This window comes from Iamia sp. (assembly GCF_035575815.1).
GTDB lineage: Bacteria > Actinomycetota > Acidimicrobiia > Acidimicrobiales > Iamiaceae > Iamia.
Window position 1 is genome coordinate 1 of the sequence record NZ_DATLXO010000105.1, and the last position, 55,166, is coordinate 55,166.

At 73.3% G+C, this 55,166-nt stretch carries 60 protein-coding genes, 1 pseudogene and 1 riboswitch (1 of these 62 running past the window's edge); of the genes and pseudogenes, 14 read left to right on the forward strand and 47 right to left on the reverse strand.

The window, feature by feature from the left end:
* The 3 genes from VNL12_RS11020 to VNL12_RS11030 form a co-directional block, all read left to right on the forward strand.
* On the forward strand, window positions 1-227 hold a 227-nt coding region (locus tag VNL12_RS11020; RefSeq protein ID WP_325594472.1), incomplete at its 5' end, for a hypothetical protein.
* 70 nt (window positions 228-297) lie between these two features.
* On the forward strand, window positions 298-540 hold the full coding sequence (locus VNL12_RS11025) for an AbrB/MazE/SpoVT family DNA-binding domain-containing protein (RefSeq protein ID WP_325594474.1): 243 nt from the start codon (window positions 298-300) through the stop codon (window positions 538-540).
* Window positions 537-983, forward strand: coding sequence for a hypothetical protein (locus VNL12_RS11030; protein ID WP_325594476.1), 447 nt, complete (start codon window positions 537-539; stop codon window positions 981-983). The genes VNL12_RS11025 and VNL12_RS11030 overlap by 4 nt, the downstream gene beginning before the upstream one ends.
* A gap of 36 nt (window positions 984-1,019) precedes the next feature.
* On the opposite strand, the gene argJ is transcribed toward VNL12_RS11030, so the two are convergent.
* The 10 genes from argJ to infC form a co-directional block, all read right to left on the reverse strand.
* On the reverse strand, window positions 1,020-2,189 hold the full coding sequence (gene argJ / locus VNL12_RS11035; protein WP_325594478.1) for a bifunctional glutamate N-acetyltransferase/amino-acid acetyltransferase ArgJ: 1,170 nt from the start codon (window positions 2,187-2,189) through the stop codon (window positions 1,020-1,022).
* A 55-nt stretch (window positions 2,190-2,244) separates the two neighbouring features.
* Window positions 2,245-3,279, reverse strand: a complete 1,035-nt coding sequence (gene argC, locus VNL12_RS11040; RefSeq protein ID WP_325594479.1) for an N-acetyl-gamma-glutamyl-phosphate reductase — start codon at window positions 3,277-3,279, stop codon at window positions 2,245-2,247.
* 67 nt (window positions 3,280-3,346) lie between these two features.
* Window positions 3,347-3,748, reverse strand: a complete 402-nt coding sequence (locus VNL12_RS11045; RefSeq protein ID WP_325594481.1) for a hypothetical protein — start codon at window positions 3,746-3,748, stop codon at window positions 3,347-3,349.
* Between the two features lie 76 nt (window positions 3,749-3,824).
* On the reverse strand, window positions 3,825-6,218 hold the full coding sequence (gene pheT, locus VNL12_RS11050; protein WP_325594483.1) for a phenylalanine--tRNA ligase subunit beta: 2,394 nt from the start codon (window positions 6,216-6,218) through the stop codon (window positions 3,825-3,827).
* A gap of 43 nt (window positions 6,219-6,261) precedes the next feature.
* A complete protein-coding gene (pheS, locus tag VNL12_RS11055; protein ID WP_349257839.1) occupies window positions 6,262-7,257 on the reverse strand; it encodes a phenylalanine--tRNA ligase subunit alpha in 996 nt (331 codons plus the stop codon).
* Between the two features lie 94 nt (window positions 7,258-7,351).
* Complete coding sequence (locus VNL12_RS11060; RefSeq protein WP_325594487.1) at window positions 7,352-8,068, reverse strand: HAMP domain-containing sensor histidine kinase; 717 nt, start codon at window positions 8,066-8,068, stop codon at window positions 7,352-7,354.
* Window positions 8,069-8,151: 83 nt separating this feature from the next.
* Complete coding sequence (locus tag VNL12_RS11065) at window positions 8,152-8,925, reverse strand: RNA methyltransferase (RefSeq protein ID WP_325594489.1); 774 nt, start codon at window positions 8,923-8,925, stop codon at window positions 8,152-8,154.
* A 133-nt stretch (window positions 8,926-9,058) separates the two neighbouring features.
* Window positions 9,059-9,421 carry a 50S ribosomal protein L20 gene (gene rplT, locus VNL12_RS11070; protein ID WP_325594491.1) on the reverse strand — a complete coding sequence of 121 codons (363 nt, stop codon included), beginning with the start codon at window positions 9,419-9,421 and terminating at the stop codon, window positions 9,059-9,061.
* 88 nt (window positions 9,422-9,509) lie between these two features.
* The gene (gene rpmI / locus VNL12_RS11075; protein WP_325594493.1) at window positions 9,510-9,707 is read right to left on the reverse strand and encodes a 50S ribosomal protein L35; all 198 of its coding nucleotides are present in this window, start codon (window positions 9,705-9,707) and stop codon (window positions 9,510-9,512) included.
* Between the two features lie 45 nt (window positions 9,708-9,752).
* The gene (gene infC, locus VNL12_RS20935; protein ID WP_349257840.1) at window positions 9,753-10,523 is read right to left on the reverse strand and encodes a translation initiation factor IF-3; all 771 of its coding nucleotides are present in this window, start codon (window positions 10,521-10,523) and stop codon (window positions 9,753-9,755) included.
* Window positions 10,524-10,845: 322 nt separating this feature from the next.
* On the opposite strand from infC, the gene VNL12_RS11085 reads away from it, so the two are divergent.
* The 4 genes from VNL12_RS11085 (at window position 10,846) to VNL12_RS11100 (ending at window position 14,323) form a co-directional block, all read left to right on the forward strand.
* Window positions 10,846-11,328, forward strand: coding sequence for a hypothetical protein (locus VNL12_RS11085; RefSeq protein ID WP_325594629.1), 483 nt, complete (start codon window positions 10,846-10,848; stop codon window positions 11,326-11,328).
* Window positions 11,325-12,314, forward strand: coding sequence for a UDP-glucose 4-epimerase GalE (galE, locus tag VNL12_RS11090; RefSeq protein ID WP_325594495.1), 990 nt, complete (start codon window positions 11,325-11,327; stop codon window positions 12,312-12,314). The genes VNL12_RS11085 and galE overlap by 4 nt, the downstream gene beginning before the upstream one ends.
* A 111-nt stretch (window positions 12,315-12,425) precedes the next feature.
* A complete protein-coding gene (locus VNL12_RS11095) occupies window positions 12,426-14,012 on the forward strand; it encodes a molybdopterin-dependent oxidoreductase (RefSeq protein WP_325594497.1) in 1,587 nt (528 codons plus the stop codon).
* 146 nt (window positions 14,013-14,158) lie between these two features.
* Window positions 14,159-14,323, forward strand: coding sequence for a hypothetical protein (locus VNL12_RS11100; protein WP_325594499.1), 165 nt, complete (start codon window positions 14,159-14,161; stop codon window positions 14,321-14,323).
* An 83-nt stretch (window positions 14,324-14,406) separates the two neighbouring features.
* Here VNL12_RS11100 and VNL12_RS11105 read toward each other — a convergent pair whose 3' ends face one another.
* From VNL12_RS11105 to ribD, 11 genes are all read right to left on the reverse strand, one after another.
* Window positions 14,407-14,625, reverse strand: a complete 219-nt coding sequence (locus VNL12_RS11105) for a hypothetical protein (RefSeq protein WP_325594501.1) — start codon at window positions 14,623-14,625, stop codon at window positions 14,407-14,409.
* Window positions 14,626-14,651: 26 nt separating this feature from the next.
* Window positions 14,652-15,527, reverse strand: coding sequence for an ATP phosphoribosyltransferase (gene hisG / locus VNL12_RS11110; protein WP_325594503.1), 876 nt, complete (start codon window positions 15,525-15,527; stop codon window positions 14,652-14,654).
* 113 nt (window positions 15,528-15,640) lie between these two features.
* Complete coding sequence (locus VNL12_RS11115; RefSeq protein ID WP_325594505.1) at window positions 15,641-16,057, reverse strand: amidohydrolase family protein; 417 nt, start codon at window positions 16,055-16,057, stop codon at window positions 15,641-15,643.
* Complete coding sequence (locus VNL12_RS11120) at window positions 16,020-17,231, reverse strand: hypothetical protein (protein ID WP_325594507.1); 1,212 nt, start codon at window positions 17,229-17,231, stop codon at window positions 16,020-16,022. Before VNL12_RS11120 ends, VNL12_RS11115 begins: the two co-directional genes overlap by 38 nt.
* Before the next feature lie 123 nt (window positions 17,232-17,354).
* Entirely contained in the window at window positions 17,355-17,723 is a 369-nt protein-coding gene (locus VNL12_RS11125; protein ID WP_325594509.1) for an FKBP-type peptidyl-prolyl cis-trans isomerase, read from the reverse strand.
* 9 nt (window positions 17,724-17,732) lie between these two features.
* Complete coding sequence (locus tag VNL12_RS11130; RefSeq protein WP_325594511.1) at window positions 17,733-18,524, reverse strand: class I SAM-dependent methyltransferase; 792 nt, start codon at window positions 18,522-18,524, stop codon at window positions 17,733-17,735.
* Between the two features lie 2 nt (window positions 18,525-18,526).
* Entirely contained in the window at window positions 18,527-19,306 is a 780-nt protein-coding gene (locus tag VNL12_RS11135) for an HAD family hydrolase (protein WP_325594513.1), read from the reverse strand.
* Between the two features lie 135 nt (window positions 19,307-19,441).
* The gene (gene ribH, locus VNL12_RS11140) at window positions 19,442-19,927 is read right to left on the reverse strand and encodes a 6,7-dimethyl-8-ribityllumazine synthase (protein ID WP_325594515.1); all 486 of its coding nucleotides are present in this window, start codon (window positions 19,925-19,927) and stop codon (window positions 19,442-19,444) included.
* Window positions 19,927-21,279, reverse strand: coding sequence for a bifunctional 3,4-dihydroxy-2-butanone-4-phosphate synthase/GTP cyclohydrolase II (locus VNL12_RS11145; protein WP_325594517.1), 1,353 nt, complete (start codon window positions 21,277-21,279; stop codon window positions 19,927-19,929). The genes ribH and VNL12_RS11145 overlap by 1 nt, the downstream gene beginning before the upstream one ends.
* Window positions 21,276-21,983 carry a riboflavin synthase gene (locus tag VNL12_RS11150; protein WP_325594519.1) on the reverse strand — a complete coding sequence of 236 codons (708 nt, stop codon included), beginning with the start codon at window positions 21,981-21,983 and terminating at the stop codon, window positions 21,276-21,278. The genes VNL12_RS11145 and VNL12_RS11150 overlap by 4 nt, the downstream gene beginning before the upstream one ends.
* Before the next feature lies 1 nt (window position 21,984).
* Window positions 21,985-23,013, reverse strand: a complete 1,029-nt coding sequence (gene ribD, locus VNL12_RS11155) for a bifunctional diaminohydroxyphosphoribosylaminopyrimidine deaminase/5-amino-6-(5-phosphoribosylamino)uracil reductase RibD (RefSeq protein ID WP_325594521.1) — start codon at window positions 23,011-23,013, stop codon at window positions 21,985-21,987.
* 64 nt (window positions 23,014-23,077) lie between these two features.
* Window positions 23,078-23,207: riboswitch (FMN riboswitch) on the reverse strand.
* A gap of 128 nt (window positions 23,208-23,335) precedes the next feature.
* On the opposite strand from ribD, the gene VNL12_RS11160 reads away from it, so the two are divergent.
* The gene (locus VNL12_RS11160; protein WP_325594523.1) at window positions 23,336-23,845 is read left to right on the forward strand and encodes a GNAT family protein; all 510 of its coding nucleotides are present in this window, start codon (window positions 23,336-23,338) and stop codon (window positions 23,843-23,845) included.
* 71 nt (window positions 23,846-23,916) lie between these two features.
* Here VNL12_RS11160 and VNL12_RS11165 read toward each other — a convergent pair whose 3' ends face one another.
* From VNL12_RS11165 to def, 4 genes are all read right to left on the reverse strand, one after another.
* A complete protein-coding gene (locus tag VNL12_RS11165; protein ID WP_325594525.1) occupies window positions 23,917-24,381 on the reverse strand; it encodes a MogA/MoaB family molybdenum cofactor biosynthesis protein in 465 nt (154 codons plus the stop codon).
* 156 nt (window positions 24,382-24,537) lie between these two features.
* A complete protein-coding gene (locus VNL12_RS11170) occupies window positions 24,538-25,851 on the reverse strand; it encodes a transcription antitermination factor NusB (protein ID WP_325594527.1) in 1,314 nt (437 codons plus the stop codon).
* Window positions 25,851-26,756: a methionyl-tRNA formyltransferase gene (gene fmt, locus VNL12_RS11175; RefSeq protein ID WP_325594530.1), complete on the reverse strand. Its 906-nt coding sequence runs from the start codon at window positions 26,754-26,756 to the stop codon at window positions 25,851-25,853. The genes VNL12_RS11170 and fmt overlap by 1 nt, the downstream gene beginning before the upstream one ends.
* A gap of 14 nt (window positions 26,757-26,770) precedes the next feature.
* Entirely contained in the window at window positions 26,771-27,340 is a 570-nt protein-coding gene (gene def / locus VNL12_RS11180) for a peptide deformylase (protein ID WP_325594532.1), read from the reverse strand.
* A 118-nt stretch (window positions 27,341-27,458) separates the two neighbouring features.
* Here def and VNL12_RS11185 point away from each other — a divergent pair.
* Window positions 27,459-28,064, forward strand: a pseudogene (locus tag VNL12_RS11185) (class I SAM-dependent methyltransferase); the annotation flags it as partial.
* A gap of 148 nt (window positions 28,065-28,212) precedes the next feature.
* Window positions 28,213-29,505, forward strand: a complete 1,293-nt coding sequence (locus tag VNL12_RS11190; protein WP_325594536.1) for an MFS transporter — start codon at window positions 28,213-28,215, stop codon at window positions 29,503-29,505.
* Window positions 29,506-29,647: 142 nt separating this feature from the next.
* Here the strand turns inward: VNL12_RS11190 and VNL12_RS11195 are convergent, their stop codons facing one another.
* The 11 genes from VNL12_RS11195 to VNL12_RS11245 form a co-directional block, all read right to left on the reverse strand.
* Complete coding sequence (locus VNL12_RS11195) at window positions 29,648-31,450, reverse strand: hypothetical protein (RefSeq protein WP_325594538.1); 1,803 nt, start codon at window positions 31,448-31,450, stop codon at window positions 29,648-29,650.
* 51 nt (window positions 31,451-31,501) lie between these two features.
* A complete protein-coding gene (gene metK / locus VNL12_RS11200; RefSeq protein WP_325594540.1) occupies window positions 31,502-32,692 on the reverse strand; it encodes a methionine adenosyltransferase in 1,191 nt (396 codons plus the stop codon).
* A complete protein-coding gene (gene coaBC / locus VNL12_RS11205) occupies window positions 32,689-33,975 on the reverse strand; it encodes a bifunctional phosphopantothenoylcysteine decarboxylase/phosphopantothenate--cysteine ligase CoaBC (RefSeq protein WP_325594542.1) in 1,287 nt (428 codons plus the stop codon). The genes metK and coaBC overlap by 4 nt, the downstream gene beginning before the upstream one ends.
* Window positions 33,976-34,026: 51 nt before the next feature.
* Complete coding sequence (gene rpoZ / locus VNL12_RS11210; protein ID WP_325594544.1) at window positions 34,027-34,371, reverse strand: DNA-directed RNA polymerase subunit omega; 345 nt, start codon at window positions 34,369-34,371, stop codon at window positions 34,027-34,029.
* An 80-nt stretch (window positions 34,372-34,451) separates the two neighbouring features.
* Window positions 34,452-34,976: a (d)CMP kinase gene (cmk, locus tag VNL12_RS11215; RefSeq protein ID WP_325594546.1), complete on the reverse strand. Its 525-nt coding sequence runs from the start codon at window positions 34,974-34,976 to the stop codon at window positions 34,452-34,454.
* Window positions 34,977-35,047: 71 nt separating this feature from the next.
* The gene (gene mihF, locus VNL12_RS11220; protein ID WP_325594548.1) at window positions 35,048-35,362 is read right to left on the reverse strand and encodes an integration host factor, actinobacterial type; all 315 of its coding nucleotides are present in this window, start codon (window positions 35,360-35,362) and stop codon (window positions 35,048-35,050) included.
* Between the two features lie 65 nt (window positions 35,363-35,427).
* The gene (gene pyrF, locus VNL12_RS11225; RefSeq protein WP_325594550.1) at window positions 35,428-36,147 is read right to left on the reverse strand and encodes an orotidine-5'-phosphate decarboxylase; all 720 of its coding nucleotides are present in this window, start codon (window positions 36,145-36,147) and stop codon (window positions 35,428-35,430) included.
* On the reverse strand, window positions 36,144-37,052 hold the full coding sequence (locus VNL12_RS11230) for a dihydroorotate dehydrogenase (RefSeq protein WP_325594552.1): 909 nt from the start codon (window positions 37,050-37,052) through the stop codon (window positions 36,144-36,146). Before VNL12_RS11230 ends, pyrF begins: the two co-directional genes overlap by 4 nt.
* 112 nt (window positions 37,053-37,164) lie before the next feature.
* A complete protein-coding gene (carB, locus tag VNL12_RS11235; RefSeq protein ID WP_325594554.1) occupies window positions 37,165-40,530 on the reverse strand; it encodes a carbamoyl-phosphate synthase large subunit in 3,366 nt (1,121 codons plus the stop codon).
* The gene (carA, locus tag VNL12_RS11240; protein WP_325594556.1) at window positions 40,530-41,657 is read right to left on the reverse strand and encodes a glutamine-hydrolyzing carbamoyl-phosphate synthase small subunit; all 1,128 of its coding nucleotides are present in this window, start codon (window positions 41,655-41,657) and stop codon (window positions 40,530-40,532) included. The genes carB and carA overlap by 1 nt, the downstream gene beginning before the upstream one ends.
* A gap of 309 nt (window positions 41,658-41,966) precedes the next feature.
* Window positions 41,967-42,677, reverse strand: coding sequence for an alanyl-tRNA editing protein (locus VNL12_RS11245; protein WP_325594558.1), 711 nt, complete (start codon window positions 42,675-42,677; stop codon window positions 41,967-41,969).
* A 99-nt stretch (window positions 42,678-42,776) separates the two neighbouring features.
* On the opposite strand from VNL12_RS11245, the gene VNL12_RS11250 reads away from it, so the two are divergent.
* The gene (locus VNL12_RS11250) at window positions 42,777-43,469 is read left to right on the forward strand and encodes a Clp protease N-terminal domain-containing protein (protein WP_325594560.1); all 693 of its coding nucleotides are present in this window, start codon (window positions 42,777-42,779) and stop codon (window positions 43,467-43,469) included.
* A gap of 207 nt (window positions 43,470-43,676) precedes the next feature.
* Here the strand turns inward: VNL12_RS11250 and VNL12_RS11255 are convergent, their stop codons facing one another.
* The 6 genes from VNL12_RS11255 to VNL12_RS11280 all read right to left on the reverse strand — a co-directional run bounded on the left by VNL12_RS11255 (window position 43,677) and on the right by VNL12_RS11280 (window position 47,934).
* Window positions 43,677-44,081 carry a type II toxin-antitoxin system VapC family toxin gene (locus VNL12_RS11255; RefSeq protein ID WP_325594562.1) on the reverse strand — a complete coding sequence of 135 codons (405 nt, stop codon included), beginning with the start codon at window positions 44,079-44,081 and terminating at the stop codon, window positions 43,677-43,679.
* 7 nt (window positions 44,082-44,088) lie between these two features.
* Window positions 44,089-44,340 carry a type II toxin-antitoxin system VapB family antitoxin gene (locus VNL12_RS11260; protein ID WP_325594564.1) on the reverse strand — a complete coding sequence of 84 codons (252 nt, stop codon included), beginning with the start codon at window positions 44,338-44,340 and terminating at the stop codon, window positions 44,089-44,091.
* A gap of 64 nt (window positions 44,341-44,404) precedes the next feature.
* On the reverse strand, window positions 44,405-45,691 hold the full coding sequence (locus VNL12_RS11265; RefSeq protein WP_325594566.1) for a dihydroorotase: 1,287 nt from the start codon (window positions 45,689-45,691) through the stop codon (window positions 44,405-44,407).
* The gene (locus VNL12_RS11270) at window positions 45,684-46,700 is read right to left on the reverse strand and encodes an aspartate carbamoyltransferase catalytic subunit (RefSeq protein ID WP_325594568.1); all 1,017 of its coding nucleotides are present in this window, start codon (window positions 46,698-46,700) and stop codon (window positions 45,684-45,686) included. Before VNL12_RS11270 ends, VNL12_RS11265 begins: the two co-directional genes overlap by 8 nt.
* Window positions 46,701-46,749: 49 nt before the next feature.
* Window positions 46,750-47,316: a bifunctional pyr operon transcriptional regulator/uracil phosphoribosyltransferase PyrR gene (gene pyrR / locus VNL12_RS11275; protein WP_325594570.1), complete on the reverse strand. Its 567-nt coding sequence runs from the start codon at window positions 47,314-47,316 to the stop codon at window positions 46,750-46,752.
* Window positions 47,317-47,370: 54 nt separating this feature from the next.
* Window positions 47,371-47,934, reverse strand: coding sequence for a GNAT family N-acetyltransferase (locus VNL12_RS11280; protein WP_325594572.1), 564 nt, complete (start codon window positions 47,932-47,934; stop codon window positions 47,371-47,373).
* 148 nt (window positions 47,935-48,082) lie between these two features.
* Here VNL12_RS11280 and VNL12_RS11285 point away from each other — a divergent pair, with 148 nt between their 5' ends.
* The 3 genes from VNL12_RS11285 (at window position 48,083) to VNL12_RS11295 (ending at window position 52,428) form a co-directional block, all read left to right on the forward strand.
* Entirely contained in the window at window positions 48,083-48,601 is a 519-nt protein-coding gene (locus VNL12_RS11285; protein ID WP_325594574.1) for a hypothetical protein, read from the forward strand.
* A 117-nt stretch (window positions 48,602-48,718) separates the two neighbouring features.
* Window positions 48,719-50,284 carry a hypothetical protein gene (locus VNL12_RS11290; RefSeq protein ID WP_325594576.1) on the forward strand — a complete coding sequence of 522 codons (1,566 nt, stop codon included), beginning with the start codon at window positions 48,719-48,721 and terminating at the stop codon, window positions 50,282-50,284.
* 38 nt (window positions 50,285-50,322) lie between these two features.
* The gene (locus tag VNL12_RS11295; protein WP_325594577.1) at window positions 50,323-52,428 is read left to right on the forward strand and encodes a hypothetical protein; all 2,106 of its coding nucleotides are present in this window, start codon (window positions 50,323-50,325) and stop codon (window positions 52,426-52,428) included.
* Between the two features lie 7 nt (window positions 52,429-52,435).
* Here the strand turns inward: VNL12_RS11295 and nusB are convergent, their stop codons facing one another.
* The 5 genes in view from nusB to VNL12_RS11320 are tightly spaced (at most 28 nt apart) and all read right to left on the reverse strand, a layout consistent with a single transcriptional unit that may run on beyond the window.
* Window positions 52,436-52,855: a transcription antitermination factor NusB gene (gene nusB / locus VNL12_RS11300; RefSeq protein ID WP_325594578.1), complete on the reverse strand. Its 420-nt coding sequence runs from the start codon at window positions 52,853-52,855 to the stop codon at window positions 52,436-52,438.
* On the reverse strand, window positions 52,848-53,408 hold the full coding sequence (efp, locus tag VNL12_RS11305; RefSeq protein ID WP_325594579.1) for an elongation factor P: 561 nt from the start codon (window positions 53,406-53,408) through the stop codon (window positions 52,848-52,850). Before efp ends, nusB begins: the two co-directional genes overlap by 8 nt.
* 28 nt (window positions 53,409-53,436) lie before the next feature.
* On the reverse strand, window positions 53,437-54,564 hold the full coding sequence (locus VNL12_RS11310) for an aminopeptidase P family protein (RefSeq protein ID WP_325594581.1): 1,128 nt from the start codon (window positions 54,562-54,564) through the stop codon (window positions 53,437-53,439).
* Window positions 54,561-55,100: a hypothetical protein gene (locus tag VNL12_RS11315; protein WP_325594583.1), complete on the reverse strand. Its 540-nt coding sequence runs from the start codon at window positions 55,098-55,100 to the stop codon at window positions 54,561-54,563. The genes VNL12_RS11310 and VNL12_RS11315 overlap by 4 nt, the downstream gene beginning before the upstream one ends.
* On the reverse strand, window positions 55,100-55,166 hold the 3' end of the coding sequence (locus VNL12_RS11320; RefSeq protein ID WP_325594585.1) for a hypothetical protein. The gene runs 269 nt beyond the window's last position; 67 of the gene's 336 nt are visible here — the last part of the coding sequence; the start codon falls outside the window, past its right edge; it ends in the stop codon at window positions 55,100-55,102. The genes VNL12_RS11315 and VNL12_RS11320 overlap by 1 nt, the downstream gene beginning before the upstream one ends.

Sequence of the window (55,166 nt, forward strand, 5' to 3'; positions counted from 1 at the left end):
TCGACGTCTACGCGCCCTGGCACCCGCCGATGGACCAACTCGGCCTGCGACCGCTCCTCGTCGCCCACATGGCCGAGGTCGGCGTCGACGTGACCGATGCCGAGGCCCGCATCCGGGCCGGTCAGATCCACATCCTGCTCGCTTCGCTCACCTACTGCGCCTACGAGGGCCGCACCGACGACCTCATCGAGGTTCACACCCGCCTGCTCCCCCTGCTCGACGGCTAGCTCTGCACGAACCCCCCAGGCGACAAGGCGACCTTGTCAGATCGCTTTGTCAGGGCGTATCATCCGGTCGATGAGCATCGCTGAGTTCCGCGTCTCGGCGCGGGGCCAGATGTCACTACCCGCCGACGCTCGCCGTCGGTGGGACCTCGTCAGGGGCGGATCGGTCGAGATCACCGACCTGGGCGATGCGCTGGTCATCGTGCCCGCCGGTGGGGGCGGCCTGCGGGCGCTGCTCCGCCGTGCCGTCGACGACGCCGGTGGCTACGCCGAGCTGGCCCGCCGCGCCGCCGATGACGAGCCCGATCTCGCGTGAGTGACGGTGATGTGGTCATCGACGACCACCTCCTTCTGCGGGTGCTGCTCGATGACGAACCGCCAGACCTCCGAGATCGCGGTGGCCGGATCTCCACGACGGGGCTCTGGTACCACCGCCTCGGTCGAGCGCTCAGCACCTCGACGGTGACCGGGTCCCTCTCCCGGGCACTGGGCGACGTCGAGGCCGGTCTCGGGTCCCAGGCCGTCCGTGCGGTCACCGCGTTGCCGGAGGCTGTCGGCCTCACCTCTCTTCGTGAGCTCGCGTGGCCGATGGCCCAGCTGCTCGAGCAGGGTGTCCGGCTCGACCTGCTCTCGCTCGAAGCGCTGGCGACCGCCGAGCACCTCGGCGCCGAGATCTGCCTCGCTCCTGCCGACGAGAACCCGCCGCTGCTCGCCGCCGCCGCCCGGCGGGGTGTCCGGACCCGACTCGTCACGCCGTAGGTCCCGGCCCACTCGACATCGCCCTCCTCTCCTCGGTCAGCTGGTGCCCATGTTCTCATCGACGTAGGCGTGGGTCAGGTCGTTGGTGAGCACCGTCGCCGTCCCCGGGCCGAGCCCGAGGTCGCAGGTGATGGCCAGGTGCCGCTCCTCCATGTGGGCGGCCACGGCCGCGTCGTCGTGGGCGACGGTGACCCCGCCGGCGGCCACGGTGACGCCCCCGTAGGCCACGGCGATGCGTTCCTGGTCGAAGGCGATGCCGGCGGTGCCGAGCTCGCTCGCCAGCCGCCCCCAATAGGGATCGCGCCCGTACCACGAGCACTTGCAGAGCGCGCTCCGGGCGATGCGGTCAGCACCGGTGCGGGCCTCGGCGTCCGATGCCGCGCCGGCCACGGTGAGGCGCACGACCTTGGTCGCGCCCTCAGCGTCGTCGGCCATCTGCTCGGCCAGCGAGGTGCACACCGACGCGACGGCGGCGGCCAGGTCAGCCTCGTCGACCGGCCCGGCCCGGCCTGACGCCAGGATCACCACGGTGTCGTTGGTCGAGGTGCACCCATCGGTGAGCAGGGCGTTGAAGCTGCCATCCACCCCGGCGGCCAGGACCTGGTGCAGGGTGGCCGGATCGACCTCGGCGTCGGTCGTGAGCACGGCGAGCATGGTGGCCATCGAGGGCGCCAACATGGCCGCACCCTTGGCCATGCCCCCGACCGTCGCCCCGCCGGCGGCGGCAACGGCCTCCTTGCGGCGGGTGTCGGTGGTGCGAAGGGCCTCGGCTGCGGCGGCCCCACCCTGGTCGTCGCCCGACAGCCCGGCCACCAGGTCACCGACGCCGGCCACCAGCGGCTCGATCGGCAGCGGGATGCCGATGAGCCCGGTCGAGCCCACCAGCACCTCGTCCTCGGCGCAGCCCAGCTCGGCGGCCACCGCCGCGCAGCTGCGCTCGGCGTCGGCTCGGCCCAGGGCGCCGGTGGCGGCGTTGGCGTTGCCGCTGTTGAGCACGACCGCTGCGGCCCGTCCGCCGGTGGAGCCCAGGTGAGCCTGCGAGACCAGCACCGGCGCCGCGGTCATGAGGTTCGCGGTGAACACCCCCGCAGCGGAGACGGCCGTGCCGTCGGCCGTGGCCACGAGGGCCAGGTCAGCCTCCCCGCTGTCCTTGATGCCCGCGGCGACCGCGCCGGCGATGAAGCCCTGCGGCGCGGTGACGCTCATCGCTTCCCCTCCGGCCCCGGTCCGTTCTGGGGGCCGCAGCGGGTCCGACATTCGGTCACGGGTAGACGCCGACGATGCTGAGGCCGGCGGTCTCGGGGAGGCCGAGGACGAGGTTGGCGCACTGGACCGCCGTGCCCGAGGCACCCTTGCCCAGGTTGTCCAGGGCACAGAGCGACACGATCCAGCCGGTGCGCTCGTCGAGCACGGCCGAGACGTGCGCCGCGTTGGAGCCCTGGGTCGCCTTGGTGGAGGGAGACCCGGCCACCACCGAGACGAAGGGTTCGTCGTCGTAGGCCTGGGCGAAGGCATCGGCCACCTCGGCGGCGGTGGTGCCGGCCACCGGCCGGGAGTAGCAGGTGGCGAGCATCCCCCGGCTCATCGGCACCAGGTGGGGCGTGAAGAGGACCTGGGCCGGAGCGCCGGCCACCCGGGTGAGGGTCTGCTCGATCTCTGGGGTGTGGCGGTGGCAGAGCAGGCCGTAGGCGGTGACATCACCGTCGGCCGCGCAGAACGTGGTGGTCGCCTTGGGCGGCCGGCCCGCGCCGGAGAGGCCGCTGACGGCGTCGACCACGATGCCCGTGGGCTCGACCAGCCCGGCCCGCAGCAGCGGGGCGAGGGCGAGGGCGGCGGCGGTCGGGTAGCAGCCGGGGCCGGCGATCAGCGAGGCGCCCGCCACCTCGGTGCGGAACAGCTCGGGCAGGCCGTAGACGGCCTCGGTCAGCAGCTCGGGCACGGTGTGGGCCTCGCCGTACCACTCGGGGTAGAGCGCGGCGTCGGCCAGGCGGAAGTCGGCGGCCAGGTCGACCACCGCGCCCACCCGCCCCCGCAGCTCGGGGACGACGGCCTGGCTGGCGCCGTGGGGCAGGGCGCAGAACACCATGTCGAGACCGTCGACGGTGGCCGGGTTCCAGGCGTCGAAGGTGCGTCCGGCGTAGGCGCCGGTCAGGCTCGGGTAGAGCCCGGCGACGGGCTGACCGGCCTGAGAGTCCCCGGTGGCCACCACCACCTCGAGCTCCGGGTGACCGGCGAGCAGGCGCAGCAGCTCGGCGCCCGTGTACCCCGATGCCCCGATGATGCCGACCTTGGCCATGGTCACATCCTATGCGTTGCAGCGCATCACTATGCAATGAGGGGAACGACCCGCCACCGCCCGACCGTCAGCCCGGGGCCGACACCACGCCGATGAGGGCCACCACGACGCCCGCCAGGGTGACCATCAACACCATGAGGCCTAGGAACCACCGGCGCATCTCACCCGCCGAGGCCGCCACGGCGTCGAGCAGTCGCGTCTCCAACGCCGCCCGCTCCGCGGCGGCGTGGGCGAAGCCGTCAGTCATCCGCTGCTCCAACGCCGCCCGCTCCCTCGCGGCATCCGCGAAGCCGTCGGCCATCTGCCGGCCAAAGAGGGCGAACTCGGCCCGCATGTGGTCCTTCGTGGCGGCCTCGTCGAGGTCACGGGCTGGGAAGTGGGCGAGCATCTCGCTGATGGCCTCCTCGTCGCGGATCACGGCGCCCAACCCCAGATAGAGAGATGAGCGGCTCTTCTCGCTGAGAGACATCAGAGTCCTCCTTGACGGTGGGTGTCAATGAGGGGAAGTGCGGGTGACAGTACCGAGGGGGTGCGACAGCGAGGGTTCAGCCTCGGAGGGTGGCGCGGTGGGCGCCGGTCACGGCGTCGATGAGGGCCTGGCGGGCGTCGGCCACCTCGGCGTCGGTGAGGGTGCGCTCGGGTGAGTCGAACCGCACCCGGTAGGCCAGGGAGCGCCGACCGTCGGCCACACCGGGGCCCCGGTACGTGTCGAAGAGGCGCACCGACCATACGAGCGGCGAGGCAGCCGTGAGGGCGCGCTCGAGGTCGGTGGCCGCCACGTCGCCGGGCACCTCGAAGGCCAGGTCGACATCGCTGGAGGGGAACCGCGACACGGGACGGTAGGTCCGCTCCCCCACCGCCGTCGCCAGCAGCGCGCCCAGGTCGACCTCGAGCCAGGCGACGCGCTCGCCGACACCGAGCGCGTCGAGCACCGCCGGGTCGACCTCGCCGACCGAGCCGACCTTCTCGCCCCCGACCCGGGCGATGGCGCTGCGGGTGGGGTGGAGGCCGGGCCGCTCGGCGTTGGCCACGTCCACGTTGTCGAGCCCGAGCCGGGCGGCGAGCGCCAGCCATACCTGCACCGCTTCGGGTGCCTCCGCCCCGGCGAGGGCGACGCCGAGGTGCTCGCGCTCGTCGGGCAGCAGGTCGGGGCGGCCGGGACCCGTCGGTGCGGCTCGCGTCTCGGTCGGGAGGAACACGTGGCCGATCTCGAAGAGGCACACGCCGGTGCGGCGGCGGGTGGCGTTGGTGGCCACCGCCCCGACGAGGCCGGGCAGCAGCGTCGGGCGCAGCACCGACTCCTCGGCGACGAGGGAGTTGAGCAGCCCGATGCCGGTGGTCGGAAGGCCGCAGGCTGCGAGCTGGTCGGGGGCGAGGAACGGCAGGGGCATGACCTCGGTGAGCCCGAGCCCGGTGAGCAGGCGGCGGACCTCACGGCGGCGACGCTGCGCGTGGCTCAGACGGCCGGGGCGCGAGGTGGCCAGCTCGCGGCGGGGGATGTGGGCGTAGCCGAAGTGACGGGCGACCTCCTCGACGACGTCGATCTCGGCGGTCGAGTCGTGGCGCCACGTCGGGATGGTCACGTCGAGGTCACCGTGAGAGTCCTCCACCGGCGTCGAGGTGAACCCGATGGGGTCGAGCAGTGCGGTGATCGCCGGGGTGTCGAGGTCGGTGCCGAGCACCTGGTTCACCCGGGCGGTGCGGACCCGCACCGGGGCACGGTCGGGGAGGTCGCCCCGCTCGTCGACGGCACCGGGGGCCAGGGTGGTGCCGCAGATCTGAGCGGCCAGGGCGGCGAAGCGGGCCGCGGCGAGGTCGATGACCTCGGGGTCGGTGCCGCGCTCGAAGCGGGCCGCGGCCTCGGTGCGCAGACCCAGGCGTCGCCCGGTGCGACCGACGGCCTCGGGCCGGAACCAGGCCATCTCCAGGGCCACGTCGGTGGTGGTCGGGGAGATCTCGGCCGCCGCGCCGCCCATCACGCCGGCGATGCCGAGGGCCACGTCGTCGCCGCCGCAGATCAGCAGGTCGTCGGGCGCGAACGTGCGCTCGACGCCGTCGAGGGTCCGGAGGCTGTCGGTCTCCCGGGCCCGCCGGATGCGGAATCCGGCCCCGGGCACGCCGGCGAGGTCGTAGGGATGGTTGGGCTGACCCAGCTCGAGCATGACGTAGTTCGAGATGTCGACCAGGGCGCTGATGGGCCGCATGCCCAGGTGCACCAGCCGCTGCTGCATCCACTCCGGTGACGTCGCCGTGGGGTCGAGACCGCGGAGCAGCCACGTCCCGAAGCGCCCGCAGAGGTCGGGGTCGAGGATCTCCACGGTCAGGGCGTCGGCCGCCGGGGCGCCGGCGGTGGTGACCTCGGGTCGAGCCAGCGTGAAGGGCACGCCCAGGCGGGCGGCCAGATCGCGGGCCAGGCCGGCCACGCTGAGGGCGTCGGGCCGGTTGGCGTTGACCTCGAGGTCCCACAGCACGTCGGGCGCGACGCCCAGCGCGTCGGCGACCGGCGTGCCCGGCACCAGACCGGCGGGCAGCACCCGGATGCCGGCGTGGTCGGAGCCGAGGCCCAGCTCGGCCGACGAGCAGAGCATCCCGTTCGACCACTCGCCGCGCATCTGACGCCGGGCGATCTCCATGCCGCCGGGCATCGTCGTGCCGAGCGTGGCGAGGGGGACCAGGTCGCCCTCGGCCATGTTGAACGCGCCGCACGCGATCTGCAACGCCTCGCCGTCGCCCGCATCGACGTCGACCAGCCCGATGCGGTCGGCCTTCGGGTGGGAGCGCAGGGCCAGCACCCGGGCCACGACGATGCCGGTCAGGCCCTCGCCCAGGCGCGTGACGGCGTCGACCGGGGTGCCCAGGTCGTTGAAGGCGTCGCTCACCACGTCGGGGGCGTGGTCGAAGGGCGCCATCTCGCGCAGCCAGGAGTAGAGGACCTTCATCGGGGCCGCGCCCCGACATCGATGGACAGAACCGTCGCCCGCATCAGAACTGCTCCAGGAACCGGACGTCGACCGAGAGGATCTCGCGCAGGTCGGCCACCCCGTGGCGGGTCAGGGCCAGGCGGTCGATGCCGAAGCCGAAGGCGAAGCCCGTGAACTGCTCGGGGTCGATGCCCCCGTTGCGCAGCACGTTGGGGTGCACCATCCCGCAGCCGCCCAGCTCCAGCCAGCTGCCGTCGGGCCGCTGGATGTCGAACTCGGCCGAGGGCTCGGTGAACGGGAAGTACGACGGCCGCAGGCGCGACGAGAACCCGGCCCCGAAGTAGGCCCGGGTGAAGGCCTCGATGGTGCCGGCCAGGTGCCCGAAGGTGATGCCCCGGTCGACGACGAGCGCCTCGATCTGGTGGAACGTGGCCAGGTGGGTGGCGTCGCGCGCCTCGTTGCGGTGCACCCGGCCGGGTATCACGACGTAGATGGGCGGCCCCTGCTCGGCCATCACCCGCAGCTGCACCGGCGAGGTGTGGGTCCGCAGCACCACGTCACCGGGCTCGCCCCGGTCGACGAAGAAGGTGTCCTGCATGTCGCGGGCGGGGTGGAAGGCGGGGAGGTTGAGGCCGGTGAAGTTGTGCCAGTCGTCTTCGACCTCGGGGCCCTCGGCCACCTCGAAGCCCATGCCGACGAAGACGTCCTCGAGCTCCTCCATGGTCTGGGTCACCAGGTGCAGGTGACCGGCGCTCCGCTCGGCGCGGACCTCGGTCAGGTCGAGGCGCTCGGCCGCCACCCGGGTGGCGCGGGCCGCGGCCTCGAGCTCGGCCCGGCGGCCGTCGGCGGCCTCGGACACCGCAGCACGGACCCGGTTCAGGGCCAGGCCGGCCTCGCGCCGCTCGTCGGGCCCGAGACCGCCGAGGGCGCGCTTCGCCCCCGAGAGCTCTGACTGCTTGCCGGTGAGCTCGGTCTCGAGCTCCCGCAGTCGGTCGAGGTCCGGCGCGGCACGAAGGCGATCGACCGCCGCCGATTCGATGCGCTCGATGTCGGCGATGACCGAGGTGCTCATGGACGCCTCACCCTGCCAAGCCTCCCACGCCCCCGACAAGTCGGTTCCCCCGGGACGGTGGCGCCCTAGCAGGAGCGAGCTACGACGCCGCCGGTGGCGCCGACGGCGGGACGAGCGGGAGGGTGAAGCGGAAGGTGCTGCCCTCGCCCTCGACCGAGGTTGCCGTCAGGTGCCCGCCGTGCGCTTCGACCAGGCCTCTGCTGATCCAGAGGCCGAGGCCGGTGCCGGTGGGGCGGCCCTCATCGCGGCGGAAGAACCGCTCGAACACCCGGGGCAGGTCGACCTCGGGGATGCCCTGGCCCCTGTCCGACACCGCCACCGCCACCCCGTCGCCGACAACCGTCCCTTCGATGCGCAGGCCCAGGGGGTTCGCGTACTTGGCGGCGTTCTCGACCAGGTTGGTGAGCACCTGCTCGACCTTGTCGGGATCGGCGGTGACCTCGGGGAAGTCGGCCGGGAAGGCGATCGCGGCGTCGAGATCGGGCTCGTGCAGGGCGACCTTCTCGACCACCGAGTGGGTGAGCGCAGCGACGTCGAGCGGCCGCACCCGCAGGTGGAGCCGGCCCGTCTCGAGGCGGGAGACATCGAGCAGCTCGGTGAGCATGCGCGTCACCCGGTCGGCGTCGAGGCGGATCTGCTCGAGCAGCTCGAGCTTGCGGTCATCGGCGATGCCGTCCCAACGCGAGATGAGCAGGCTGGTGAAGCCCTTGATCGAGGTGAGGGGGCTGCGCAGCTCGTGGCTCACCGTGGCGATGAGCTCCACGGCGTTGAGCGGCTCGTCATCACCGTCGACCACGTCACCATCGTCGATCGGATCCGACGGGTCCTCGCCGTCGATCGGATCGGACGGACCCGCACCCGAGGACGGGTCCGGTGCTCTCATCGCTCCCCCTGGGCGGCGGCGCGCTGGCGGACCACCTCGAAGGCCAGCACCGAGCCGGCGACGGCGACGTTGAGCGACTCCACCTGCCCTCTCATCGGCAGCGACACCCACGTGTCGACCCACGCCTCGATCTCGTCCGGCAGGCCGTGGGCCTCACCGCCGAGCACCAGCGCCACCGGGCCGGTCAGGTCGACCGCGTCGGGCGGCGTGCCCCGCTCCCCCGCCGCCCCCACCCGGGTGACCCCGGCGGCGCCGAGGCCCCGCAGCACGCCGCCCGCGACGCCGGTGCGGACCGGCACGCGGAGCACTGAACCGGCCGAGGCCCGCACGACCTTGGGCGCCCACGGGTCGACGGATCCGTCGGTGAGCAGCACCGACGAGGCGCCCACGGCCTCCGCGGTGCGCAGCAGGGTGCCGGCGTTGCCCGGATCGGTCACCCCCACCAGTACGACGTGGAGCGCGGCACTCCCGCCCGCGACCTCGGCCGCCGGGGACGGGATGCGGGCCACCGCGGCCACGCCGTTGGGGGTGGCGACCTCGACGTGGCCCTTCAGCCCGCCGCTGACCGCCCAGGCCGAGGCCCCCCCGGCCACGGCCTGCGCCACGGCCCGGTCGATCTCGGGCCGGTCGAGCGCGTCGGGGTCGACGTAGACGTCCTCGACCACGAGCCCGGATCTCACCGCCTCGACCAGCAGCGTCGGACCGTCGATGACGAAGGCACCCTCCTCGGCCCGCGCCCGGCGCTGGCGGGCCAGGCGGCCCAGCCGCACGACCCGGGCGTTGCGGGGCGACAGAGGCGCCGGGGGCGCGCCGCACCCGACGGTCGCGTGGCGGTCCGTCGGGTCAGGGCGAGCAGGTCGCGGAGACGCCATGACCGTGCCGGTCGGCGTCGACGGGTCCGGCTCAGGCCGCGGGCTCGGCCTCGGCCGCCACCCTCACCAGGGCGGCGAAGGCCTGCGGGTCCGAGACGGCCAGATCCGCGAGCACCTTGCGATCGACCTCGACCTGGGCCATCCGAAGACCGCTGATGAACCGGCTGTAGGACATGCCGTTCTCGCGGCAGGCAGCGTTGATGCGCTGGATCCAGAGCTTGCGGAACTCGCCCTTCTTGGCCCGGCGGTCGCGGTATGCGTACTGCAGGGAGTGCATGACCTGCTCGTTGGCGGCCCGGTACGAACGGCTCTTGTTGCCGTAGTAGCCCTTGGCGCGCTCGAGGGTGGCCTTGCGGTGCTTCTTGCTGGCAACGGATCGCTTGACGCGGGCCATGGCTGTCGCTCCTGTTGTGCTTCGGTGCCCGTCAGGGAAGCCGCGAGGTGAACGGCCGACGGGCGAGATCTGGACGTGGGTGTTGGTGCTACCGGTTGCCGAGCATGCGGTTGATGCGGTCCCGGTCACCCTTGGCGACCTCGACCTCACCGGTGAGGCGGCGGGTGCGCTTCGACGGCTTCTTCTCCAGGATGTGGCTCTTGTTGGCCTGGAGCCGCATGAGCTTGCCCCGGCCGGTGGTCTTGAAGCGCTTGGCCGCGCCCCGGTGGGTCTTCATCTTGGGCATGGAGGTGTCCTCGGTCGAGCCGGTCGGGCCGGCGGGTGGGAGTGCTCAGGAGGCGGCGGGATCGGCCTCGGGGGCCTCGGCGGTGGCGTCAGCTGGTGGGGTCTCGGTGTTGGCGTCGGCCGGTGGAACATCGGTGGTCCATGCGGGAGCGGGAGCGGGAGTGGCGGTGGGAGGGGCGGTGGGAGCGGCGGTGGGAGGGGCGGGCTGAGGACCGGCGGCGGATCCGTTGCTGACCGCCGCGTGGGCGGCCTCGGCCTCCTGCTCCTTCACCATGGCGGCGTGGGCGGCCTGGGCTCGCTTGTCGGGGGCGAGCACCATGATCATGTTCCGCCCGTCGAGCTTGGGCACGACCTCGACCCGAGCAAGGTGCACGACATCGTCAGCGACGTGGTCGAGGATCTTCTTCCCCAGCTCAGGGTGGGCCATCTCCCGGCCCCGGAACATGATCGTCACCTTCACCTTGTGACCCTCGCCGAGGAACTTCTCGACCTTCTTGGTCTTGGTGTCGAAGTCTCCGGACCCGATCTTGGGCCGGTACTTCATCTCCTTGATGACGACGTTGGTGCTCTTCTTGCGAGACTCCTTGGCCTTCTGGGCGGCCTCGTACTTGTACTTCCCGTAGTCCATGATGCGACAGACGGGGGGGTTGGCCTTGTCTGCCACCTCGACCAGATCGAGGTCGAGATCACGGGCGATGGCGAGGGCCTCGGGCAACGGTCGGATGCCGATCTGGGCACCGTCGGCGCCGACGAGGCGGACCTCACGGGCACGGATGCGATCGTTGATGCGGGGCTCGTCGGTGTGCGGCGCTGCTATGGCCGGGCTTCCTTCATGCGGTGCGCAAGTCCTCCGTTGCGTCGGATGGGATGGTGTGCGACCGCATCGAGACCGATGATCGACGGTGCGGCCGCCGGAGAGCCGACGTCCGCAGGCGGCCCCTGAGAGACCAGCGTCGATCGACCCGGCGCACCTGTGGTGGCCGGGTGGGAACCTCGCGGCCCCGCTTCCCGTGTTCGTTTGTGGCCCTAGGGTACGGGCGCGCCGCCTCGGGCTGCAACCATGGTCGCGGCGGGGCACCGATCCCACCGACCGCCACGCCCGCTGATCCTCCGACGACGACACCTTGAGGTTGACCGACATGAGCCTGTGGACCCCCGGCGGCGAGCACGAAGTTCCCCGCGACCGCCCCGGCCCGGCGACCGACGCCCCGGCCACCACGCCCGGGGCCCCGACGGGCGCAGCGCCCCAGGTCGACATCGACCCCGAGATGGCCGAGGCGCTCGCCGCCATGTCGCCCGAGGAGCGGGCCCAGGCCGAGAAGATGATCGGCGAGATGGCCCAGGCCCGGGCCGAGCTGGCCGCCACGCCGGCCGCCGTCGTGGTGGGCAACCACGCCATGGGGCTCTACGAGCTGGCCGCCATCCACCTCTCCCAGGACCCGCCCAACCTCAGCGAAGCGCGGGTCGCCGTCGACGGCCTCGCCGCCCTCGTCGGTGCCCTCGAGGGCCGCCTGGGCGAGAACGAGGCCACCCTGCGCCAAGCGCTCAACCAGCTCCAGCTGGCCTTCGTCGAGCTGTCGAAGCGCGCCGCGACCGGGGGCGACGACCCCGGCGAGCCATGACGGTCCTGGTCACCGGCGGGGCGGGCTACATCGGCTCCCACACCGTCGCGCTCCTGCGCCAGCGGGGTCGCGACGTGGTGATCTACGACTCCCTCGAGCTCGGGCGGCCCGAGGCGACCCTCGGCGCCCCGCTGGTGGTCGGTGACATCGCCGATGCGGAACTGGTGAAGGCCACCGTCGCCGAGCACGGCGTCGACGCTGTCATCCACTTCGCCGCCTACAAGGCGGCGGGTGAGTCGATGGAGCAACCGGGGCGCTACTTCGCCAACAACGTGGCCAAGACCAACACGTTCCTCGACGCGGCGCGCGAGGTGGGCGTTCCGCGCATCGTGTTCTCGTCGTCGTGCTCGGTCTACGGCACCCCGACCTGCCTGCCGGTCGACGAGACCCACCCGCTCGCCCCCGAGAGCCCGTACGCCGAGAGCAAGCGCATGGTCGAGGACATGTTGCGGTGGTACTCGGTGGCCCACGACCTCCGCTCGGTCAGCCTGCGCTACTTCAACGCCGCCGGGGCCGCCGCGAGCGGGCTGATCGGCGAGGACTGGACCGTCACCCTCAACCTGGTGCCGCTCGTGATGAAGGCCGCCCTCGGTCGCGTCCCCCAGCTGACCGTGTTCGGCACCGACTACCCGACCCGCGACGGGACCGGGGTGCGCGACTACGTCCACGTCGACGACCTGGCCGACGCCCACGTCCGGGCCCTCGAGTACCTCGAGGCGGGCGGTGAGACCACGGCGGTCAACCTCGGCACCGGCGTCGGCTCCACTGTGCGCGAGGTGCTCGACTGCGCCCGTGAGGTGAGCGGCGTCGACATCCCGTCGCTCGACGCGCCGCGCCGGCCCGGCGACCCGGCCGAGGTCTACGGCGACAACCGGCGGGCCCACGAGCTGCTCGGTTGGCGCGCCGATCGCAACCTGTCGACGATCATGGCCTCGGCCTGGCAGTGGCACTCGACCCACCCTGACGGGTACGACGCCGCGACCTGACCTGAGGTGACGGGACCCGGTCGAACCCGACCCGTCGACGCTCCGCCCGCCGTCGCGCCGCAGTGGCGCGGCCGTAGGGTCAAGGGCGTGGATCGCAGGTCGCGTGCATCGTTGGCGGGAGCCCTGGCCGCGGCCGCCGCCCTGGCCGCGGCCGAGCTGGTCAACCTGGCTGCCCCCACCCGGCCGTCACTGCTGATCGCGGTGGAGACGTGGTTCGTCGACACCTTCGCCGGGGCCCTGAAGGACATCGCCGTTGCCCTCTTCGGCACCGCCGACAAGATCGCCCTCGCCGTCGGGGCGGTCCTCTTGCTGTTGGTCTTCGGCGTGCTGGCCGGGAAGCTCGAGGCCAAGGACCGTTGGCGGGGGGTGGCGCTGATCGTGGGCTTCGGGCTGGCAGGGGTGGCGGCGACGGCCCGCCACCCCCAGGGCTCGGTACCGGTGGCCTCCGCCGCTGCGCTCGTCGGGGTCGCGGTCGGCACCGTCGTGCTGTTGACCCTGCTCGACCGCTTCGACGTGCGCGTCGCCCCGGGGGCGGCCCGGGCCTTCGCCGACCGCCGCGCTCCCGATCCGGGGGCGGCCTCAGGTGGTGGTGACGGCCCCCCTGTCGGCGCCCTCGCCGAGGTCGCGGGAACCCGACGCGATGTGATGGTGTGGGGGCTGGGCGCCGGAGCGCTCATCGTCACCGGCGGCGTGCTGGCCAAGGGCGTCGGCGACCGCCTGCGACGGGCCCGCAGCATCATCCCCGACTCGCTGCCCGCGGCGGCCCCCCCGGCCTCGGTGCCGACCTCCCAGCCGTTCGAGGCGACGGGCCTCTCGCCCTACATCACCCCGACGCGGGACTTCTACCGCATTGACACCGCCATCCAGACCCCGTTCGTGGTCACCGACGAGTGGACCCTGAAGGTGACCGGGATGGTCGACAACGAGCTCGAGCTCACCTACGCGGAGCTGGTGGCGCGCGACCTGGTCGAGGAGGTCGTCACCCTCTCCTGCGTGTCCAACGAGGTCGGCGGCGACCTCGTCGGCAACGCCCGCTGGACCGGCATCGGACTGCGCGACGTGCTGGCCGAGGCCGGGGTGGCGCCCGGGGCGACCCAGATCGTCGGCGAGTCGGTCGACGGCTTCACCGCCGGGTTCCCCACCAGCATCCTCGACGACCCGGACCGACCCGCGCTCGTCGCCGTCGGCATGAACGGCCAGCCCCTCCCCCGCGCCCACGGCTTCCCCGCCCGCCTGGTGATCGCGGGGATCTACGGCTACGTCTCGGCCACCAAGTGGCTCTCGGAGATCCGCCTGACCACCCTGGAGGGCGAGGACGGCTACTGGATCGACCGGGGCTGGGCCAAGGAGGCCCCCATCAAGACCTCGTCGCGCATCGACGTCCCCCGTCGAGGCGACCGGCTGGTGGCCGGCACCGTGCCCGTCGCCGGGGTGGCCTGGGCCCCGAACCGGGGCATTCAGGCCGTCGAGGTCCGGGTCGACGGTGGGAGCTGGCAGCAGGCCGAGCTGGGCCGGGTGGCCTCCGACGACACCTGGGTGCAGTGGCACCTGGCCTGGGAGGCGCCCGGCGGCGACCACGTCATCGAGGTCCGGGCCACCGACGGCGACGGCCGCACCCAATCGCGTCAGGAGGTTGCGCCCATCCCCGACGGCGCCGAGGGCTGGCACCGCCAGGAGGTCAGCGTCGCCGAGAGGTGAACCTCGTAGGCGGGAGGCGGAGAGAGAGAGAGAGAGAGAGAGAGAGAGTCGGCGACAGCTCCGGATCGGGTTCCGCCTCCGGCGACGGGGTAGGTGCCCCCCGTCGCGGCGCGGGCCTTCGCGCCGCCCGACCCCAGGAGATGTTGATGCGCCGTTCCCGTTGGGCCCTGCTCGCCCCGTTCTTCGCCGTGACCCTCATGCTCGCCGGGTGCGGCGACGACGACGACGATGTCGACGTCGACGCCCCCGACGTCGAGAACCCGGTCGAGGACGAGGACGTCCCTGACGTTGACATCGAAGACGACGAGTGATGAGGGCCGACAAAGCCTGAACCGCCGGGCGGCGCCGCAGGTCGCGGGCGCTGCGACCTGGAACCGGAGAGCCTTGCTGGCTCTCAGGGCGACAGCGGTTCGGCCCGGGTGACCTGCCACTGGCCGTGGTGCCCGGGTCCCACCGTGACCCGCAGCCGCCGGCCCGTCTCGGTCGTGCGGCTGCCGTCGGTCAGGTTGGTGCACTGCAACGCCACCTCATGGCCATCGACGGTGCGCACCGTGCCCCAGCCCCGGGCGTCATCCCACTCTGTCACCACTCCGTCGACGCCCGCCCGGTTCACGGCACCCATGATCGACCGGTCGCCCCTCAGTGGACGATCTTGGCCAGCGCCAGCTCGAGGATGTCGGTGGCGCCGGCGTCGCGCAGGGCCGGGATCAGCACGTTGATCTGGGCCTTGGGCACCACGGTCTCCACCGCGAAGCCTCCCCCGCGGTGCAACGCCGAGACCGTGGGCGCCTTCATCGACGGCAGGATGTCGATCACCGCGTCGAGGTCGTCGACGCCGACGTTGAGCTTCACCAGGACCTTGCCCCGGGCCTCCAGGGCACCGTCGAGCAAGGTCTTGAGCTGGGCCATGGCGTGGGCCTTGGCCGGCTCCGCCAAGGCCGACGGGTTGGCGATGAGCTCGGTGTGGGAGGTGAGGATCTCCCCGATGACCTTCAGCCCCGCGGCCCGCAGCGCCCGGCCCGTCTCGGTGAGGTCGACGATGGCATCGACGATGTCGGGCACCTTGGCCTCGGTGGCCCCGTAGCTCAGGCTGATCTCGGCCTCGATGCCGCGCGCCGCGAAGTACCGCCGGGTGAGCTCCGGGTACTCACTCGCCACCCGGACCCCGTTCGTCAGGTCGTCGACCGAGCTCACCGGGGAGTCGGCCGGTACGGCAAGCACGATGGTCACCGGGCGGGCGGTGGCCTTCGAGTAGTGCAGCGGTCCCAGCGTCTCGACCTTGGAGTCGGTCTCCTCGATCCAGTCCCGGCCGGTGATGCCGATGTCGAAGAGACCGTCGGCCACGTAGCGGGGGATCTCCTGGGGGCGCAGGATCCGCACCTCGGCGATCCGGGGGTCGTCGATGGTGGCCCGGTAGTCGACCGTTGATGAGCGCGAGACCGCGAGGTCGGCCGCCTCGAAGAGCTCGAGGGTGGCCCTCTCCAGCGAGCCCTTGGGCAGGACGAGGTGCAGCACGCCCGCCATGGTGCCCCGCCGACCCGTCCCCGGCCAACCGCCCCGCCTGAAGCGGTGAGCACGCGACCACCGTTCGGTGCCCATCTGCTCACCGCTTCGCCGTCGGTGAGCGGCTACCAGGGGGTGTAGGGGGCGTCGGCCCGGCTGAGCCAGCCCAGCACCTCCCGGCGGGTCATCGGCCCCCGCGGCTGCCAGGGCGGGGGCAGGGCGCCCGAGGCCACCATCAGGCGGGCCTCGTCGCGCGCCGCGGCCAGGCCGTCGGCGTCGAGGGCGCAGCGGGTGGCGTCGGGGTCGAGGCCGAAGAGCCGGGCCGCGTTGAGGCCGAACACCTTGGCCTTCACCTCCGGCGTGAGCATCGGGTAACCGTGCTCGGCGGCGGTGGCCTCCGCGATCTGGAAGGCCCGGAAGGCCATGATCTGGGGCTGGGGCGAGCCGTACCAGATGCCGTCGGTGCCCCACATGACCCGCTCGGTGCCGACGTGCTTGAGCAGCTTACCGACGGCGTGAGCGGCCTGGTCGGGGTCGTTCATCGTCTCTCGCCACGTGGTGCCCAGCTCGGCCCAGACGTTCTGGTTGGGGGCCGATGCCGTGGTCATCGAGGGCCTTCACCAGCGAATCGATGCCGGTCTCGGCCGCAGCCGGGTCATAGGCCCCCTCGCGGGTCTGGATCTCGAAGGCGCCGTGGTAGACGACGAAGTCCATGTCGGGATAGGCGCGGGCGAGGGCCACGAGGTCGCGGGGGCCGTTGAAGCGCCGGTCGAACTCGAGCAGCGGCAGGCCCTTGTGCCCGCACATCACCTTCACCCCGAGCGACCGGGCCTGCTCGATCACGGGGATGCCGAGGGCGGGGTCGTCGAGGGCATAGCCCTGGCCGTTCGGTCCCCACGCGGTGTACACCTTGAACGCGGCGACGTTGCCAGTGCCGGCCCGGACCGCCATGTCGTCGAGGCGGGCGCCGAGCGGACCGAAGTTGGGGGCGATGACGTTGTGCACCAGCACCCGGCTGGCACCCCCGGTGGTCAGGGCGGCGGCCAGGGACTGGGTGCCGAGGGCGTCGTCGAACGGCATGGGTGCGTCGTCGGGGCCCGAGTTGGGCACGTCGGAGAGCAGGGCGACGGTGGTGTCGCTGGCCAGGAACATGTCGTGGAGGTAGGCGGCGCGATCCAGGCAGTCGTAGCGGTCGTCGGTGGCGCACCCCGCCGGCACCAAGCCCAGGATCATCTCCGCGATGCGGGGTGCGTTCTGCCGCCACGGCCGGTCGGGCATGACGTGGTGGGTGTGGACGTCGAAGATGAGCTCGGTGCCGCCGAGGGCGGTCTCGCACGCGGCGGCGTCCTCGGGGTCGGGAACCTCGTAGGTGCCGGCCGGCGGTGACGTCGTGGGCTGACGGCCCCCGGTGGTCGACGGCGACCCGGACGAGGGGGTCGCCGTCGTCGGCCCGGCGGTGTCGTCCCCCGAGCAGCCGGCCAGGTTGAGCACCCCGAGGGTCACGGCCATGCCCGACGCGCTCTGCAGGAACCGGCGACGGTCGATGCCCGTGCGGCGCGCCGCGGCGTCGGCCCGCGCCACGATCAGGCGGGCCGCCTCCCGGTCTCGGGCCGAGGGTGGACCGGGCAGGAACTCGCCGTTCGACACCGACCCCGGCCGGAACGGCAACGGTGCCGGTCGGTCCGGCTCACGCTCGTCGCGGTAGCGCCCGGTCATGGCCTCAGCCTCCCAGAGCGGCCGACCTCACGCGGGTCGTCGCCTTCCCCTGTTCAACGTCGCCGCCGCTCGGGGCGTTGCGTCGGCTTTCGGAGCGCCGGTGTCCCCGACGACGGCCCCGGGTCAGCTCACGCCGACGAGGTCGACGACGAAGACCAGCGTCTCGTTGGGGGCGATGGCGCCGGGTGCCCCGCGGGAGCCGTACGCCATGTCCGGCGGCAGGGTCAGGCGGCGCTGGCCGCCGACCCGCATCCCGACCACACCCTGATCCCACCCGGCGATGACCTGGCCGGCGCCGAGGCGGAAGGTGAACGTGTCGCCCCGGTCCCATGAGGCGTCGAACTGCTGGCCCGTCGACCACGACACACCCACGTAGTGGACCTCGACGTTGCTGCCCGAGGTCGCCTCGGCCCCGTCGCCGACGGTGAGGTCGTCGCTCTCCATCTGGGCGGGCGGATCGATGTCGGGGACGGTGACGTCGGGCTTGGCCATGGCCGCACCCTACGGCGTGGTCTCCTCGCGACCGCCCGAGTCGTCGCTCCCGCCGGCGACGACGAGGCGGAAGCCACCGTCGATCTCCTCCTGGTCGAGCAGGTCGGCGTGGCGGCGGTGCCACGCGCCGGACGCCAGGTCGGCCCGCAACCGCTCGATCCCCTGGTCCCGCTCGGCCGCGGGAAGCGCCGCGGTCGATGACGCCGCCGCCAGCACCGCGGGGTCGAGGTAGCGCTCGGGCCGGCGCCACCCCGCCCACAGGATCCCGTCGGCGCAGTCGTGGGGCACCGGCAGCGTCGTCACCACCCCGCCGCCCAGCGCCTCGGCCACTGCGGTCGGCGACGGTGGCAGGTTGAGGTCCAGGTCCATGATGCCGGGCAGGTACTCATCGATCAGCCAGAGCCCGGCGTGCTCGTCGTCGTCGAAGGTGACGATCACCTGGTGCCGACTGGTGCGTCGCAGCTCGGCCAGCCCGGCGCGCCAGTCGCTCCAGTGGTGGAGGCTGAGCACCACCAGGGCGGCGTCGAGCGCGCCATCGACCAGCGGGAGGGCTTCGGCCACCGCCCGTGCGGCGGGCGCCGCCCCGGCCGGGCGCTGGGCCACCATCACCGCCGAGGGCTCCAGGGCGGCGACAGTGCGGCCGGCGGGCTCGTAGGACCCGGCGCCGGCCCCCACGTTGGCGACCGTGGCGCAGCCGGCCAGCGCCGCGTCGATGGCCCGCTGCCAGCTCGGCTCCGGTCGGCGAACCCTGCTGTAGCCGACGCCGATGCGGTCGTAGGCGGGACCGGGGGCCGGGCCCACTACTAGTCGGCCTCGGGTTCGAGCTGGGCGGCGGGGTCGGCCTCGGGGCGCTCGGGGCCCGGGAGCAGGTCGTGCACCGACCCGATGCGATGCGCCCCGGGGCCGAGGTCGACCCCGCCGTAGAGGTCGTAGGGGTCGAGCAGCAGCGGCACCAACCCGGCGGCGCGGGCGCCGGCGACGTCGTAGCGGAGGCTGTCGCCCACGTAGCCGATGCGGGCCGGGTCCACCCCCCGGGCCGCCATCACCTCCAGAGCGGGGGCGAACACGGCCGGGTCGGGCTTCTCCACGCCGACCACGCCCGAGTCGACGACGACCTCGACCGGCACGCCGCCGCCGGGGCCGACCTGGCACAGGCCCAGGTTCCGGATCAGGCCCTCGACCTGGCCGATGGCGTTGCTGACCACCCCCAGGAGCACCTGGGCCTCGCCCAGGCGCTCCATGGCCGTCACCGTCTCGACCATGGGGAAGCGCCAGCAGTAGTGGCCGAAGACCCGGGTGAACGCGCGCCAGGCCTCGTCCATCCGCTCGGCGGGCACGCCGGCCTCGGCGAGGTAGGCAGCGATGTAGTCGAGCCATGGGCCTCGGCCCTCGAGGGTGGAGGTGGCGTGAGCCCGCATGCCGACGTAGTGGGCTCGCACCAGGTCCACGAGCGTGGCGGTGGCCTCCAGCGGGGCCAGGGCGGCGCCGAGCGAGACCGGGTCGGGGATCGTGATGACGCCGCCCACGTCGAACAGCACCGCGTCGAGGTCCCGCCCCACCACCGGTGATGTCTGCTCGCTCACGCCACCATCCTCCAACGTTGCACGGTTCTGGACCCACGGGTCGGTCATCCGCTCAAAGTTGTGGCCCGTCGGATCCGGAAAGCCGGACCTTGCACGGTTCTGGACACATGGGTCGGTCATCCGCTCAAAGTTCGGTCATGCTCGGATGCGCTCGAGCAGGCGGACCATCTCGACCGCGCTGTGGGCGCTCTGTTCACCGACGTTGTGGCCGCCGGCGTCCTCGGAGCGCTCGAGGGCCTGGTCGAGGTCCTCGGTGGTGAGCACGCCGAAGATGATCGGGACGCCGGTGGCCAGCCCGGCGCGCAGGATGCCCGCCGCGCTCTCCCCCGCCACCGCCTCGTAGTGGGTGGTGGCGCCCCGGATCACACACCCGAGGCCGACAACCGCGTCGACGCGGCCAGACTCGGCGAAGGCCTTGGCCGCGAGGGGGACCTCGAAGGCCCCCGGAACCCACTCGACGGTCGGCGGCTCGGCCCCGACCGCGGTCAGGCCCCGCTGCACCCCATCGAGGAGCCGGAACGTGATCAGGTCGTTGAAGCGCCCGGCCACAACCGCGACGCGCACACCGGCGCCGTCGAGGTTCGGTTCCATCCGTCGGGGCGAGGCGGCATCACCCGCCATCAGGCCTCCTCGCCGGCCGCCGGCAGGTCCAGGGGCGGGTCGCCGGGGAGATCGGCGGGCGGGGTCGGCGCCGCGCCCTCGCCGATGTCGTCGAGGCCCTCGAGCAGGTGGCCCATCCGGTCGCGCTTGGTGCGGAGGTAGGCGATGTTCTCCGGGTTGGCGGCGGTCACCGACGGCACCCGTTGGGTGATGTCGAGGCCGAAGCCGTCCAGGCCGCCGTACTTGGCCGGGTTGTTGGTGATGATCCGCATGGTGGTGATCCCGAGGTCGGTCAGGATCTGGGCTCCGATGCCGTACTCGCGGCTGTCGACGGGCAGACCCAGGTCGGTGTTGGCGTCGACGGTGTCGCGCCCCTCGTCCTGCAGCGTGTAGGCCCGCATCTTGTGGCCGATGCCGATGCCGCGACCCTCGTGGCCCCGCAGGTAGACGATCACGCCCTTGTCCTCGGCCGCGATCATCGCCATGGCCGAGTCGAGCTGCACGCCGCAGTCGCAGCGCATGGAGCCGAACACGTCGCCGGTGAGGCACTCGCTGTGCACCCGGACCAGCACGTCATCGGCGCCGTTGACCGACCCCCGCACCATGGCCACGTGCTGCTCGCCGTCGAGCACTGACTCGAACACGTAGCTGGTGAAGTCGCCCCACTGGGTGGGGATGCGGGCCTCGGCCACCCGGCGCACCAGCTTCTCGGTGCGACGGCGGTAGCGGATCAGGTCCGCGATGGAGATGAAGAGCAGGTCGTGCTCGGCCGCGAAGCGCACGAGCTCGGGCACCCGGGCCATGTCCATCTTCTTCTCGTCGACGATCTCACAGAGGACCCCGGCCGGGGCCAGGCCGGCCAGGCGGGCCAGGTCGATGGCCGCCTCGGTGTGACCGGCTCGCTTGAGCACGCCCCCCTGGCGCCCCACGAGGGGGAAGATGTGGCCGGGGCGGGCCAGGTCGCCAGGGCGGGTGGCCGGGTCGACCAGCGAGGCAATGGTGGCCGACCGGTCGTGGGCCGAGATCCCGGTCGAGGTGCCGTGGCGGTGGTCGACGGTCACCGTGAACGCGGTGCGCATGCTCTCGGTGTTCTGCTCCACCATGGGTCGCAGGTCGAGCTCGGCGGCCCGCTCGGCGGTGATCGGCGCGCAGATCACCCCCGAGGAGTGCTGGAGGAAGAACGCGATCTTCTCCGCCGTGACCGCCTCGGCCGCCATGATGAGGTCGCCCTCGTTCTCGCGGTCCTCGTCGTCGACGACGACCACGATCTCGCCCCCCCCGACCGCCGCGATGGCGTCCTCGATGGGAGCGAAGGGGGGCCTCGGGTCGGGGCCGCCCTCGAGGTGGTGGGCGGGGTCGGAGGACGGCGTCATGGCTGGCTCCAGGTGGTGGCGTCGGACCCGAGGGGTGCCCGCAGGGGTGGAGGTGGGGACGGGAGGCCGGCGGCAGCGCCAGGCCGCGCCTCGTCGCCGGCGGGCTCGGGCCCGTCGAGGCCGGCGAGGGCGTCACGGTTGGCGTACCAGGCGAGGAGGCGCTCGACGTGCTTGGCGGTCACGTCGACCTCGAGGTTGACGGCGTCGCCCGGGCGACGGAGGCCGAGGGTCGTGACCTCGGCGGTGTGGGGGATGATCGCCACCGAGAGGCCGTCGTCGTGGACGGCGGCGACGGTGAGGCTGACGCCGTCGATGGTGATCGAGCCCTTCGGAACCACGTAGCGCAGGAGGTCGACGGGCACGGTGATGCGCAGGTCCGGGGTGGGGGCAACGACGTGGCCGACGCCGTCGACGTGGCCCTGCACGATGTGGCCGCCGAGGCGGTCGGTCACCCGCACCGGGCGCTCGAGGTTGACCCGGTCGCCGGGGGCGAGGTCGCAAAGCGAGGTGCGCGAGAAGGTCTCGTCGACCACGTCGGCCTCCCACCAGCCGTCGCCGAGGGTGACCACGGTGAGGCAGGTGCCGTCGACGGCGATCGAGTCACCTATGCCGGCGTCGGATGTCACCACTTCGGCCTCGATGCGCAGCCGCATCGCCTCTCGACCGGAGACGGTGCCCAGCTCCTCGATGATGCCGGTGAACATGTCACGTCGCTCCGGGGTCAGGGGTGGGGCGCAGGTCGACGCGGATGTCGGAGCCGACGGGGGTCACCGCGGTGATCTCTCCCCGCCAGATGTCAGCGATGGTCGCCGGACCGGGACCGCCGAAGAGGCCCGGGGCGTCGTCGCCGCCGGCCAGGGCGGGGGCCAGGTACACGACGTAGTGGTCGACCAGGCCGGCCCGGTGGAACGAGCCGGCCACCGTGGCGCCCCCCTCTACGAGGGCTTGGACCACGCCGCGCTCGCCCAGGCTGTCGAGCAGGGCCCCGAGGTCACCGTCGTCGCGGGTCCACTCGGCACACGGGTGGACGCGGGCCCCGTCGGGCGCGCCGCCGAGGACGATGCGCCAGGGGTCGGGCCCCTCGACCAGGCGGGTGGTGAGCGACGGGTCATCGGCGGCGACGGTGCCGGCCCCGACGACGATGGCCTGGCTCTCGGCCCGGAGGCGGTGGGCGTCGGTGCGCGCCTCGGACCCGGTGATCCACTGCGAGGTGCCGTCGGGTGCCGCGGTGCGCCCGTCGAGGGTGGCCGCCAGCTTCAGCACGACATAGGGGCGCCCGGTGCGGCGGTGGTGCAGGTAGGGGTGGAGCTGGTCGGTGATGTCGTCGGCCCGGCAACCGAGCTCGACGGCCACCCCGGCGTCGCGCAGCTCGGCCATGCCGGCCCCCGCGACCCGGCGATCGGGGTCGGCCACGGCGACGACGACGCGGCGCACGCCGGCGTCGATCAGCGCCTTCGAGCAGGGTCCGGTGAGGCCCTGGTGGGCGCACGGCTCGAGCGTCACGTAGACGGTGGCGCCGTGCGTGGCCAGGTCGCCGCCGGCGCCCCGCGCCGCATCGAGGGCGACGACCTCGGCGTGACGCCCTCCGGGAGGCTCGGTGGCCCCGCCGTGGACCGTCCCCTCGGTCGTGACCACAACCGCGCCCACCCACGGGTTGGGCGCGGTGGTGGTGCGCACGGACGCGCCGAGATCGATGGCCATCGCCATGCGCACCTCGTCGGTCGTCTCGGGCACCGGGGCTCCTGGGTCGGGGACTCGCAGGGGCACGGCACGCGCGGACACCCGGGCGGGTGCCGTTCGTTCCTCGCTTCCATCCGGACTGTGACCGTCGGCCCCGGGGTTCCACCGGGTCAGCCCCCCGACCGAGGTCGGGGGGGTCGTGGGCTCTCACCACCGGTCGGGACTTCCACCCAACCCCGCGAGGGAGTGTTCAGTTGTGGGGCCAGCATAGAAGGAGAACGTGTTCTCATCCCCACCCCGAGACGGACGTCACCTGCCGGGCAGAGCGGATCGGCGCGGGGCGATCGCGCCGGCCAACGGCCGTAGGGTCGGGTCCGTGACCGAGCTGCACGGAGCGCGCGTGACCCTCCGGCCGGCGATCGGGACCGACGTCGAGGCGCTGGTGGCGATCCGCTCGACCCCCGGGGTGCGGGCCCGCTGGCGGGGCGATGACCTCCAGACCGACGTGCGCGCCGATGTCTCTTCCACCGACCACCACCTGCTCGTCATCGTCGATGGCGGCCGCATCGTCGGTGGCATCCAGTGGTACCGCGAGGAGGACCCCGACTACCGCCACGCCGGCATCGATGTCTTCGTCGACCCCGCGGTCCACGGGCAGGGCATCGGCACCGATGCGGTCCGGACCCTCGCTCGCCACCTGATCGCCGATCACGGTCACCACCGCCTGGTGATCGACCCTGCGGCCGACAACCCCGCGGCGATCCGCTGCTACGAGAAGGTCGGATTCCGGCCCGTGGGGGTCATGCGGTGCTACGAGCGCGGCCTCGACGGCACCTTCCACGACGGCCTCCTCATGGACCTCATGGCCGAGGACCTGGTCGACTGAAGGTGCCCTGACGATCACCGGACGGCTGATCGGCCGGGACGGGACGACGGTCAGTGCGGGGCGGCCGACGGTCAGTGCGGGTGGCCGCCGGTCATGAGGTCGAGGGCGTGGGGCACCACGTCGAGGACGGCCTCGAGGCACTCGACCGACGCCGAGGTCGATCCCGGGACGTTGAGCACCAGTGACTGCCCGACGGTGCCGGCCACGCCGCGCGAGAGGCGGCCGAGCGGGTTCACCAGGCGCATGGCCTCGGCCAGGCCGGGGGCCGGGCGCTCGATCAGCAGGGACGTGCCCTCGGGGGTGAGGTCGCGGGGTCCGAACCCGGTGCCGCCGCTGGTGACCACCAGCCCCGCGAACCCGGCGGTGGCCCGGCGCAGGGTCTCGGCCACCTCGCCCACACCGTCGGGGGTGACGATCCGGTCGACCACGTCGAAGCCGGCCGCGGTCAGCCGGTCGACCAGAGCGGCGCCGGAGCGGTCCTCGCGCACACCGTCCACGACCCCGTCGGACACGGTCACCACCTTGGCGTCAGGCACGACCCCACCCTCGCAGACCCGCCGCTCCCCCACCACGTCGACCGCGACCGGCCGTCAACGGCGAACCGAGGTCGAACTGGTAACGGATTCGGGGGCTCCCACCCCCAGATCCCCGACCGGTTCGCCCCGACGGCCCCGATGCGTCCGGCCGGGGGGTCACGGCACCTGGTAGCGGTGGATCGCCATGCCGTCGGTGCCGGCCGTCTGGGGCAACAGCAGCGCCCCCCGGCCCCAGGGCACCCACGGGTGGCCCGGCGGGTCGAGGGGCTCGAGGTCGGGCCGGCGCTCGGCGAGGGCGGCGTCGACCCCGGTGGTCTCGGCCGCCGTGAGCGTGCAGACCGACACCACCAGCAGCCCACCGGGGCGGACGAGGCCGGCGGCGGCCACCGCGAGGTCGGCTTGCAGTGCGGCCAGTCGGTCGACCGAGTCCGCCGTGATCCGCCACCGGGCGTCGGCCCGGCGGTGGAGCACCCCGAGCCCGGAGCACGGGGCGTCGACGAGCACCCGGTCGAAGGACCGCGCTGCGAACGGGGGCCGGGTGCCGTCGGCCACCACGGCGGCGACGCGGTCCGCGGTGCCGGTGCGCTCGGCGTTGCCCGTGACCAACCCGACCCGGGCCGGGCGGAGGTCGGCCGCGACGACCCGGGCGCCGGAGGCGGCGAGGGCAGTGGCCTTGCCGCCGGGAGCGGCGCACAGGTCGAGCACCCGATCCCCGCCCGCGGCGTCGACCATGTCCGCCACCCACTGCGAGGCCCGGTCCTGGGTGTAGCCGTCGTCCCGGACGCTGGTCTCCGACGGGGCGCTCATCGACTCCAGGGCGCCCATGGCCCGCTCGGACCCGAGGTCGGCGACGAGGCGCTCGACGATCCAGTCCGGATAGCTGAGGGCAGTGGCGGGGTCCGGGAAGCGTCGGCCGTGCTCGGCGTGGTCGGCGGCGACCTTGCGCAGCACGGCGTTGACGAGGCCGCGGGAGCGGTTCGGGGCCACGTCCACCGCGGTGGCGACCGCGGCGTGGGGCGGCAGGCCGAGGACCACGACCTGGTAGGCGCCGAGGCGGAGGGCAGCCCGGGTCGGCGGGTCGAGCGGGCGCGAGCCGCTGACGAAGCGGTCGACGAGCCAGTCGCAGGCCCGCCGCATGCGGGTGGTGCCGTAGACCAGCTCGGTCACGAGCCGCTTGTCGCGGGCGTCGAGGCCGGAGCGGTCGAGCAGCGGCCCGATGACCAGGTTGGCATAGGCGCCGCCCTCCTCGATGCGCACGAGGGCGTCGAGCGCGACCCTCCGGGCGTCGGGGCGGCGTTCCTCGTGCGGTCCCGCGACCGGGCCGCGGGCCGGTCGCGGCGTCCGGCGCGCGGCGGCGACGGCGCGCTCCTTCTTCCGCTTGCGGCGGGCCGCGCCGCTCTGGCGTTCGGCGTGCCCGCCATCCGCAGCCCGCTCACCCCCCTCCGGGTCGCCGGGCGCGTCGGTCGCCATCAGGCGCCCAGGCGATCGGTGCCGGTGAGGCGGGCGCCGCGCGCCCAGTCGCTCGCGCTCAGCCGGGCTCGGCCCTCGGGCTGGACCTCGTCGAGCACGAGCGCACCGGCCCCGGTCGCGGCGATGACGATCCCGTCGGCCACGGCCACCAGGCCGGGTTCGACCGCCGCGGGGTCGCCCTCGGCCGGCGTGGCCCCCCACACCCGCAGGCGCTGGTCTCGGAACGTGGTCCAGGCACCACCGACGCGCACCACCCGGTCGAGCTCAGGGGCCGACCGGGTCCAGTCGAGGCGCAGGTCGTCGGGCCCGAGCTTGTGGGCGTAGGTCACCTCCCCCTGCTGGGCCACGGCGGCTCCGAGGCCGTCGCGCAGGGTGCGGACGAGCAGGTCGGCGCCGACCGACGCCAGCCGGGCGCGCAGCTCGCCCGCCGTCGTTCGGGGACCGATGGGCACCTCGGCCGAGGCGTGGACGCCACCGGCGTCGAGGCCCGCAACCACCTCCATGACGCAGACCCCGGTGCGGTCGTCGCCGGCGAGCAGCGCGCGTTCGACGGGCGCCGCACCCCGCCAGCGCGGCAGGAGCGAGAAGTGCACGTTGACCATGGGCAGGGCGTCGAGCACCGGGGCCCGCAGGATCTCTCCGTAGGCGACGACGACCCCGAGATCCGCGTCGAGCTCGATCACGTCGTCGACCCGGTCGGTCACCGCCAACCCCAGAGCGAGGGCCGCTGCCTTCACCGGTGTGGGGCTCACCTCCGAACCCCGCCCCCGACGACGATCCGGTTGCGACACGACCAGCGGCACGTCGAAGCCGGCCTCCACCAGCGCCCGAAGCGACGCCACAGCCACTTCGGGCGTGCCCAGGAAGACCAGACGGCGGGGGCGACTCGGGGGCGACGCGGGCACGGGCGCGACGACGCTCAGGGGAGGAGCGAGGCGCCGGCAGGTGTGGCGCCCGCGGGCATGACGCCGGCGACGGACCCCGCGCCGGAACGGGCCAGCAGCAGCTCACGCACGACCTTGCGGGCGTCGCGCTGCTGGTCGTCGTCGAGGCGATCGGTCATGAGCACGCCGTCCAGGTGGTCGAGCTCGTGTTGGTACATGCGGGCTGCTAGCTCGTCGGCCTCCAGGGAGATCTCGTTGCCGCCGAGGTCGAGGCCCACCACGTGCACCACCTTGGGCCGCACGATGTCCCAGTACACGCCGGGCATCGACAGGCAGCCCTCGGAGTAGCTCCACTGCTCGTCACCCCAGGCGACGATGCGGGGGTTGATGATCACCGACGGCTCGGGGTCATCGGGCAGCTGGTACACCACGACCCGCTTGCCCACGCCCACCTGCGGAGCGGCCACCGCCAACCCGTCGGCCCGGTACATCGCCTCGACCATGCCCTCGGTCACCCGGACCAGGGCGCCGTCGATGTCGGTCACGTCCTCGGCCACCTCCCGCAGCACGGGGTCACCGATGATGCGGATCTCGTAGGCGACCATGGGTCGCCAGGGTACCGGCTGGGGTTCGGGAGCCCCGCCGCGAGCGGGTGGGCGCCGAACCCCATGACCGAGGCCACCAGGTCGGCGGCGGGGGTCGGGAGGGGTACCGTGCGCCGTCATGGCGGGCCCGGGTGACCACTACTTCTCGGCCACCCCCGGAGCCGCGTCGAAGCCCCGCCGCGTGGCCCTGCGCCTGGGCGGCGTCGAGGGCGACATCACCCTCGGCACCGACGCCGGGGTGTTCTCCGCCACCGGCATCGACCTCGGCACCCAGTTCCTGCTCGATGGCGGGGCCCGGCCCGGTCCCGACCCCGCGACCCTCGTCGACGTCGGCTGTGGCTACGGGCCCATCGCCATCGCCCTGGCCCGACGCGCACCAGCGGCCACGGTGTGGGCCGTCGACGTGAACGAGCGGGCCCTGGAGCTCACCCGGACCAACGCGGCCGCGGCCGGGGTGGGCGACCGGGTGCGCGTCGCCACCCCCGCCGAGGCCCCCGGCGACCTCGTCGTGGACGGCATCTGGTCGAACCCACCGGTGCGGGTGGGCAAGGCCGCGCTGCACGGCCTGCTGCTGGAGTGGCTGCCCCGGCTCGCCCCCGAGGGCGCCGCCCACCTGGTCGTGGCGCGGAACCTGGGCGCCGACTCGCTGCACCGGTGGCTGGCCGAGCGCGGACACCCCGTGTCGCGACGGGGCTCGCGTCGCGGCTACCGCCTGCTCGACGTGGGCCCGTCGACCGATGCGGGCCCGTCGACCGATGCGGGCCCGTCGACCGATGTGACCTCCTCGACTGATGCCGACCCAACGACCGGCGGGGACGACCCGACCGGGTGACAGCCTCGCCCGCCGACGGCCGGCAGCGGGAGCTCGGTCCATGACCGTGGAGCGGACCGGCGGCCGGTCAGACGACCTCGACGAGGCGCCGGCGCGCGGGCCGGGGGCACTCCTCGTCGACCGCACGTTCGGGCCCTTCTTCGTCGGCACGCTGGTGTCCAACGCCGGCAACTGGTTCCAGAACCTGGCCGCCAGCGTCGTCGTCTACGACCTGACGGGCTCCAACACCCTGGTGGGGTTGGTGAGCATCCTGCAGTTCTCGGCCACCTTGGTGCTGTCCCCCTGGGCCGGGGTGGCCGGCGATCGCCTCGACCGCCGCCGCCTGCTGATCGGGGCTCAAGCGGTGTCCTTCGCCGGGGCCGCCTGCTTGGCGGCGGCCGTCGCCGTGCTCGGCGTGGACGGCCTGGGTGGGCCCCTCCCCGTCTACGCCGCGACCCTCGTGATCGGCGTGGGCTACGCCGCCGCGGTGCCGATGGTGCAGGCCATCGTCCCGCAGCTGGTGCGGCGCGCCGATCTCGACTCCGCCATCGCCCTCAGCTCGGTCACCTTCAACCTGGCCCGGGCCATCGGCCCCGCCCTCGCCGGCGCCCTGATCGCCACCGCCGGCGCGGCGGCCGCCTTCGGCGTCAATGCAGCCACCTTCCTGGTGATGATCGTCGCCCTCCTGGCGATCCGTCCCCGACCGGTCGAGGCGGCCGCCGCGGGCGCCGACCGGTCGATCCGCGCCGGGTTCCGCTGGGTGCGCGACGATCCGGTGGCGGTGCCGATCCTGCTCGCCACCTTGGCCCTGGGCTGGGCGTCGGACCCCGTCAACACCCTCTCCCCCGCCGTGGCCGAGGGGCTCGGACGTTCAGACGCCTTCGTCGGGGCGCTCGTCTCGGCGTTCGGCGGCGGAGCCGCCCTCACCGCGGTGGTCGTCGACCGGGTGCGGCGCCGGATCGGGTCTCGCCGCTCGACCCAGCTGGGCCTGGTGCTCGTGTCGGTGGGCCTGGTCGCCCTGGGCACCACGCCGGTCGCGGCGGGCGCCCTGGTCGCCCTCGCCCTGGCCGGCGCCGGGTTCCTGATCGGCATCACCTCGCTCAACGGCGCCCTCCAACGCCGGGTGCCCGAGGGCCTCCGGGCCCGGGTCATGGCGCTGTGGTCGGTCGCCCTGCTCGGCAGTCGCCCGCTCGCCGCCCTCGTCGACGGCGCCGTCGCCGACCTCGCCTCCACCACCACGGCGCTGATCGTGGCCGGCATCGTGCCGGTGGTGGCCGTGGTGCTCCTGGCCCGCACCGACCTCGATCCCCTCCCCGAGGACACCGCCGAGAGCACTGCGCCGCCGATCGACTGACCGCCACCCCCCCCTGGCTGCCTCGACCGTTCCTCCCGATATTGCGTACCTGAGTCGCGCTGGGCGCGACTCAGGTACGCAAGAGCTAGGGCAGGGGGCCATGGAGCTGATCGTGGACCAGCTGCGGAGCCGACGAGCCCACTCAGCTGCGGCGGGGGTCCACCTCGAGACGGAGGCGGCCGGGAGGGCGGGGGACGGCGGCGAGGGCGTCGCAGAGCACGTCGTGGGCATCGGCGCGGAGGCGCCAGGTGCCGGCGCCGCCCTGGACCTCGACCCCCGGCGGGTGGCCCAGCGCCGCCACGAACGCAGGCGCGACGGCGCCCGACACCAGGGCCACGGCCCGGTACGGGGCCAGGCCGAGGGTCCGCCGCACCTCCTCCTCGACCCGCCGGACCCGGTCCGGATCCGCGTGCAGGGCGGCCTGGAGCACCACGTCATCGGGTCGCCGGGTCTGCACCAGCACCCGACCGTGCTCCTCGCGGCCGCGCACCAGGCGGGCGGCCCGGGCCAGGAGGGCCAGGGCTTGTTCGCGCGCCCGCTCCCGCGGGGCGAGCAGCTCCTGGTCGATGTCGAGGAACGCGACCGCGTCGGCCCGGGCGACCCGGTGCAGGGCCGCCTCGGTGCCGATCACGACCCTGGTGGTGGGCGCCGGGCCGGTGCTGGTCGCGGTGACCTCGTCGACGGGCTCACCGATGAGCGCAGCGAGCTCCTCGCGCAGGCGGCTCACCCCTGGACGCAGCACGCGGACCCTCGTTGTCCCACAGGCGGCGCAGACGACGGGCCGTTCGGCGCCGCAGCGGGTGCAGCGCAGCCCACCCTCCGCGGGCTGGATCATGGCGCCCGAGCACTCGGTGCAGGCGATGATCTCCCGGCAGCGATCGCACGCCGAGAGCCGAGAGCGGCCCGTGCGGTTCACGACGCAGACCACCCGGCCGCCCCGTCGGAGCAGAGCAGCGAGGGGCTCGGTCAGCAGCCCCGCCGCAGGGTCCTCCTCGCGCCGGTCGACCAGCTCGAGTGCCGGCCAGCCCCGACGTTCCTCACCGCGACCAGGCTCGACCAAGGTCCCCCACCGCAACGCTTCGAGCGTCGGGCAGGGCGACACGAGCACGACCGGTGCCTGGGCCCGGCGGGCTCGCTCGACGGCCACATCTCGGGCGTGCCAGGTCGGCGACGACTCCTCCTGGTAGCTGTCGTCGTGCTCGTCGAGCACCACGACCCGACCGAGGCGCGGCACCGGCGCCCAGGCGCCGGCCCGGGCGCCGACCACCGTGCAGCTGCCGGCGGCGGCCCGCGCCCACTCCGACGCGGCCGCGGTCCCGGGCTGCTCGTGGGCCACGCACGCGACCGGCAGCCCCGAGCGGCGCAGGCGGGCGGCGAGGGTGCGGGCCTGGTCGACCGAAGGGCACAGCACCAGGGCGTCTCGGTCCGTCGCCAGCGCACCGAGGGCGGCGACGACCAGGGCGTAGCGATCGGCCGCCGGCGGCAGGCGCAGCACGGCCCGGGGCAGGCCCAGGGCGGCGTCGACGGTCGCGCCGGCGGGCACCGTGATCGTGGACGGGCGGGGGCCACCCGGGGACGGGCGGGGGCCATCCGGGGACGGGAGGCCCATCACCCGTCCCGGCGGCGACGCGGCGACGAGCAGCGAGCGGCGGCGCCCGGCCCAGCGCCACGCCGCCCACGTCGAGAGCAGGACGAGCTCGGCCGGCGGGCCCACGCCGGTGACCCGGGCGATGGGCTTCAGCTGGACGCCGGGGGGAGGTTCGACGTCGACGGCGACCACCCACGCCCGGACCCGCCGGCCGTGCAGGTCGACGCGCACGATCGTGCCCACCTCCACCGCCTCGTCGTGGCGCGCCGGGAGGAGGTAGTCGAAGGTCTTGGCCAGGCCGGCCACGTCGGGCACCACCCGCACCACCCGGTCGCGGTTCGGGTCGGCAACGGGCATCGAGCGAAGACGAGGTCCCGCCACCGCAGGCGACGACGGGGCCCTCGCGAGCTACAGGCCGAGGGCGGAGGCCACGGCGTCGACGCGATCGGTGTTCTCCCAGGGGAAATCACCGGAGCGCCCGAAGTGGCCGTAGGCCGCGGTGTTGGCGTAGATGGGCCGACGCAGGTCGAGGTCGCGCACGATGGCCGCCGGGCGGAGATCGAAGATGTCGTCCACGGCCTTGGCGATCTGGGTCGGGTCGACCCGCTCGGTGCCGAACGTCTCGACCAGCAGCGACACGGGGTGGGCCACGCCGATGGCGTAGGCGACCTGCACCTCGACGCGCTCGGCGGCACCGGCGGCGACGAGGTTCTTGGCGACCCAGCGCGCCGCGTAGGCGGCGGAGCGGTCGACCTTGGACGGGTCCTTGCCCGAGAACGCACCGCCACCGTGGCGGGCCCAGCCGCCGTAGGTGTCGACGATGATCTTGCGCCCGGTGAGGCCGCAGTCGGCGTGGGGACCGCCGAGCACGAACGTGCCGGTCGGGTTCACGAACACCCTGAGCTGCGGGCTGGCCATGCCGTCGGGAAGCACCGGGTTGATGACCTGCTCGATGAGGTCGGGCTTGATGGTGCTGTCGACGTCGATGCCCGGGGCGTGTTGGGTGGAGATGAGCACGGTGCTCACGTCGACGGGCTTGCCGCCTTCGTAGTTCACCGTGACCTGGGTCTTGCCGTCGGGACGCAGGTAGGGCAGGGCCCCGGCCTTGCGGACCTCGGCGAGACGCTCGGCGAGGCGGTGGGCCAGCCAGATCGGCAGCGGCATCAGGTCGACCGTCTCGTTGGTGGCGTAGCCGAACATCATCCCCTGGTCACCCGCGCCCTGGCTGTCGAGGTCGTCCTCGCCGGAGCGGCCGGTGCGGGTCTCGAGGGCGGTGTCGACGCCCTGGGCGATGTCGGGCGACTGCGGATCGATGGTCGTGATGACGCCGCAGGTCTTGCCGTCGATGCCGTACTCGGCGTTGTCGTAGCCGATGCGTACGATCGTGTCGCGCACGATCTTGGGGATCTCGACGTACGCGGTGGTGGTGATCTCGCCGGCCACGAGGGCCAGGCCGGTGGTGACCAGCGTCTCGCACGCCACCCGCGCCATGCGGTCCTCGGTGAGGATGGCGTCGAGGATGGCGTCGGAGATCTGGTCGGCCATCTTGTCGGGATGGCCCTCGGTCACCGACTCCGAGGTGAAGGTGAAACGCGTCACTGGTTGGTCTCCTTGGCTTTCTGGGTGCGGGTCTGGGGCGGCGCCACGGTGCCCCGGGCGACGGGAGGGCGCAGGGCCACCACGGCATCGATCACGGCCCGGGCGACGGTGCGCTTGTCGCTGAGGGGGACATCATGGTCGATGCCACCCCCGGAGACGAGCACCACCTGGTTGGTGTCGTGCTCGAAGCCGACCCCGGGGGCGCTGACGTCGTTGGCGACGATGAGGTCGAGGCCCTTGCGCACGAGCTTGGCGCGAGCGTTGGCCCGCACGTCGTCGGTCTCGGCGGCGAAGCCGACCAGCACCTGGCCGGCGGGCTTGGCCGCCCCCAGGTCGACGAGGAAGTCGTGGGTGGCCTCGAGCGCAATGGTGGGGGGGCCGTCGTGCTTCTTGATCTTGCCGGCGGCGGGGCGGACGGGACGGAAGTCAGCGACGGCCGCGGCCATCACGATCACCTCCTGGTCCGGGGCCCGGGGGACGACGGCGCCTTCCATGTCGGCCGCGCTCTCGACGGTGACCACCTCGGTCACGCCGGGCGGCACCGGTCGCGGAACGGTGGTGACGAGGGTGACGCGGGCACCTCGGGCGGCGGCCTCGGCGGCGATGGCGTAGCCCTGCTTGCCCGACGAGCGGTTGGTGACGACCCGCACCGCGTCGATGCGCTCGCGGGTGCCGCCCGCGGTCACGAGCACCGGAACGCCCTCCAGGTCGCGGGGGACCAGGGTCAGACGAACGGCCGCGACGATGGTGGCCGGGTCGGCCAGGCGCCCGGCACCGATGTCGCCGCCCGCCAGGCGCCCGTCCTCGGGCGGCACCACGACGACGCCCCGGCGGATGAGGGTGGCCAGGTTCTCCTGCACCGCCGGGTGCTCCCACATCTCGGTGTGCATGGCGGGTGCGAGCACGACCGGGGCGCGCGTGGCGAGCAGCGTCGCGGTCAAGAGGTCCGCGGAGCGGCCGGCCGCGTAGTCCGCGAGCAGGCGGGCCGTGGCCGGGGCGACGACGACGACATCGGCAGCCTGGCCCAGCCGGGTGTGCGGTATCGGGTCCGCGTCGTCAAAGAGCGACGTGCGGACCGGCTCACTGGCGAGGGCCGAGAAGGTGGTGGCCCCGACGAAGCGCAGCGCTCCCTCGGTGAGCACCGGCGAGACGTGGGCCCCGGCGTCGACGAGGCGCCGGCAGAGCTCAATCGCCTTGTAGGCGGCGATGCCGCCGGTGACCCCGAGCACAACGCGCTGCCCAGCGAGGTCGGGCGCGCCCGAGGAGGGAGGATCGAACGGCATCGAGGTCGATGGCCCGCGAGCGACGGCGTCGGCCGAAGGCCGACGCTCAGCTCACTTGGTTCCGGGGCCCTGCTCGGCATCGAGGGCCGCGGCGTCCGCCGCGGCGGCCGCCTCGGCGGCGGCCAGCTCGGCCAGCTCCTCCTCGGTGGGCGGGTCGACGGGGATGATCTTGTCGGCCGCGATCTCCTCGAAGGCGATCGACAGCGGCTTGCGGGCCACGCTGGTGACCTGCGGCGGGACGAGCGTGCCGAGGCCCTCTCCGAGCTGGCCGAAGTAGGAGTTGATCTGCCGGGCGCGAGTGGCGCCCAGGGTGACCAGCTTGAACTTGGACTCATCGGCCCGCGTGGTGAGGCCCTCGATCGCCGGGTTCATCATGGTGTCGTGCTGCCAGCTCATGGGCGCGTCGCTCTCAGGTCGTCCAGACGGAACCCTCAACGGTACCCGGTCGCCTCCCCGCCGGGCGAACACGGGTGCGGTCAGGTCCGGGCACCGTCCACGATGCGGCGGGTGAGCTCCTCGACCGCCGTGCGGGTGGAGTCGAGCACCAGGTCATAGGGGGACAGGTCGGAGATGTCGATGCCGTAGTAGGTGAGGTAGCGCTCGGCCTCGCTGGCCTCGCGAGACCGGTTCTCGGCCTGGGCGGCATCGATGGCCGTGCCTTCCCGACCGGCGACCCGGCGAGCCCGCTCGGCATCCGCGCACGACACCCAGACGCGGAGGGCGGGCAGGTCCTCGTTGGTGGCGATCCAGCCGGCCAGGCGGGACTCGAGCACGACGTCACCCTGCGCCCCTCGTCGGGCCAGGCGGGTGTCGAGCTCGACGTCGATGGAGGCGTCGGTCTCGGCGAGGGCACCGAAGGCCACCAGGGACAAGCCCCGTTCGGTCGCGAGGGAGCGGAAGACCTGGCCTCCGTCGATCCTGTCGAGCTCGAGAGCCGCCGCCACGGCGCGAGCGAGGGTGCTGGTGCCCGAGCCGGGGAGGCCCGAGACGGTGACGAGCACGGCGTCAGTCGCTTGGGTCGGTCAACGACCGGGGTCGAGAGCCCGGGTGGCGCGCCGGATCACCGAGGAGGTCAGCTGAAGGCGTCGAGCAACGCCTTGCGCTGCTGAGCACCGAGGCCCTTGAGGGTGCGGGTCTCGGCGATGCCGATCTCCTCCATGGTGCGGCGGGCCTTGACCTTGCCCACGCCGGGGAGCGACTCGATGACGGCGAGCACCTTGGTCTTGCCGATCACCGCATCGCCGTCGGCCTGGCCGATGACCTCGGAGAGGCTGAGCGAACCCATCTTCAGCCTCTCCTTCAGCTCGGCCCGGGCCTTTCGGGCAGCAGCGGCCTTGGCCAGAGCGGCTTCACGCTGCTCGGGCGTCAGTTGGGGGGGCTGGGGCATGCGCGCACCCTATATCGCCTCAGCCGACCCGACGTGGCGTACGCCACACCGCGAGGGCCCGCGACTCAGACGGAGGCGACCTCGGCGGACACCGCGGCGGCCGCCGCCCGACGGTCGGTGGCGCCCGTGACCGTCCGGCCGATCACCAGCAGGTCGGCTCCCTCGGCGGCGGCCGTCGCGGGGGTGGCCGGACGGGCCTGGTCGTGGGTCTGATTGCCGGCGAGGCGGATGCCGGGCACGACGCGCACCATGGCGGGGGCGAAGGTCCGTGCCTCTTCGAGGTCGGCGGCGGAGCACACCACCCCGCCGCACCCGGCCTCCATGGCCGTGGTGAGGCGCTGGCCGAGGATGTGCGACGGCGCGCCGCTGTCGCTGGTGAGGATGGTGACGGCGAGCGACGTCGGCTCCGGCAACCCGGCCGCCGCCGCACCGTCGCGCAGGCCCTGGTCGCCGGCGCGGAGCATGTCGCGGCCACCGAAGGCGTGCATGGTGACGTACGCCGCGCCGAGGGCCCCCAGCACGCGTGACGCCCGGTTCACCGTGGTCGGGATGTCGTGCATCTTGAGGTCGACGAACACGTCGTAGCCCAGCTCGCGCAACGGGGCGACGACGTCGGGCCCGACCGCGCTGTAGAGCTCGAGTCCCACCTTGGCCACGCCGAACCACGGCTGCAGCTCGCGGGCCAGGCGCACCGCGGCGACCATGTCGTCGACGTCGAGGACGAGCGCGAGGCGACGGCGCACCTCCTCGTCGACCTCGGGGGCACTGCTGGTGGTCTCGGTCATCTCATGCCTCCGCTCAGCTCGGCCACGGACACGACGCCCCGCCGGCGGCACCAGTGTTCCAGGTCGTCGCGCACGCGACTGGGAGCTCGGGGATCGGCGAACGACGCGGTGCCGACCTGGACGGCACGGGCACCGGCGAGCAGCAGCTCGACCGCGCTGGGGCCGTCGACCACGCCGCCGACCCCCACGATGGGCAGGCCCGGCTCGGCGCGGTGGACGTCGTGGACGACGCGCACCGCCACCGGGTGGATCGCGGGGCCCGAGAGGCCGCCGCCCCGCCCGCCGGCACCGAGGCGGTAGGTGCGCGTCTCGGGGTCGATGGCCATGCCCATGACGGTGTTCACGAGGGTCACGGCCTCGGCCCCGGCGTCGGCCCCGGCCCGGGCCACATCGACCACCAGGGGCGTGTTGGGGCTGAGCTTGGCCCACCTCGGCCGGCCGCACGCGGCGGTGGCGGCCAGCACCCGAGCGGTGGCCGCCGGGTCGTGGCCGAAGAGGTCGCGCCCTGCCTCGGTGTTGGGGCACGAGAGGTTGACCTCCACCGCGACCACCGCCTCGGGGGCCCCGGCCAGGGCGGCGGCGGCCCTGGCGTAGTCCTCGACCGAGTGGCCCCAGATGCTGGCCACCACGCGGGCCCCGGTCGCGGCCAGGGCGGGCAGGTCGTCGGCCAGCCAGGTGGTGACCCCCGAGCCCTGCAGGCCGACGCTGTTGAGCATCCCGGCCGGGGTCGCGTGCACGCGAGGCGCCGAGTTGCCCGGCCACGGCTCGGCCGAGAGCGACTTGACGACCACGGCCCCGAGCTCGCCGAGGGGCTGGTAGGCGTCGAGCTCGGCACCGTGGCCGCCGGTGCCCGACGCCGTCATCACCGGGTTGGGCAGCCGCACCGACCCGACCGAGACGGCCATGTCGACCGGCGGACCGTCACCTCCCCGACGCCACCTCACCCGCCGCGCCTCCCGGCCCGACAGGTCACTCGACCACCCCGGCAGTAGCGCATTGACCTTTCAACACGGGGCATCAGGAGCGGATCTCGCCGGCGGCATGGATCGACTGGAGCGACCGCACCCGGAGCGGGTGGGTGCGCCAGTCGGCCATCCCCTCCACCGCAGCCAGCGCGGCCGCTGCGGTGGTGAGGATCGGGATGCCGGCCACGCCCGCCTCCCGGCGGATGTAGGCCCCGTCGGCGCGAGGGCCACGACCCTTCGGGCTGTTGACCACCAGGCTGCAGCTGCCGTCGCGGATCACGTCGACGGCGGTGCGGCCCGTGCCCTCACCCAGCTTGTCGAGCGTCTCGGCCACCTCCAGGCCGGCGGCCTCGAGGAAGGCCGCAGTGCCCGCGGTGGCGGCCAGGGTGAACCCCAGCTCGACGAGGCGGCGGGCGGCCACGGCCCCACCGGGCTTGTCGCGATCGGCGAGGGAGATGAACACGCAGCCGCCGGTGGGCAGTCGGTCACCGGCGGCCATCTGGCTCTTGGCGAACGCCAAACCGAAGGTCTCGTCCACGCCCATGACCTCACCGGTGGAGCGCATCTCGGGGCCCAGCACCCGATCCGCGTCGGGGAAGCGGTTGAACGGCAGCACCGCCTCCTTGACCGCCACCAGGCCCGAGATCGGCGGCCGCAGGAGCCCATCGTCGCGCAGCTGGGCGAGCGACGCGCCGACCATCAGGCGGGCGGCCACCTTCACGAGGGGCACCCCGGTGGCCTTGGCCACGAAGGGCACCGTGCGGCTGGCGCGGGGGTTGGCCTCGATGACGTAGACGTCGTGGCGCGGGGAGCCATCGGCGGCGGTCTCGGTGCGGACGGCGAACTGCACGTTGATCAGGCCCACCACCGCAAGGGCGTCGGCGATGCGACGGGTGTGGTCCTCGATCGCCGCGACGGTCTCGGGGGGGAGCGAGTAGGGCGGGATGGCGCAGGCCGAGTCACCCGAGTGCACCCCGGCCTCCTCGACGTGTTCCATGACGGCGCCGATGACGATCTCGCCGGTGGCGTCGCGCAGGGCGTCGACGTCGACCTCGGTGGCGTCCTCGAGGAAGCGGTCGACGAGCACCGGGCGGTCGGCCGAGAGGCCCCCCTCGCGCCCGAGGCTGCCGAACCCCGACAGCTCGGCCATGGCCCGCACCAGCTGCTCGTCGTCGTAGACGATCTCCATGGCTCGCCCGCCGAGCACGTAGCTGGGGCGCACGAGCGCGGGGTAGCCGATGTCCGACGCGATGGCGAGGGCGTCGTCGACGGTGACGGCGGTGCCGCCCGCGGGCTGGGGGATGCCGAGCTCGTCGCACAGCGCCCCCCACCGGTCTCGGTCCTCGGCCCGGTCGATGGAGGCAGGGCTGGTGCCCAGCACGAGGGCTGGGTCGAGGCCGTCGGCCAACTTCAGCGGGGTCTGGCCACCGAGGCTCACGATGACCCCGACGAGGTCGCCCTGGGCGGCTTCGGCGTCGAGCACCGCGCCGACGTCCTCGGTGGTCAGAGGCTCGAAGTAGAGCCGGTCCGAGGTGTCGTAGTCGGTCGAGACGGTCTCGGGGTTGCAGTTGACCATGATGGTCTCGAAGCCGGCGTCCCGGAGGGCGAAGCTGGCGTGCACGCAGCAGTAGTCGAACTCGATGCCCTGGCCGATGCGGTTGGGACCGGACCCGAGGATCACCACCTTGGGCCGGGTGCCGGGGGTGACCTCGTCGGTGTCCTCCCAGGTGGAGTAGTGGTACGGCGTCTCGGCCGCGAACTCCGCGGCGCAGGTGTCGACGGTCTTGTAGGTGGGGTGCACCCCGGCGGCCTGGCGGGCGGCGCGCACCGCTCCCTCCCCGGCCCCCCAGAGCCAGGCCAGCTGGGCGTCGCCGAAGCCGAGGCGCTTGGCCCGGCGCCACCCGGCGCGGTCCATGGCGGCCAGGCCGACCTCGGCCAGGTGGGCCCGCTCCTCGGTGATGAGCGACATCTGGTCGAGGAACCAGGGATCGACCTTTGTGGCTGCGGAGACCTCATCGACGGTGAGGCCGCGGCGCAGGGCGGCCTCGAGCTGGAAGGGTCGGTCCGGGGTGGCGACCGCGGCCGCGGCCAGCAGGGCATCGGTCGCCATCTCGTCGAGGGCGGCCTCGCCGGGGTCGCAGTTCAGGCCGAGACGGCCCTGCTCGAGGGAGCGCAACGCCTTCTGCAGCGACTCGGGGAAGGTGCGGCCGATGGCCATGGCCTCGCCCACCGACTGCATCTGGGTGCCCAGGGTCACCGACTGGCCCGGGAACTTCTCGAAGGCCCAGCGGGGCACCTTGGTCACGACGTAGTCGATGACGGGCTCGAAGCTGGCGGGGGTCATGCGGGTGATGTCGTTGGGGATCTCATCGAGCGTGTAGCCGACGGCGAGGCGGGCCGCGATCTTGGCGATCGGGAACCCGGTGGCCTTCGAGGCCAGCGCGGAGGAGCGGCTGACCCGCGGGTTCATCTCGATCACGACCATGTCGCCGTTGGTCGGGTCGAGGGCGAACTGCACGTTCGACCCGCCGGTCTCCACGCCGACACGGCGGATGCAGGCGAAGGCAGCGTCGCGCATCAGCTGGTACTCGACGTCGGAGAGGGTCTGGGCCGGGGCGACGGTGATCGAGTCGCCGGTGTGGACCCCCATGGGGTCGAGGTTCTCGATCGAGCAGATGACCACGCAGTTGTCGGCCCGGTCGCGCATGACCTCGAGCTCGTACTCCTTCCACCCCGCGATCGACTCCTCGATGAGGATCTCGGTGATGGGGCTGGCGTCGAGGCCGTGGGCGGCGACGGCCTCGAACTCCTCCATGGTCGCGGCGATGCCGGTGCCCTTGCCCCCCAGGATGAACGCGGGCCGGATCACCACCGGGAGCCCGACGCGCTCGACGATGCCCCGGGCGGCGGCCATGGCCGCGGTGACCCGCTGGGCCTTGGAGGCGCCCTTCAGCTCGGGGGGCGGCGCCGCGGTGCCCGACTCGGGGACGGCGAGGCCGATCTCCTTCATGGCCACCTTGAACGCCTGTCGGTCCTCGGCGGTGGTGATCGCGGCGGCGTTGGCGCCGATGAGCTCAGGGGTGTCGGGCACGCCGACCAGGCCCGCCTCGAAGAGCTCCATGGCCAGGTTCAACGCCGTCTGGCCGCCGAGGGTGGGCAGCACCGCGTCGGGGCGTTCCTGGTCGATGATCTGGGCCAGGACCTCGACGTCGAGGGGCTCGATGTAGGTCGCATCGGCGAAGTCGGGGTCGGTCATGATCGTGGCCGGGTTCGAGTTGGCCAGGATCACCCGGTAGCCCTCCTCGCGCAGCACGCGGCAGGCCTGGGTGCCGGAGTAGTCGAACTCACAAGCCTGGCCGATCACGATGGGGCCCGAGCCGATCAGCAGGATCGAGGAGATGTCGGTGCGCCTGGGCATCAGGCCGACTCCTCCATCAGCTCGGCGAAGCGGTCGAAGAGGTGGGCCGCGTCGTGGGGGCCGGGGCCGGCCTCGGGGTGGTGCTGGACCGAGAAGGCCCGCTCGGCGGGCAGGGCGAAGCCCTCGCAGACGCCGTCGTTGAGGTTCACGTGGGTCAGCTCCGCCCCCGACGGCAGGGTGTCGGCGTCCACCGCGAAGCTGTGGTTCTGGCTGGTGATGTCGATGCGGCCGCTGCGCACGTCGCGCACGGGGTGGTTGCCGCCGTGGTGGCCGAAGGTCAGCTTCACCGTCTCCGCGCCGATGGCCCGACCGAGGAGCTGGTGGCCGAGGCAGATGCCGAACACCGGCACGGCCCCCACCAGGTCGCGGATCGCCGCGACCGCGTCAGGCACCGTCGCCGGGTCACCCGGCCCGTTGGCGAGGAACACCCCGTCGGGCTGGCGGGCCAGGACCTCGGCGGCCGGGGTCGACGCGGGGACGACCTCGACGGTTGCCAGGGCCGAGAGGTGGCGCAGGATCGTGGTCTTGATGCCAAAGTCGTAGGCCACCACCCGGCGGGGCCCGTCGCCGACGGTGTAGGGCGCAGCCGTCGTGACCTGGGCGACGAGGTCGACCCCGTCGGTGCCGGGCTCGGCGGCCGCCGCGCCGCGCAGGGCGGCCTCGTCGACGGTCGTGCCGTCAGGCGCCATCCCGAGGGCCCCGAAGGCGCCGGGGACGGCGCCGCGGTCGCGGATGTGTCGCGTGAGGCGGCGGGTGTCGATGCCCCCGATGCCGGGCACCCCGTGGCCGACCAGCCAGGCGTCGAGGTCGCCCTCGCTGCGCCAGCTCGAGCGCCGCCGGGCCGGCTCGCGCGCGATGACCCCCCGGGCGAAGGGACGGCCGCTCTCGTCGTCGGCGCCGGTGACCCCGTAGTTCCCGATGTGGGGGTAGGTGAAGGTGATGATCTGCCCGGCGTAGGACGGGTCGGAGATTACCTCCTGGTAACCGGTCAGCACGGTGTTGAACACGACCTCACCGGTGGCGATGCCGCCGGCGGGGAGGGCGCCGAGGGCCTCGCCCTCGAACACCTCACCGTCGGCCAGCACCAGCAGGGCCGGTCGGATCGGCCCTGAGGTCACGAGGTCCACCCGGGTGCGAAAAAGCCCCCTGCCAGGGGACAGGGGGCGAAGGGCACGACGCTCAACTCGGTCTCTCCTGCCGTGCGGGCCTCACGGGACCCGCTTCACGGTCAGGTGCCGACCGTAGCAGCCCACCTCCCGAGCGCCGCCACCCCTTCGCAGGCCCCCCGCCCCCCGTACTGGTAGCCGGATCGGGCGCTCCCACACCCACACCGGCTACCACTTCGGGAGCCCTGCCGTACTGGTAGCCGGATCGGGCGCTCCCACCCCCACATCGGCTACCACTTCGGGGGAGGGTCGGGGGGACGGCGGCGCCGATCAGTCCGTGACCTCGATGCGGATCCGCTTGTTGCCCTTGCCCTTGGACTCGGTCTTGACCACTCGGACGCGTCCCACCTGTGCCGTCGAGCGGACGTGGGTGCCGCCGTCGGCCTGCTTGTCGAACCCGACGATGTCGACGACGCGGATCTCGGCCACCGACTCGGGGATCAGGCTGACCTTGGTGCGGATGAGGTCCTGATCCTCCACGGCGACGCCGCGGGGCAAGAACGACACCTCGATCCGACGATCGGTCTCCAGCTCGGCGTTGACCAGCTCCTCGACGCGGGCGCCGAAGCCGTCGGGCAGGGGATCGAAGGCGAAGTCCATGCGCGCCGAGAGCGGCTCCATGTTCCCGCCCGTCACCGGCACGCCCCACTCGTTCCAGATCACCCCGCACAGCACGTGCAGGGCGGTGTGGGTCCGCATGAGGGCGTGGCGCCGGTCCCAGTCGAGCGTCCCGGCCACCACCGCCCCCACCTCGGGCCACGGCCCCTCCCCCACCAGGTGCCAGACCTCGTCCCCCTCCTTGGCGACACCCACCACGCCGAGCCCGCCGAGACGGCCGGTGTCGTGAGGCTGACCGCCACCCGTCGGGTAGAAGGCGGTGCGGTCGAGGGCGAGGCGGCGCCGGTCGGGGTCGACGGCGGTCACGGTGGCCTCGAAGGTCGCCAGCTCGGCGTCACGCAGGTACAGCAGGTCGGTTGCCATGACATCGAGTCTGCCTGTCGATGCCCCGGGTCCGTCACGGCCGCCGGTCTCGTCAACGCACGGTTGACAGGAGGCCCGACGTCAACTACACGTTGACAGATGGTTCCTGCGCCTGAGCTCTCCGAGCTGACCGCCGTCGTCGAGGCGGACACCGCGGGAGATGATCCCCTGCGGCTTTTGGCCACGGCATCGACCACGGCGCAGGAGCTGGCCGAGACCAGCGACGCGCTCGTCGGCCACTTCGTCGAGCGGTGCCGACGGGCGGGTCTCTCCTGGGCCCAGATCAGCGTGGGCCTGGGTGTCAGCCGGCAGGCCGCCCACAAGCGGTTCTCCCCCGCTCCGGGCACGCTCGACCGCCTCACCCCCCGCGCCCGACTGTCGCTGCAAGCCGGCACCGATGCGGCCACCGCCCTCGGCCACCCGTTCGTGGGGACCGAGCACCTCCTGCTCGGGCTGTTCGAGCCCGAGGGCGCCTTCGCCCACCGCCTCCTCACCGGTTCCGGCCTCACCCGTGGCTCGGTCGAGGCGGCTGTCCTCGCCCACACCCCGCGCCGCGCACGCACCACGAGCGAGCCGCCGTACACCCCGCTCGCCGCCGAGGCCCTCGCGGGGGCGCTCATCGAGGCGCGGTCCCTCGGGCACAGCTACCTCGGCACCGAGCACCTCGTGCTGGCCCTCTTCCGGGATCCGGCAGGGTTGGCGGCGCAGATCCTCGCCGACGCCGGTGCCACGCACGAGGACTACCGGACCACGACCGTCGAGCTGCTGTCGGGGTTCCGCGGCGACACCTGATCGCGGGGAGAGCGGACGGGACGGTCATGCGGTTCTTGCGTCGCGACGCGCTCGGTTCCTGCTACAGGATCCGAGGAGCTCACCGGGTCTCGTACCAGGAACCGGCTCGGCTGCGCCCGGTCCGGCTGCTCCCCGTTCTTGGTACCGGACCCGGGGGAAACCACCAGATCTCGTACCGAGAACGGGTCCGGCGGCGCCCGGTCCTTGTCAGTCCAAGTCGCCCAGCGGGACGACCGCGACGTCGGTGCGGGAAAAGTCGTCGCCGACGCAGAGGATCAGCTCACCGGTGCGCTTGGCCACCGCGTAGGTGAAGCAGTCGCCCAGGTTCAGCCGAGCTCGATGGTTGCCCTTGCCGTAGGTGGCGTAGGCCTCGCCGGCCAGGTCGGCCAGTCGGCGATCGAACAGCACGTCGGTGACTCCAATCTCCTCGATCAGGGCGTGCAGCTCGACGATGCCCTCAGCACCGAGGCGGCCCCGGGCCACGATCATCGTCTCTGTCCGGGTCGGAGTACCCAGGAGGTGGAGCGGATCGGAGCGGACGGCGCGGGCGACGGCCTCGGCCCGCGGCTCGCGCAGGAGGATGGCGATGAGAGCCGACGTGTCGATGACCACAAGGGGCTCAATCGAAGTGGCCGTGCTCGTTGTAACCGAGGATCTCGTCGGCGGGACGGTCGTCCAGCACTGGCAGTCGAGCCACTCGCTCTTGGATCTCGTGGATCCGCACGAGCAGGTCACGCCCCCTGACCCGGCGCTCGCGCTCCAGGCGCTCCCGCAGGGCCTGGGTGACCGTCGCGGTCAGGGACTCGCCGGTGACATGGGCGAGCTCACGGGCGAGCCCGTCGGCCTCGTCGCTCTTGATGCTCAGGGCCATGCCGGCAGCATACGCCCTCTAGACGCCCAACGTCTAGAACGGCGATGACGTTCTAGAACGGCACTCAGCGCTGGGCGTCGCCGTCGACGACGACCGGCTCACCGGCGCAGAGGGTGTGACGGACCTTCCCCTGCAGCATGCGCCCGACGTACGGGATGTTGCGACTGCGGCTCGCGGTCTGGCCGGCGGCGACGGTCCAGCGCACCTCGGGATCGATCACGCAGAGGTTGGCCGGCCGGCCGGCCGCGACCGGGCCGCCCTGGGTGTCGGAGACCCCGGCGATCGCCGCCGGGCGCCACGACAGGCGGGCCAGCACCTCGACCACGGGGAGCTCCAACACGGCGAGGGCCACGCCGAGGGCGAACTCGAGGCCGAGCATGCCCGGGGGCGCCTGGTCGAAGGGCTCGTCCTTGGCGTCGGAGGTGTGGGGGGCGTGATCGGTGGCGATGGCGTCGAGGGTGCCGTCGACCACGCCCCGGCGCACGGCGGCCACGTCGGCCTCGGTGCGCAGCGGAGGGTTGACCTTGAAGACCGGGTCGAAGCCGGCGCACTCGGCGTGGGTGAGCAGCAGGTGGTGCGGCGTGGCCTCGGCGCTGACGGCCAGCCCCGACGCCCGGGCCGCGGCGATGAGGGCGACCGACCCGGCGGTCGACATGTGCTGCATGTGGATGCGGGCGCCGGTGAGGCGGGCCAGGGCGATGTCGCGGGCGACCATGGCCTCCTCGGCGGCGTAGGGCTGGCCGGCGAGGCCGAGGCGCGACGACCACTCCCCTTCGTGCATGTGGCCTCCGGCGGCGAGCGCCGCGCTCTCGCAGTGCTGGGCCAGCACCACGTCGTGGGGCAGGCCGACGGCGTACTCCATGGCTCGGCGCATGAGCAGGTCGTCCTGCACGCCGGTGCCGTCGTCGGTGAACAGCCGGACGCCACGCTCCGCCATCTCGGCCATGGGGGCCAGCTGGTCGCCGGCCCGTCCGACGGTGATGGCCCCCGACGGGTGGATCGCGCACAGGGCGGTGCGGCCCAGCTCGAGCACCTCGCGCACGACCGCGGCGGAGTCGATGGCCGGGGTCGTGTTGGGCATGGCCACCACGGCGGTGAACCCGCCCAGGGCGGCGCAGCGGCTGCCGGACTCGATCGTCTCGGCCTCCTCCTTCCCGGGTTGGCGGAGGTGGGCGTGCAGGTCGACGAGCCCAGGGGCGACGAGGCACCCGCCGGCGTCGAGCACCCGGTCGCCGTTCAGGTCGGCGCCGACGGCGACGACGTGCCCGTCGGCGACGACGACGTCGGCGGCGCGCTCGCCGGTCGCGTCGACGACGCGCCCGCCCTTGATGACGACCGAGCCGTCAGGCACTCGTGACCTCTTCCTCCATGGCCGACGGGTTCGGGGGATCGGTGTCCTTCGGGCTCGCGGGATCGGCGGCGCCGACGGCGGCCCTGCGGCCGGTGGGCCGACCCTCGGCGCCGAGGAGGCGGAACAGCACCGCCATGCGCACGGCGACGCCGTTGCGGACCTGGTCGACGATCACGGCCCGGGGGTCGTCGGCGACCTCGGGGGCGATCTCGACGCCTCGGTTCATCGGGCCCGGGTGCATGATCACGACCTCAGGGCCCAGGCGCCGGGCGCGGTCGACGGTGAGCCCGTAGCGAGACGTGTACTCCCGGAGCGTCGGCACCAGCGACTCGGTCATGCGCTCGCGCTGCATCCGCAACAGGTAGACGGCGTCGACGTCGGGGAGCACCTCGTCGAGGTGGTGGGCCACGGTGACCGGCCAGCCCTCGATCGACGGGGGCAGCAGCGTCGGGGGGGCCACGAGGGTGACCTCCGCGCCCAGGATCGTGAAGGCGTGGATGTCGGCCCGGGCCACCCGCGAGTGCTTGATGTCGCCCACGAGGGCGACGCGCCGACCGTCGAGCGGACCCAGGCGCGACCGCAGCGTGTAGGCGTCGAGGAGGCCCTGGGTGGGGTGGTCGTGCCAGCCGTCGCCCCCGTTGATGACGCTGGCGTCGATCCAGGAGGCCACGCGGTGGGGGGCGCCGGCCGAGCGGTGGCGCACCACCACGGCGTCGACCCCCATGGCCTCGATGGTGAGGGCGGTGTCGCGCAGGGACTCGCCCTTGTTCACCGACGAGCTCGACACGCTGAAGGTCATGGTGTCGGCCGAGAGCCGCTTGGCCGCGGTCTCGAACGACAGCCGGGTGCGGGTCGAGTCCTCGAAGAACAACGAGGCGACGGTGCGACCCCGCAGGGCCGGCACCTTCGGGATCGAGCGCTCGCTGACCTCGACGAAGGCGTCGGTGAGCTCGAGCAGCTCCTCGACGTCGTCCCGGGAGAGCGAGGCGGTGTCGAGCAGGTGCTTCACGGTGCCGTCTCGCGCTCGGAGCGGGCGAGGGTCCCCCTGATCCGGCGCGTCATCGCACCATCTCGCCCAGGTCCACGCCCTCGGGGTGCACGTCGACGACCTCATCGCGACGGGTGGGGAGGTTCTTGCCCACGTAGTCGGGGCGGATCGGCAGCTCCCGGTGGCCCCGGTCGACCATCACCGCCAGCTGGACCGAGCGTGGCCGGCCGTAGTCGTGGAGGGCGCCCAGCGCAGCGCGGATCGTGCGGCCGGTGAACAACACGTCGTCGACGAGCACGATGCTGCGCCCGTCGATGCCCTCGGGGATGTCGGTGACCGCCTCGGGCAGCACCGGTCGCAGGCCGATGTCGTCGCGGTAGAAGGCCACGTCGAGGGCGCCGACGTCGGGCCGGACCCGTTCGATCGAGTCGAGGGCGTCGGCGAGCCGATCGGCGATCCAGCACCCACCGGTCTGGAGGCCGACGACCAGCACCCCTTCGAGTCCGTGGTTGCGCTCGACGACCTCGTGGGCCATCCGCCAGATCGCCCGGGCGACGTCCTCGCGATCGAGCACCCGGGTGCGGGGGACGAAGACCCCGCCGTAGGGCGGTGCGATGCGTCGCTCTCTCTCAGCCACGAGCTCTCCTGCCGTGCGGGCCTCACCGGACCCGCTTCACGGACGGGGCCGACCCTACACGGGCCCCGGCGGGCCGCTCGGGCGAGCGGCGGCCCCGAGAGGGCCGGCCCACAGGTCGACGTCCGCGTCGAAGCGGCCCCGCCGGGTGAGCCCGAGGCGACGGGCCACGGCCTCCGACGCCAGGTTCCCGGGTTCGATGCGCGCCACCGCGGCGGTGATGCCCATCGTGCTCACCGCCCAGTGCGCCAGCAGCCCGGTCGCCGCGGTCGCGAGCCCCCGCCCCCGCTGGTCGGGCACGATCCACCAGCCCAGCTCCCACACCCGCCGCTGCGGCCCCGCGCCGTCGCGGCTGCGCAGGTGAAGGCGGGCGAGTCCGACCTCACCCCACACCGCACCCCCCGCGACCGGACCGACCACCAGGTCGAGCGAGACCCCCGCCGCGACCCGCACCTCGCCGCCGCCGATCCACCGCTGGGCCGCCTCGAGGTCCGCGTGGGCCGGCGCCGCCGAGTGGGCCGCGATGTCCGGCGTCGACCACGCCGCGACCAGGGCCCGACCGTCGTCGGGGTGCCACGGGCGCAGGGCGAGCCCGCCCCGATCGTCGACGAGCGGTGGCAAGGGGGCCTCCACCGGTCAGGCGCGGCGGCGGGGCGCCACGGCCCGGCCGCGACCACGGTTCATCGCCATGGTGCAGTCTGGCACCACCGGTGCGGACCGACGAGGGGCAGGCACCTGGTCATGGGGGTCCGGTGGTAGGTTCCGCGCCGTGTCCCCGTTGCGGTCGCCCGGGATCCGGTCCCTGTCGCCGGCGGCCGGGGCGGCGGGAGGGGCCCTGCTGCTGGTGGCGACGTTCCTGCCCTGGTCACGGGGCGGCGCCGGCTCCGCCATCGCCCTGCGGCGGGTCGGCGACCTCATCCTCTCGGGCACCGTCTCGGCCTGGGCGCCGCGGTGGACGGGCCTGGTGGTCTACGCCATCCCCCTCGGCGGCGCCCTGCTGCTGCTGGGCGCCGGTCTGGGCGAGCGGACCGGTCGGCTCGTCGGCGGTCTCGGGGTGCTCGCCGCGGCGGTCGGCGGCCTGGTGGTCCTCGGCGCCCTCGACCGCCTCGATCGCACCGGTGTCGGCCCGGGTACCGTGGCTGCGGCGGTCGGCGCCGTGCTCGGCCTGGTGGGGGTGACCGGCGGGCGGACCCGGGAGGGGCGGAACGAGCAGGGAGGCCCAGGCGAACAATACCCGCCGGCGCCCGAGCGGCCCGCTCCGGGCGTGGTCGCGCGACCAGAGGGGTGATCCCCTCCCCCTCCCGAACGTTCGGCGGATGACACCGTGGGTGGTACCTTCCGCGGACGCGACCTTCTCTCTCTCCCTCTCGCCCTGGGCCGGCGGGTCCTGCACCGAGGACGGACCATGAGCAACACGCCACCTGACGACCCCACCCCGGGCTGGCCCACGGGACGCCCGGCGCCCCCGCCACCGCCGCCCCCGGCGCCGCCCACGGTGCCGATCGCCCCTGGCGCGAACCCTCCGGCGGCGCCTCCCCAGGGCACCCCTCCGCCACCCCCAGGCTACGGCGCGCCGGGCGGCCCGCCCCCCCAGGGAACACCGGCGCCACCTCCGGGGTACGGCACGCCCGGTGGCCCCGCTCCTGGACCCGGCACCCAGCCCGGCTTCCCGCCGCCTCCGGGCCAGGGCCCTCCCGGCGGCCCGCCCCCCGGCTACGGGGGCCCTCCCAGCTACGGCGGCCAGCCCAGCTACGGCGGCCAGCCCGGCTTCGGCGGCCCTCCCGGCGCCCCACCACCCAAGAGGTCCAGCAAGGCACCGCTGTTCATCGGGCTCGGCGTGGTGGCCGTGATCCTTCTCATCGCCATCGCCGTCGTCGGCGTGACGGTGCTCGGCGGCGACGATGAGGAGGCCGGAGGCGATGGGGGCGACAACGGCACGACCGAGACCACCGAAGACCCGGCCCTGGCCCAGGCATCGGAGGATCTCGCCGCTGCCCTCATCGCCCGCGACGACGATGCCGTGTCCACCCTCATCGAGGACAACCCCGAGCTCATTCAGACCGAGGACGCAGCGGAGAGCGGCGAGACCACGGCCATCACCCTCAACGACGATGGCTTCGCGGCGGTCACCGTCGACGGAGAGGCCGGCTCCGCCTTCACCGTCACCGCGACCTCGGGGTCCGACCAGGAGATCGCCGGCCTGGTCGTCGATCCCGACGGTGAGTTCCTGGCCTCGATCGCTGATGCCGTCGAGCCGACGGCCAGCGGCGAGCACACCGCCATCCTCTTCGCCGAGGACGGCGAGCCCGGTGACATCGACATCACCATCGGCGGGGTCACCACCGACTTCCTCTTCGTCGAAAGTGAGGCCGACGGGGAGATCGAGGAGTCCGGAGACGTGGTGATCTACGAGGTCGACCTAGAGGAGCTGGGCCGCTACGGCATCACCGTCGACTCGACCGACGTGACCGTCAGCGTCACCGACGAGGACGGCGAGGACGTGGCCAGCACCGAGCTCGACGACGGCACCATCCAGCTCGACGCCCCGACCGACGGCGCCTACGACCTGCGCGTCGCCGGCGTCGACGGTGCCACGGACTCCTTCACCATCGCCATCACCCAGGTGCCCGACTTCACCATCACCAACCTGACCGACGGGGCCCCCGCCTCGTCGGGCTTCGGCTTCACCTACAACACGCCGGAGGAGGCCGACACCCTCTTCGGCCGCTTCCGGATCGAGGTCCGGGCCGGGGTGACCATCCGGGTCACCGTCACGCCCCAGGGCGGCGGCGACACCCGCTTGCTGCAGCGTGTGACCGGCGCCGAGGATGTGTTGGAGGACTCCGCCGGACCCGGTGGGGCCGAGACCCTCGAGTTCTCCGCCGACAGCTACACCCGGGTCGAGTTCCAGACCGGCGTCTTCAACCTCGTGCCCGACGTGGTCACCGTCACCGTGGAGCGCATCGCCTGACCCGCCGTCCGGGCCTCCTCGCCATCGCCCTGATCGCCGTGGGCGGCTTCGCCGTGGCCGCCGTCGGGTTCGGGGTCTACCGGGCGGTCAACGGCGACCCCGGTGGAGCATCGAGCCCCGAAGCCGCGGTCGAGGCCCTGGCCGTCGCGATCGAGGCCGAGGATCCGGTCGCCGCACTGGCGACGATGAACCCCGCGGAGGTCGAGGCCCTCGGTGAGGTGTACAGCTCGGCCGCCGGCCGGGCCCGCCGGCTTGGGTTCGCCCCTCGCGCCAAGACCTTCGGCGGGGTCGAGGTCACGCTCGACGCCATCACGTACAGCACCGAGGACATCGGTCCGGATGCGGCCCGGGTGACGATCACCGGTGGCCGGGCCGACCTGGCGGTCGATCGGCGCGGTCTGGCCGACGCCACCGAGGCGGTCCTCGACCGATCACCCGACGACGAGGCGGAGGGCGACACCCTCACCGGTGAGCTGGCGGCGAGCGACCTGGCGGTTCAGGGCGATGATGGCACCGTTCCGCCCTTCCTGGTGGTCGTGGCCCGCCCGGGCGGGTGGTACGTCAGCCCGCTGTTCACCGCCGCCCAGTACGCGGTTGACACGCTCGGCCTCGCGGCGCCGACGCTCCCACCGCCCGATGCCGGTGACGGCGCCGCTGATCCCGAGGCCGCGGTGCGAGACCTGCTGGTCGCCGCCGGTGGCTCGAACGCCGCCGCGACGGGCGCCCTCGCCACTGGTGAGGCCGGAGCTGTCGTCCGCGCCCACCGTCGCGCTCTCGAGGTGTGGGTCGGCGGCGAGCTGGGCACTGACACGGAGGCCACCATCGACACCCTCGACACGGAGGTCAGCAGGCGCGACGAGGGCGGCCGGCGGGTCGTCGTCACCGCGCTCGCGGGCGAGCTCACCTGGACCGAGGACGACGAGGAGCATCGGGCTCGGGTGGCCTGGGACGGCGAGTGCCTGAGCATCGACACCGACCGCGTCGCCGGTGACACCGGCAACAAGGTCGCGGAGGGCGGAGACGAGGTCACCGAGGGCGGAGGCGACGGCGACGCGTTCTGCCTCGCCGAGAGCTGGGGGCGCTTCGGTGTCGATGACCTGGCCGTGGTGGTCGCCGAGGACGGCGGCGACTGGCGGGTCGACCCGCTGGCCACCCTCACCGACTACGCCGCCGAGATCGTACCCGAGCTCACCGAGACTTCGGTGCTGCGGCTCCTCGGCTACCCGGAGCTGGCCGAGGCCACCGCCGAGCTGGCCGCCGGTTCGCCCACCACCGTGGCCCTCAACGATGCCGGCTACGCCGTGGCGAAGCTCGACGTCCGGGCCGGCGAGAGCTTCACGGTGAGCGCCCGGCCCGAGGGCGATGAGGGCGACGACGACGCGGTCGACGCCTTCCTCGTGACGCCCGGCGGTGACCAGATGTCGGCCTACTCCCGGGTCGAGCCGGAATCGTCCGGCACCTACCGCCTGGTGGTCGGCCACCGCGGCTTCTCCCCCGGTGAGGTGCAGCTGCGGGTGAGCAATCCCGTCGGTCGCCCCCTCGCGCTCGACGAGGCCACCCTGGGTGCCGTCGGCCGGCCCGATGAGGTCGTCGACTACACCATCGACCTCGACGCCGAGCGGCCCTACGAGATCACCTTCGACCGTCCCGACCTCGACGTCATGGTGCTCGACCCCGACCGCCGCGAGATCGAGCTCACCGAGCTCGGCGACGATGCGTCGTTCTTCGAGAGCACCGAAGGAGGCGCCTACGTCATCCGCATCGACGGCGGCTTCGACGACGCCACCGGCTCGTTCCAGATCGGCCTCCGCGAGCAGGACGACCTCGTCCTCGGCAACGGCACGACCAACGTGGCCGCCGGGACGATCACCCCGGCCGCCGACGCCCAGTTCATCGGCCTCACCGTGCTCGGCGGGCGCACGGTGATCGCCGAGGTCGTCCCCCACGACGGCGTCCTCGACCCGGTGGTCGTGATCAGGGACCCGTCCTCCGACGAGGAGATCCAGCGCGTGGACGAGCAGGGCTCCGGCGAAGCCGAGACGGTGGTGTTCGCACCGGGTGTGGCCACCGCGTGGCGCGTCGAGGTCCAGGGTGCGGACCGCACCGTGGGGTCGTTCTCCGTCGAGGTGGCGCTCGAGGACTGAGCGCCGATCAGCCGCCGGTGCGGCCCGCCTCGGTGGCGATGACGGCCAGCACGCCGTTGACGAAGCGGCCCGAGTCGTCGGTGGAGTATTGCTGGGCCAGCTCCACGGCCTCGTTCATCACCACGTTGGGAGGGACGTCGGAGCGGTGGAGCAGCTCGTAGGACGCCATGCGCAGGAGGTTCCGGTCGACCACCGGCATCCGCGCCACCACCCAGCCGCGAGCGTGGCGACCGAGGAGGGCATCGAGCTCGGCGCAGTGCTCCGAGACCCCCCGCACCAGGTCCGCGGCGTACGCCTCGACCTCGATGGGCTGAGCGGCCAGGACCTCGACACCCGTGCGCGCCTTGGTGTCAGCCTCGTAGAGGAGGGCAAGAGCCCGTTCGCGCGCTTCGCGGCGTGAGCCGACCCCACCGGGGCGGTCAGGCACGGGTGATGTACTCGCCCGAGCGGGTGTCGACCCTGAGCCTGTCGCCCACGTTCACGAACAACGGGACCTGCAGCGCCAGGCCGGTCTCGAGGGTGGCGGACTTGGTGCCGCCCGAGACGCGGTCGCCCTGGATGCCGGGCTCGGTGTCGCTGACGGCCAGCTCGACCGCGGCGGGCAGGTCGGTGCCGACGATCTCCTCGCCGTGCATCTGCAACACCACCGAGGCGCCCTCGATCAGGAAGCGGCCGGCCTCACCCAGCGCCGCGCTGGGAACGGTCATCTGCTCATAGGTCGTGTTGTCCATGAACACGTAGTCGTCGCCGTCGCGGTAGAGGTACTGCATCTCGCGCTTGTCGATCATGACGCGCTCGATCTTCTCGCCGGCGCGGAACGTCCTCTCGATCACCGCACCGGTGCGCACGTTGCGGACCTTGGTGCGCACGAAGGCGGGCCCCTTGCCCGGCTTCACGTGCTGGAACTCGACGATCTGGAAGAGCTTGCCCTCCATGTCGAGGACCATGCCGTTCTTGATGTCACTGGTGTTGAGGGCCATCGGGGTCCTTCTCGGTGGGCCGCGCCGGTCAGGCGGGCGGTCGGGGCGCAGGTGGCGTGGGGGCCTTCGGGGCCTTGGTGAGGGGTCGGCATCCCTCGTCGGTGACGAGGACCGTGTCCTCGACGCGGACGCCACCGTGCTCGGCGAGGTAGACGCCGGGCTCGACGGTGACGACGTGACCGGTGGCGAGCATAGCGGTCGACACCCGGCTGACCCTGGGGTCCTCGTGGATCACCAGCCCGACGCCGTGGCCGGTGCCGTGGCTGAACGCGTCGGCCCAGCCGGCCTCGGTGATGACCCCACGGCACACGGCGTCGACCTCCGCGGCGGGCACCCCGGCCCGCACCGCGGCGACGCCGGCGGCCTGGGCCGCCACGACCACCTCGTACATGCGCTGCTGGGTGGCGGTGACATCGCCCACCATGAACGTGCGGGTCATGTCGGAGTGGTAGCCGTCGACCAGGGCGCCGAAGTCGATGACGACTAGGTCTCCCTCGATGATGACGCGGTCCGACGGCCGGTGGTGCGGCCGGGCGCCGTTGGGGCCCGAGGCGACGATGGTCTCGAAGCTGACGGCTTCGGCCCCGAGGCGACGCATCTCGGTGTCGAGGGCGAAGCCGACCTCGTTCTCGGTCGCCCTGCAGAGCAGCATCGGGCTGACGGTGGACAGGGCCGCGTCGGCGATGGTTGCGGCTTGGGTCAGGCGGGCGACCTCTCCCTCGTCCTTCCGCTGGCGGACCGCCTCGACGAGGTCCTCGGTCGCCACGAGGGGCACCGTCCACGGGGGCCGGGAGCATCGCTGCTGGGCGGCCCAGGTGACCGAGGCGGCCTCGAGCCCGAGTCGGGTGCCGGTGGGCAGGGCACCGGTCAGCACGGCATCCTGGTCGGCGAGGGTGCCGGCCACCGCGACCTCCGCCGCCGCCCCCGCCCTCGCGACCTGGTCCGGCGCCTGGGTGGCGTAGCGGCCGTCGGTCACCAGGAGCATCCGGTCGCCGGTGACGAGCAGCCGCCCGGCCGAGCCGGTGAAGCCGGTGAGGTACCGGACGTTGGTCAGGTCGGTGACGGCCACGGCATCGACGCCGGCCTCGTCGAAGCCGGCCCGCACCCGATCGACCCGAGCCGCGGTGTCCATGGCCGGGAGGACGTCCGTGCTCACTGGTCCCCACGGCCTGAGCTGCACAGCGCCAGCAGCGTCGCGAACGCCTCGAACTCGCGGGTGCCGAGCGAGGTTCGTAGGTCGGCGACAGCCCTCTCCGCGTCGGCGATGTCGGTGAGGACCGCCTCCTTGGTGAGGACTGCGAGGTGGTCGTAGTCGGCTTCATGGCGATGTTGCTGGAGGTCCAGGAAGACCTGTGCGACGTTGGCGATCTCGCTGTGTCCCGACGCAATGGTCGCCAGGGACCGAGCGAAGTGAAGCTTGATCGGGGCGCCCCCCGGGTTGATGACCCAGCCGCACACCCGCTTGATCCCGCCGTGGGACGGATGGCGCCGGAGTCGTTGCTGATCCGCTTCGAGCAGGTTCGGCGCCAGCCACCGGGCCAGCAGGTTCGTCACCTCATGGAACAGTGCGTAGTAGGACGCAGAGACGGCGCGTCGGAGGTCCACCTCGCGCGGCCGCCCCGGCGTGTCCTTCCAGGTCCCGGCGAGTTGGTCCGCCTGCTCGATCAGGCGGTCAACGAGGTTGTTGGGCATCAACGTGCGGGGTCAGGACCCGCCAGATCCCCAGCGGCCTCGTCCCGATCCCGCTGCGACTCGAAC

Coding starts and splice junctions, on each gene's coding strand:
- VNL12_RS11085 (WP_325594629.1), top strand. CDS start 10,846: ATGAGCCTGTGGACCCCCGGCGGCGAGCACGAAGTTCCCCGCGACCGC.
- VNL12_RS11290 (WP_325594576.1), top strand. CDS start 48,719: ATGAGCAACACGCCACCTGACGACCCCACCCCGGGCTGGCCCACGGGA.
- argC (WP_325594479.1), bottom strand. CDS start 3,279: ATGGCCAAGGTCGGCATCATCGGGGCATCGGGGTACACGGGCGCCGAG.
- VNL12_RS11150 (WP_325594519.1), bottom strand. CDS start 21,983: ATGTTCACCGGCATCATCGAGGAGCTGGGCACCGTCTCCGGTCGAGAG.
- ribH (WP_325594515.1), bottom strand. CDS start 19,927: ATGGCGGGTGATGCCGCCTCGCCCCGACGGATGGAACCGAACCTCGAC.
- VNL12_RS11100 (WP_325594499.1), top strand. CDS start 14,159: ATGCGCCGTTCCCGTTGGGCCCTGCTCGCCCCGTTCTTCGCCGTGACC.
- VNL12_RS11260 (WP_325594564.1), bottom strand. CDS start 44,340: ATGGCCCTGAGCATCAAGAGCGACGAGGCCGACGGGCTCGCCCGTGAG.
- rplT (WP_325594491.1), bottom strand. CDS start 9,421: ATGGCCCGCGTCAAGCGATCCGTTGCCAGCAAGAAGCACCGCAAGGCC.
- rpmI (WP_325594493.1), bottom strand. CDS start 9,707: ATGCCCAAGATGAAGACCCACCGGGGCGCGGCCAAGCGCTTCAAGACC.
- VNL12_RS11045 (WP_325594481.1), bottom strand. CDS start 3,748: ATGTCTCTCAGCGAGAAGAGCCGCTCATCTCTCTATCTGGGGTTGGGC.
- carB (WP_325594554.1), bottom strand. CDS start 40,530: ATGCCCAGGCGCACCGACATCTCCTCGATCCTGCTGATCGGCTCGGGC.
- pheT (WP_325594483.1), bottom strand. CDS start 6,218: ATGAAGGTCCTCTACTCCTGGCTGCGCGAGATGGCGCCCTTCGACCAC.
- mihF (WP_325594548.1), bottom strand. CDS start 35,362: ATGCCCCAGCCCCCCCAACTGACGCCCGAGCAGCGTGAAGCCGCTCTG.
- VNL12_RS11145 (WP_325594517.1), bottom strand. CDS start 21,279: ATGACGCCGTCCTCCGACCCCGCCCACCACCTCGAGGGCGGCCCCGAC.
- VNL12_RS11115 (WP_325594505.1), bottom strand. CDS start 16,057: ATGAACGACCCCGACCAGGCCGCTCACGCCGTCGGTAAGCTGCTCAAG.
- coaBC (WP_325594542.1), bottom strand. CDS start 33,975: ATGCCGTTCGATCCTCCCTCCTCGGGCGCGCCCGACCTCGCTGGGCAG.
- VNL12_RS11025 (WP_325594474.1), top strand. CDS start 298: ATGAGCATCGCTGAGTTCCGCGTCTCGGCGCGGGGCCAGATGTCACTA.
- rpoZ (WP_325594544.1), bottom strand. CDS start 34,371: ATGAGCTGGCAGCACGACACCATGATGAACCCGGCGATCGAGGGCCTC.
- galE (WP_325594495.1), top strand. CDS start 11,325: ATGACGGTCCTGGTCACCGGCGGGGCGGGCTACATCGGCTCCCACACC.
- VNL12_RS11315 (WP_325594583.1), bottom strand. CDS start 55,100: ATGCCCAACAACCTCGTTGACCGCCTGATCGAGCAGGCGGACCAACTC.
- pyrF (WP_325594550.1), bottom strand. CDS start 36,147: ATGACCGAGACCACCAGCAGTGCCCCCGAGGTCGACGAGGAGGTGCGC.
- def (WP_325594532.1), bottom strand. CDS start 27,340: ATGGTCGCCTACGAGATCCGCATCATCGGTGACCCCGTGCTGCGGGAG.
- VNL12_RS11195 (WP_325594538.1), bottom strand. CDS start 31,450: ATGCCCGTTGCCGACCCGAACCGCGACCGGGTGGTGCGGGTGGTGCCC.
- VNL12_RS11120 (WP_325594507.1), bottom strand. CDS start 17,231: ATGACCGGGCGCTACCGCGACGAGCGTGAGCCGGACCGACCGGCACCG.
- VNL12_RS11250 (WP_325594560.1), top strand. CDS start 42,777: ATGGTTCCTGCGCCTGAGCTCTCCGAGCTGACCGCCGTCGTCGAGGCG.
- VNL12_RS11230 (WP_325594552.1), bottom strand. CDS start 37,052: ATGGCCGTCTCGGTCGGGTCGGTGCGGCTGCCCAACCCGGTGATGACG.
- VNL12_RS11245 (WP_325594558.1), bottom strand. CDS start 42,677: ATGGCAACCGACCTGCTGTACCTGCGTGACGCCGAGCTGGCGACCTTC.
- argJ (WP_325594478.1), bottom strand. CDS start 2,189: ATGAGCGTCACCGCGCCGCAGGGCTTCATCGCCGGCGCGGTCGCCGCG.
- VNL12_RS11190 (WP_325594536.1), top strand. CDS start 28,213: ATGACCGTGGAGCGGACCGGCGGCCGGTCAGACGACCTCGACGAGGCG.
- VNL12_RS11125 (WP_325594509.1), bottom strand. CDS start 17,723: ATGGCCAAGCCCGACGTCACCGTCCCCGACATCGATCCGCCCGCCCAG.
- VNL12_RS11170 (WP_325594527.1), bottom strand. CDS start 25,851: ATGGCGACCGACGCGCCCGGCGACCCGGAGGGGGGTGAGCGGGCTGCG.
- efp (WP_325594579.1), bottom strand. CDS start 53,408: ATGGCCCTCAACACCAGTGACATCAAGAACGGCATGGTCCTCGACATG.